Origin of the sequence: Janthinobacterium sp. LM6 (genome assembly GCF_002002885.1) — a bacterium.
Classification (GTDB): Bacteria; Pseudomonadota; Gammaproteobacteria; order Burkholderiales; family Burkholderiaceae_D; genus Janthinobacterium; species Janthinobacterium kumbetense.
Genome location: NZ_CP019510.1, coordinates 230685 through 287163, shown reverse-complemented (window position 1 = coordinate 287163; position 56479 = coordinate 230685). Strand labels below are relative to the sequence as shown.

Here is a 56479-nt window from a genome sequence, read left to right as displayed (position 1 = left end):
GACGCCCATGCAACTCGACCTCGACCTCCGCGCCACCTTGCGCTCCGGCAAACGCCGCTTCGACCTGCACGTGCAATGCACCTCCAGCAGCCAGCGCATCGCCATGTATGGCCCGTCCGGCGCCGGCAAGAGCATGACCCTGAAAGCCATTGCCGGACTGTTTACACCGGACGCGGGCCATATCCGCCTGAACGGGCGCACCCTGTTCGATTCCGCCGCCGGCATCAACTTGCCGCCGCAGCAGCGCAATGTCGCCTACCTGTTCCAGGATTACGCCCTGTTCCCGCACCTGACGGTGCGCCAGAACGTGGGCTTCGGCCTGGCGCGCGGCTGGTTCAACCCGCGCGCGCACGAAAAATTGCAGAAGGTCGAGCATTGGCTCGACGCGTTCCACCTGCAGGAACTGGCGCACCAGTTCCCCGACGAGTTGTCCGGTGGCCAGCGCCAAAGGGTGGCGCTGGCGAGGGCGCTCGTGGCCGAGCCAAACGCGCTGCTGCTCGACGAGCCGTTCGCCGCCCTCGATCCGGCCCTGCGTGTCAAAATGCGCCTGGAGTTGAGCCAGTGGCAGCAGCGCCTGGACGTGCCTATGATCCTGATCACACATGATCCCGAAGATGCGCGCATTCTGGGTGAACATGTGCTTTACTTGCGTGACGGACAAATTGACAGCATGGAAGAAAATAAGGCATTAGGTGAACGCATTGGATAAATCAGCGGCAGCGGAAATCGGCCTGCAAGGCTCGGTATGGATGACGGTGGGCGGAGAAAACCTGGGCGGCGCCGGGCGGGTGGAATTGCTGGGCGCCATCGCCGAATGCGGCTCCATCACGCAGGCGGCCAAGCTTGTGAAGATGAGCTACAAGGCGGCCTGGGACGCCATCGACGCGATGAACAACCTGGCCGGCGAACCGCTGGTCGAGCGTTTGACGGGCGGCAAGGGCGGCGGCGGCACGCGGCTGACGCCACGGGGGCGCCAGCTGGTCGACAATTTCCGTATCATCGAGCGCGAGCATGCCCGCTACCTGCGCCAGTTGGGCAGCCAGGCGGAAGGCATCGCCGACGATCTTTTACTCATACGGAGAATGGCCATGAAAACCACGGCACGCAATCAATTCCTCGGTAAAGTTGCTGAACTGAAACAGGGCGCCGTCAACGATGAAGTCACCCTGGAATTGCCGGGCGGACAGCATATCGTGGCCATCGTCACGCAGGGCAGCAGCGCCAGCCTGGGCCTGGTGCCGGGCGCGGAAGCGTTTGCGCTGATCAAGGCCTCGTCCATCATCCTCGTGACGGACAGCCAGGGCGCGCGCTTTTCCGCGCGCAACCAGCTGGCCGGGGTCGTGACGCGCGTGCAGACGGGCGCCGTCAACACGGAAGTGGTGCTGGACCTGCCGCGCGGCGGCACGATTGCCGCCATCATCACGAACCAGAGCAGCACCGAGCTGGGCATCGAACTCGGCAGCAACGTGACGGCAATATTTAAAGCGTCCAGCGTGATTCTGGGCGTGCCCGCCTAAACCCACAGCAAGGACTGGGGTCGTACCCTGAGGGTACGACCCCGGCCTTGATCTCTTGGGTTCAAACGAGCTTAATCCTTCAGCCTGGACAACCAATCCGCCGCCGCCGCCAGCGCCTGCTCCAGTTCCTGCGCCGTCTGCGCCAGCAGCGCCGGCACCTCGTCCAGGCGGCCCGCGTCGATGGCTTCCTCGGTGGCGAACGCGGTGCGGATCAGGCGTTTCGTGCCCAGGGTGCCGACGGAGCCGCGCACGCTGTGCAGGATGCGCGCCACGTCGCTGTGGCGGCCCGCCTGCAAGGCCGTTTCGGCGTCGCGCACGGGCGTCATGCCCTTGTTCAGCGCGTCTTCCACCATGCGCCGCAGCACGCCGCGCCCCTTCGCATCGCGCCCCATCACGCGCATCAGCGGCGCCATGGAAAACACTTCTTCATCGGCGACGCGTGCCGGCTCGGCCGTCTGTACTGGCGGGCGCTTGGGCAGGTGGCGCAGGATGACTTCCATCATTTCTTCCACCACCACGGGCTTGGCGATGAAATCGCTGATGCCGGCCGTCATGCAGCGCTCGCGCTCGGACGCCAGCACGCCGGCCGTCATGGCGATCACGGGCAGGCTCAAGCGCAGTTCCGTGCGGATGATGTGGGTGGCGCTGAAGCCGTCCATGACGGGCATCTGCATGTCCATCAGCACGATGTCGTAGCGCAGCGCTTCCGTGCGCAGCCGTTCCACCGCTTGCAAGCCGTCGCCCACCACGTCCAGGGTGGCGCCCATGTGTTCGAGGATGCCGCGCGCCACGGCCTGGTTCAAATGATTGTCTTCCACCAGCAGGAAATGCACGCCGGCCAGTTCCGTGCCCAGCGGCTGGTGCAGCATGCGTTGCTCGCCGCCGTCGTTCTTGGCGATCAGCGCCTGGTGCAGGGCATCGAACAGGCTCGAGCCCGTGATCGGCTTCATCAGCACGACGTCGGCCTCGGCCGCGCTGGAGATTTCCTCCAGGTGGTTGCGGGCGAAGGCGTTGACCATCACCACGATGGGCTGGCGCTGGCCGCTGGCCGCCTGGCGGATGGCCTTGGCCGTGGCCAGGCCGTCCATGACGGGCATGTGCCAGTCGGCCAGCACCACGTCGTATGGTTGCTGCTGCGCCAGGCGTTCGCGGTACAGTTCGATGGCGGCAAAGCCGGAATCGACTTCGTCGGCCAGCCAGCCCCACGCCTCGATCAGCTTGACGATCAGTTCGCGCGTGGTGCGGTTGTCGTCGGCCACCAGCAGGCGCAGCTGGCCCAGCGCCGGCGTGCGCCGCGTTTCGGCCGGCTGCGCCAGCATTTCGAAGGGCACGCTGAACCAGAAGCGGCTGCCCTTGCCTTCGCTGCTGGCGACGGCGATGTCGCCGCCCATCATGTGGATCAGCTGCTTGCTGATGGCCAGGCCCAGGCCCGTGCCGCCGAAGCGCCGCGTGATGCTCTGGTCGCCCTGGGAAAACGCGGCAAACAGCTGCTGTTGCTGCAGTTCCGTCATGCCGATGCCCGTGTCGCGCACTTCGAAGCGCAGCCAGGCGCGGCCGTTTTCTTTCTCGGCCAGGCTGACGGCCACCACCACTTCGCCGCTCTCCGTGAACTTGATGGCGTTGCCGGCCAGGTTGACGAGGATTTGCTGCAGGCGCTGGGCGTCGCCGACGAGGCGCCGCGGCACGTCAGGCTCGACGGCGATGGCCAGTTCCAGCTCCTTTTCGCCCGCATTCATCGTCATCGTCGTGGCCAGCGTGTTCATGACTTCGTCGAGGTCGAATTCGACGGGCGACAATTCCATGCGCCGCGCCTCGATCTTCGAATAGTCGAGCACGTCGTTGAGGATGCCCAGCAGCGACTGGCCCGCCACGCGCACCATGGTCAGATACTTGCGTTGTTCCGTATCGAGCTTGGTATTGCCCAGCAGATACACCATGCCCAGCACGGCATTGAGGGGCGTGCGGATTTCATGGCTCATGTTGGCCACGAAATCGCTCTTCGCGCGGTTGGCCGCCTCGGCACGGTCGCGTTCCTGTTCCAGTTCCGCCGCGCGCGCTTCGAGTTCCTGCTGCATGCGGTCGCGTTCGCTCATCAGGCCGTTGAACGCTTCCGTCAGTTCGCCGATCTCGTCGCGCTGCTGCACCGGCACGGGGGTGAAACGGCTGCCGCTGGTGCGCAGGGCCAGCAGGGTGTCGCGCAGGCGCACCAGCGGCGACAGCAGGCGCACGGTGACCCAGCCCAGAACGGCAGCGGCCAGCAGCGAGGCGAGGATGCTCCACAGCACCAGCCGGTACAGCACGCCATCGAACGGTTCGAATGCATCGTCGACGGGGAGCGAGGCGGCCAGCAGCCAGTTTACGGATTTCAGGCGCTTGAAGCTGTTGACGGCCGTGATGCCGCGGCTGTTGGTGCTGACCATGCTGCCTTCGCCATCTTCCTTCAGCAGCCGGGTCGTCGTCAGGTTGGCGTTCGGCTGGCGCGGTTGCAGCAGCCGGCTGGTATCGGGATGCAGCACGTAGCGCGGCACGGCGCCGCGCGTGAGGATGAAGTAATAGCCGCTCTTGCCGATCTTTTCCGAGCGCAGGCGGCCCAGCAGGTTGTCCTTGTACAGGCGCAGCACGCCGATCACCACGCCGGCCACCTGGCCATCGGCGGCCAGCACGGGCGCCACCATCTGCACGATGGGCATGCCGCTCGACTTGCCCAGCATCGGCTCGGTGATCATGGGCTGGCGGGTGCGCAGCACGGTCTGGAAATACTCGCGCTCGGCGACGTTGATGCCGGCGCGCCCCGCCACCTCCGGCATGTCGGCCACGATGGCGCCCTGCGCGTCGAGCACCAGCACATCATCGAACAGCACCAGCATCGAGCGGCGCGAATAGTATTCGCGCAATTGGGCGGGCCGGGCGATCAATTCCGGCGGCTGCTGCCTGGCCGTCAGGGTGACGATCTGCAGCAGCATGCCCAGCTTGTCGTCGAGCTCGGCGGCGGTGCGGGTGATCAGGGACGATTGCTGGCTCAGCAGTACTCGGGTGAAGTCGTCGCGCATGTGCTGCACCTGGATCATGGTGACCAGCGCGATCATGGCGATCGAGGTCAGGCTGGTGGCCAGCGCGACTTTTGCTTTAATGCCGAGAGGCTTCATGATTTCCTTTTCAGTACCAGGCGGCACAGGCGGCAGATAATGCTGTCAGGAATTTTCCTATCAATGCCCCAGCTTGGCAAGCGCCACCGCGCAAATTGCCCGCCCCGCATGGGCTTTTGACGATGTTGCCATATAATTAAAGGCTGGACGTCGTTTATTCGCCGAAATTGCGGTGAAATTGGCACACGGCAACCCTGTATGCAGTAAACTTGTTGTTGCATTTTCTAAAAGGTACCGACATGACTGAAGCGCTCCTCACTCCAACCTTGCCCACCGTGAACGTGGAGGCGTTGCGTGCGCGATGCTCGACCTGCAGCATGCATCAATTGTGCCTGCCGATGGGCCTCGATGTGGGCGATATGGACAGGCTGGACCAGATCATTGGCCGCCGCCGCAAGATCGTGCGCGGCGCTTCGCTGTTCCGCATCGGCGACTCGTTCCAGAACCTGTATGCGATCCGCCTGGGGCATTTCAAGACGTACCAGATCAATCCGGGCGGCGAAGAGCAGGTGACGGGCTTCCAGATGGCGGGCGAACTGCTGGGCATGGACGCCATCAGCGCCGACCGCCACCACTGTAATGCGGTGGCGCTGGAAGACAGCGAAGTGTGTGAAATCCCCTTTTCCAGCCTGGAACAATTGCTGGGCAATATGCCGACCCTGCTGCGCCACTTCCACCGCATGATGAGCCAGGAAATCACGCGCGAGCAAAGCGTTATGTTGCTTTTGGGTAACATGCAGGCGACGCAGCGCTTCGCCGCTTTCATCGTCAACCTGGCCTCGCGCTATGAAGCGCGCGGCTATTCGAGCAGCAAATTCCAGCTGCGCATGTCGCGCGAGGAAATCGGCAACTACCTGGGCCTGACCATCGAGAGCGTCAGCCGCTTATTGTCGAAATTCAAGAAGGAAGGCTGGCTGCGCGTGTCGAACCGCGAGATCGAGATCCTGCAGCCGGCCAAGTTGAAAGCGATTACGGCCGGCACGGACATCTGCAAGTAAGACTTACAGTTCCTCGTCGGCATGCAGCGCGATGCTGCGCTGCAACGGCCAGGTCCAGATGCCGGACAGGCGCCACTCGCGCTTGTCGTTTTCCACCAGCACTTGCCAGCGGCTGCGCTCGAGCATCGGCAACGCGACGGAAAAATTGCCGGCCGCATCGGGTTGCACCAGCAGCTTGATATCCTTTTCCGGCAACGTCGCATGCGCCAGGTGCAGCAGCAAAGGCGCCTGATACGCCTTGCCGAAGCTGTGCACGGAACCGCTCAGGCGCGCTGCCGCTACGTCGTACGACAGGCTCGTATCCATCGCCAGATCGCTGGCGATCGTGTCGCGCTTCAAATCCTGGTTGATCGCCTTGCCCTGCTTGTAATAATCGCCCACCACCAGCGCATCGGGCTGGGTAAATGCGATATAGCCCATGAAGCTGCCGACGACCACGGACAGGCCGGGGCCGATCATCAGCAGCCATGGCCAGCGATGCTTGTACCACGGTGCAACGGGTGCTTGCAGTTTCAGACTGTCGGACATTTTGTTCTCCTTGGGGTCGGACCCTGTGGGTCTGACCCCAGCTTTTGCTTCCGGGTTGAAAATCAAGTGACCCTAACGCATGATTGATGATACCCCTACGGCGAAATACCGGGGTCGGACCCAGAGGGTCCAACCCCAAATCAACATCACCGCGGCACGATGAATACCGCGCTTTCACGCACATGCAGCGACGGGTCGTCCAGCGATTGCAATTCGATCGCAATCTTGTTCGAGCCCTTCTCTCCCACGCCGTGCGGCACGCGCAGGCGAATCGGCCAACCCAGCGTTTCCGTTGGCTGCAAGGTCACTTCTTCGCGCGTCAGCAAGGTCAGGCCCGGCAAGCCGGAAGCGCTGATTTTGAAATGCTGGCTTTGCTCCGAGGTGTTCATGATCTGCAGGCGGTAGACGTTTTCGATCATGCCGTCTTCCACTTCGCGTCCCATGGAACCGCGGTCGCGGATCACGTCCATTTTCAGGGGCGTGCGCAACGCCAGCGAAGTACATACGGCGATGATGATCAGGGCCAGGATGGAAGTGTAGATCAAGACGCGCGGGCGCATGGCGCGCTGGCGTATCTGCTTCGAATTGAAGTTGTTTTCCATCGCATGGTCGGTACTGTAGCGTACCAGTCCCCGTGGCCGCTCGACCTTGTCCATCACGCTGTTGCAGGCATCGACGCAGGCGGCGCAGCCGATGCATTCATACTGCAGGCCGTTGCGGATATCGATGCCGGTCGGACACACCTGCACGCACAGGGTGCAGTCGATGCAATCGCCCAGCTTGTCGTTGTTGCCGGCCTTCTTGCTCATGGCGCCGCGTGGTTCGCCGCGCTTGGCATCGTAGGTGATGATCAGGGTGTCCTGGTCGAACATGGCGCTCTGGAAGCGCGCGTAGGGGCACATGTATTTGCACACCTGCTCGCGCAGCCAGCCCGCGTTGCCGTAGGTTGCCAGGCTGTAGAACAAGACCCAGAACCATTCCCAGGGACCGAAATTCAAGGTGGTCACCGCGTGCGCCAGTTCCTTGATCGGCGTGAAGTAGCCGACAAAGGTAAAGCCCGTCCACAGGGCGATGGCGCCCCATACCAGGTGCTTGGCCGTCTTCTTGAACGCCTTGCGCACGGAGGGGCCCTGCTTGTCGAGGGCCATGCGCGCGCTGCGCGTGCCCTCGATGCGGCGTTCGACCCACAGGAAAATTTCCGTGTATACCGTTTGCGGGCAAGAGAACCCGCACCACACCCGCCCGGCAATGGCCGTGACGAGGAACAACAAATACGCACAGATGATCAGCAGGGCCGCCAGATAGATGAAATCCTGGGGCCACAGCACGACGCCGAAAATGTAGAACTTGCGCGTGGTCAAATCGAACAGCAGGGCTTGCCTGCCATTCCAGGTCAACCACGGCAAGCCGTAGAACGCCAGCTGGGTAAGCCATACGCATACCCATCGCCAGGTAGCGTAGCGTCCTTTGGCCTCGCGAGGGTAGATTTGCTCGCGGGCCGCATACATCTTGATGACTTGAGGTTCCATTTTTACTTTGCGGGTGCCTGCGGATTCGACAGGCTCCAGACATACGCCGACAGCACGTGTACCTTGGATTCGCCGAGGAAATCGCTGAAGGCCGGCATGGTGTTGCTGCGTCCCTTGCGCACGGTTTCCATGATGGTATCGGCGCTGCCGCCGTACAGCCAGGTCTTGTCCGTCAGGTTCGGCGCGCCGAGCATCTGGTTACCCTTGGCATCGGCGCCATGACAGGCCATGCAGGCGCCGAACTTGGCCTTGCCCAGCACGGACTTGACGGGATCCGAGGTGGAACCGGACAGGCTCAGCACGTAATGGGCCACGTTCTCGACATCCTTTTCGGAACCGAGCGCGGCGCCCATCGGCGGCATTTGCCCATTGCGGCCGTGCAGGATGGTGGTCTTGATGATGTCGGGTTCGCCGCCATACAGCCAGTCCTTGTCCGTCAGGTTGGGGAAGCCCTTGTTGCCGCGCGCGTCAGAACCGTGGCATTGCGCGCAGTAGGTCAGGAACAGGCGCTGGCCGATGGCTTGCGCCTGCGGATCGGCGGCCACCGTCTTCAAGTCCTGGCTCAGGTACTTGTTGAACAGGGGACCGTAGTCGGCTTCCGCCTTCTTCAGCTCTTCCTCGTACTGGCCCGTGGATTTCCAGCCCAGGCTGCCGGCATAGTTGCCCAGGCCCGGATACAGGAACAGGTACGCCAGCGCGAAGACGATGGTGATGTAGAACAACCACATCCACCAGCGCGGCATCGGCGTATTGAGTTCCTTCAAGTCCTCGTCCCACACGTGGCCCGTGGTGCCGTCGGCAGGCGCGCCGGCGGCCACTTTTACTTTCGACTGCGAGTACAGCAGCACGCCGCAGCCGATGATGCCCAGCAGGGACAGCACGATGACGTAGATATTCCAGAAGCCATTGGTAAAGTCAGCCATGGTTATGCTCCTTCGCCAGGTTCATCTCGGCCTCGGCCGGATAGTCGAGCGCGTCGTCGGCGAACGGCAGGCGCGCCGCCGCGTCGAAGTCGCTGTTGCTGCGGCTGAACGTCCACCACAGGATGCCCACGAACGTCGTAAAGGAAACCACCGTCATGACGCTGCTGGCGCTGTCAAACAGGTTTTCGATTGCCATGCTAATTCCTTGTTTTGATTAATGTACCGAGGCCTTGCAGATAGGCGACCAGGGCGTCTTCTTCCGTCTTGTCCTGCAGCTGCGCGGGGCCGGCGGCGATCTCTTCATCGCTGTACGGCTGGCCCAGGCGTTTCAGGGCGCGCATCTTCGGCATGATGTCGTCAGGCACCAGCTTGGTCTTCGCCAGCCAGGGGTAGGACGGCATGTTCGACTCGGGCACCACGTCGCGCGGGTTGTTCAAGTGCGTGCGGTGCCATTCGTCGCTGTAGCGGGCGCCCACGCGGGCCAGGTCCGGCCCCGTGCGCTTGGAACCCCACTGGAACGGACGGTCGTAGACGAACTCGCCGGCGACCGAATAGTGGCCATAGCGTTCCGTTTCCGCGCGCAGCGGACGCACCATCTGCGAGTGGCAGTTGTAGCAGCCTTCGCGCACGTAGATGTCGCGGCCGGCCAGGCGCAGCGGCGAGTACGGCTTCAGGCCGGCGACCGGCTCCGTCGTGCTCTTCTGGAAGAACAGGGGAACGATCTCGACGGCGCCGCCGATGCTGATCACCACCGTGACCAGGGCGATCAGCAGCCAGGGGTTTCTCTCAATCCATGCATGTGAAAATTTCATTTGCTTATGCTCCTATCAGGCGTGCGCCGCGTTCAGTTCCGGAATGCGGGCGACGGGGAGTTTGCTGCCGCGCAAGGTCATCCAGGTGTTGTAGCCCATGATGCACATACCCGACAGGTACAGCAGGCCACCGGCCACGCGCACCACGTAGTACGGATACGTTGCTTTCACGCTCTCGACAAAGGTGTAGGTCAGGGTGCCGTCCGGATTGACCGCGCGCCACATCAGGCCCTGCATCACGCCGGCGATCCACATTGCCGCGATGTACAGCACGATGCCGATGGTGGCCACCCAGAAGTGCACGTCGACCAGGCGCGTGCTGTGCATCTGCGTGCGGCCCGCCAGGCGCGGCAGCAGGTAGTAGATCGAACCCATGGTGATGAAGCCCACCCAGCCCAGGGCGCCCGCATGCACGTGGGCAACGGTCCAGTCGGTGTAGTGCGACAGCGAGTTGATGGTCTTGATCGACATCATCGGACCTTCGAAGGTGGCGATGCCGTAGAACGACAGCGAAACGATCATGAATTTCAGGATCGGGTCGGTGCGCAGCTTGTGCCAGGCGCCCGACAGGGTCATGATGCCGTTGATCATGCCGCCCCAGCTTGGTGCCAGCAGGACCAGCGAGAAGACCATGCCGATCGATTGCGTCCAGTCAGGCAATGCCGTGTAGTGCAGGTGATGCGGACCCGCCCACATGTAGGTGAAGATCAGCGCCCAGAAGTGGACGATCGACAGACGGTACGAGTACACGGGGCGCTCGGCCTGTTTCGGGATGAAGTAGTAGACCATGCCCAGGTAGCCGGCGGTCAGGATGAAACCCACCGCGTTATGGCCGTACCACCACTGGATCATGGCGTCCTGCACGCCCGCATACGCGGAATACGACTTGGTGAACGAGGCCGGCATGACGGCGCCATTGACCACGTGCAAGATCGTCACGGCCAGGATGTAGGCGCCGAAGAACCAGTTGGCCACGTAGATGTGCTTGACCTTGCGCTTGATCAAGGTGCCGAAGAAAACGATGGCGTAGGCGATCCAGACGACGGCGATGAGGATGGCGATAGGCCATTCCAGCTCGGCGTATTCCTTGCCGCGGGTCAGGCCCATGGGCAGGCTGACGACCGCGCACAGGATCACGGCTTGCCAGCCCCAGAACGTGAAGGCAGCCAGCTTGTCGGAAAACAGGCGCACCTGGCAGGTGCGTTGCACGACGTAGTACGAGGTGGCGAACAGGCCGCAGATGCCGAAGGCGAAAATCACCGCATTCGTGTGCAGCGGACGCAGGCGTCCGTATGTCAGCCATGGTATGTCGAGGTTCAGGGCAGGCCAGGCCAGCTGAGCGGCGATGATAACGCCTACCAGCATGCCGATGATGCCCCATACCACAGTAGCGACCGCGAATTGCTTCACGATCTTGTAGTTATAGTTCAGCGATTGATCCACAAAGACTCTCCCTGGAATTACTATTTATGATGGTGGCCAGAGAGTAAGTGTTTGACCGCGAAAAAACTTTGATGTGGATCAAAATTCCCCGGATGAAATAAGCGTAGCGAACTGGCATCGAAATAAAGTGATATTCCCGTCAAAAAAGCCATGCAAGATCCCTGCAATCAGGGCTTGACCTGTGTCAAAAGGCGTATTTCAACGATGGCCAGGCGCCAGCGCGCCGGAGGGGGAAACGTCAGGCGTGCGGTTCGCCGGGCGCCGGCGGCTTGACTGTCGTATCGTCGTCCTGCAGCACGCGCAGGCCCGGTCCGACGAGGTCGTCGAACTGGCCGCTGTCCGAGGCCGTGAAATACACCCACAGCGCGATGAAGACGACCACGACGCTCAAGGGGATGAGGAGATACAGTGCTTCCATGTTCAGGCTTTCCGCAGGCGCAGGGCGTTGGCGATGACGACCGCCGAGCTGGCAGCCATGCCGACGCCGGACAGCCAGGGGTTTAAAAAGCCCAGCGCGGCGGCCGGGATGGCCGTCAGATTGTACAAGGTGGCCCAGCCCAGGTTTTCGCGGATGATGCGCATGCTGCGCGCGGCCGTCTTGGCCGTGTCGAGCACGGAGACCAATTGGCTCGACAGCAGCACCGTGTCCGCATGGGCTTGCGCCAGCGCGGCGCCGGAACCCATGGCGAAGGAGACGTCGGCGCCGCTCAGCACGGCGGCGTCGTTGATGCCGTCGCCGACCATCGCCACGACGGCGCCCGTCGCCTGCAATTGCTGCACGAAGTCGAGCTTTTCATCGGGCAGGCACTCGCCGCAGGCCGTGGCGATGCCCAGCTCGGCCGCCACGCTTTGCGTCAGCGCTTCCTGGTCGCCGCTGAGCAGCACGACCTGCTTGCCGCGCCGGTGGAAATACGCGACGACGTCGCGCGCTTCCGGGCGCAGCGCGTCGCTGAGCAGGAAACGCGTCAGCCACCGGCCCTGCGTGCCCAGGTACAGCGGCGTCATGCCCTGCATGCCGACGGCCGTGTCGCCCAGCGGCGGGCCGGCGATGGCGGCGACAAAAGCCGCATTGCCCAGACGGTAGCGCACGCCGTCGACCACGCCTTCGAGGCCCTGGCCCTGCACTTCCTGCAGGTGTTCCGCATGCGCGCACGGCTGCTGTCCTGGCAATCCTTCGGCGGCGTCAAGGATGGCTTGTGCCAGCGGATGGGCGCTGCCCGCTTCCAGCGCGGCGGCCACCTGCAGGCAATCGTCTTCCGCCATGCTGTCCAGGCCCTCGATCTGCCGCAGCACGGGCCGGCCCAGGGTCAATGTCCCCGTCTTGTCGAAGACGATGTGGGTGGCGCGGTGCAGGGTTTCCAGCACGTGCGGCTGGACGATCAGCACGCCGCGCCGCAGCAGGCTGTCGGTGGCGGCCGCCAGCGCCGTCGGCGTGGCGAGAGACAGCGCGCACGGGCAGGACACGACCAGCACGGCAATCGCCACGGGCCACGCCTGCGCCGCATCGTGCCAGCTCCAGAAGGCGAACACGGCGACGGCAAACAGCAGCAGGCCCAGCACGAACCAGGCGGCGACCTTGTCGGCCCATTGGGCGATCTGCGGCTTGCCGCTGCCGGCCCGCTCGATCAGTTTCAGCAGGTCGGACAGGGTACTTTCGCGCGCCGGCTTGAGCACGCGCAAGATGAGCGCCGCGCTGGCGTTGATGGCCCCGCCCGGTACCCGCTCGCCCATCTTCCTGCGCTGCGCCGCGCTTTCGCCCGTCAGCAGCGATAAATCGAGCGCGCTCGTGCCCTCGATGATGACGCTGTCGGCGGCGATCGCCTCGCCCGGTTTCACCAAGATGATGTCGCCGACGGCCAGGCTGCCGGCCGGCACCAGGGTGGTGGCGCGGTTGTCCGGGAAGCCCGCCATCAGCGAGGCGGACGCGGGCAAGGCGTGCTGCAGCCGTTCCAGCGCCGAGGCGGCCTTGCGGCGCGCCTGCAGCTCGAAATAGCGGCTGCACAGCAGCAGGAAGATGAACATCGTGGCCGAGTCGTAATACACCTCGCCGCGTCCCGTAAAGGTCGCCACCACGCTGCCGAAGAAGGCGGCCAGGATGCCCAGCGCCACGGGCACGTCCATGCCCAGGGTGCGCGCGCGCAGGCTGGCCCAGGCGCCCTGGAAAAACGGCATGGCCGAATAGCAGATGGCCGGCAAGGTCAGCAGCAAACTGGCCCAGCGCATCAGGCTGGCCATATTCTCGTCCAGCGTGCCATCCTCGGCCGCCAGGTAGGACGGCGCCACGTACATCATCACCTGCATCATCGACAGGCCGGCCACGAACAGCTGGCGGCCCAGGGTCTTGCTGGCCTTTTGCAGCCGCTCGCCATGGCGCACGGCGTCGTACGGATAGGCCGTGTAGCCGACTTGCCGCACGGCTTGCAGGATGTCGCCCGGCTCGCATTCGGCGCGGCTCCAGCGCACGTACAGGCGCTCCGTGGCGACGTTCAGGCTGGCCGCCTGCACGCCGGGCAGGCGCGTCAGTTGACGCTCGATCAGCCAGACGCAGGCGGCGCAGCGGATGCCCTCGACGGAGAGCGTCGCTTCGCAGCTGCTGGCGTCGCGCGCGAATTGCGCGTCGTCATTGCTGTACAAACGCAGTTCGGGCGGCACCATGGCGGCGCCGGCCGCGTTGACGGCGTACTCGTCGCGGTCGCGGTAATACGCGCTCTGGCCGATGTCGACGATGGTTTGCGCCACCGCTTCGCAGCCGGGGCAGCACATGGCGCGCGGCACGTCGTCGATGGTGACGTTCCAGTTGGAACCGCCGGGGACGGGCAAGCCGCAATGGAAGCAGGCGGAGGGTTGTAAAACAGCATTCATAGGTTTGTTTTCATGCGTCTTTTCATGGATGGCCCGTGACGCACAGGGCGTCGAGCCAGCCCAGCGACACGCCGTTGGCGGCGCGCAGCAGGCCCAGCAAGCCAAAGCCCAGCACCAGCACGCCGCTGGCGATGCGCACGGGGCGGCGCTGCATCTGCGTGCGCAGCCGCGTGCCCAGCAAGCCCATGCCCAGCAGGGTGGGCAGGGTGCCCAGGCCGAAGGCGCCCATGGCGGCCGCGCCGCTCAGGGCCGAACCTTGCATCATGGCCGTCAGCAGCGCGCTGTAGACCATGCCGCACGGCACCCAGCCCCACAGGCCGCCCACGGCCAGCGCTTTCAGCGGGGTATCCATCGGCATCAGCGGTTTCAGCAGGGGCCGCACGCGGCGCCAGACGACGTTGCCGGCCGCTTCCAGGTGGGCCAGGCCGCGCCAGGCGTCCATCAGGTACAGGCCCAAAGCCACCAGCATCAGATTGGCCAGCCAGTAGCCGGCCACTTGCAAGGAGGCGAGGTGCAGCATGCCCGCGCCCGCCAGGCTGCCGGCCAGTGCGCCGGCCAGCATGTAGCTGGCTATGCGCCCGCCGTTGTAGGCCAGCACGCGCAGGACGTTCGTCTGCAAGGTTGTCTGCAATGCGGGGCGCGCCACGGCGATGGCGATTACGGGGCGGGCTGGCGCCGCCGGTGCGCCGCCGCTGATCGACAGGGCGCCGACGATGCCGCCGCACATGCCGATGCAGTGCACGCTGCCGGCCAGGCCGACCATGAACAGCGGCAGGAGGCTGAGGGCGTTCATCGGGCGGCGTTACACCGTTTTCGAGTAGCGCAGCGGCTGCACCGCGTCCGGCGCCGTGTTGGCGCGCGCCAGGGTCAGGTAACGGTCGAAGACCATGCAGATATTGCGGATCAGCAAGCGCCCTTTCGGCGTCACCGTCAGCCAGTCTTCCTCGATGACGAGCAAGCCGTCGCGCGCCAGTTCGCGCAGCTTTTCCAGCTCGGCGGCGAAATAGCTGCGGAACTTGACGGGGTGCGCTTGCTCGATGGTGGCGATCGACAATTCGAAGTTGCACATCAGCATCTGGATGATGATACGGCGCAATAAATCGTCCGTATCGAGCTTGATGCCGCGCGCGATCGGCAGCACGCCTTCGTCGAGCTTTTCATAGTATGCGTCGAGCGTCTTTTCATTCTGGCTGTAGACGGCGCCGACGGAACTGATGGCCGACACGCCGCAGGCGATCAGGTCCGCTTCCGCGCGCGTCGAATAGCCCTGGAAGTTGCGGTGCAAACGGCCCTGGCGCTGCGCCACGGCCAGATCGTCCGTCGGCTTGGCGAAATGGTCCATGCCGATGTAGACATAGCCGGCGGCCGTCAGGCGCGCGATGCACAGGCCCAGCATGGCCAGCTTGGTGGCGCTGTCGGGCATGTCGGCGTCGAGGATGCGGCGCTGCGGCTTGAACAGGTGCGGCATGTGCGCGTAGTGATACAGGGCGATGCGGTCGGGGCTGGCGGAAATGACCTTGCGCAAGGTTTCCGTCATGGTGTCCAGGCTTTGCTTGGGCAAGCCGTAGATCAGGTCGATGCTGATCGAGCGGAAGCCCGCGTCGCGCGCCGCCTGCATGATGGCCACCGTTTCCGCTTCCGGCTGGATGCGGTTGACGGCTTTTTGCACGTCCGCGTCGAAATCCTGCACGCCCAGGCTGATGCGATTAAAACCTTGCGCGCGCAGCGAAAACACGCGCTCGCGCGAGACGGTGCGCGGGTCGATTTCGATCGAATATTCGCCGTCTTCATCGGAGGCGAACTCGAAATGCTGGCGCAGGTGCGCCATCAGCTCGTCCATCTGCTTTTCGCTCAGGTAAGTCGGCGTGCCGCCGCCGAAATGCAGCTGTTCGATGTGGTTCATGCCGGCAAACAGCTTGCCCTGCATGGCGATTTCCTGCTTCAGGTAGCTGAGGTAGGTGGCGGCCTTGCTGCGGTCTTTCGTGATGATCTTGTTGCAGGCGCAGTAGTAGCACAGGGTGTCGCAGAACGGCACGTGCACGTACAGCGACAGCGGCCGGCGGCCGCCGCGCATGCGCAGCGCGGCCAGCGCTTCGAGGAAGTTGCCGTAGCCGAAGTCGGCGTTAAAACGGTCGGCGGTCGGATACGACGTGTAGCGCGGGCCGGACTGGCTCATCTTGCCGATGATGACCGGGTCGAATTCGACGACCGCGTCCAGTTCGGCGGAAGCACTGCTGAGTAGTGTAGGCATGATGTGTTTTGATGTCTTGAAAGGTTTAGGCGGCCAGGCGTTTCATGGCGGGTTTGCCGGCGTTTGCGGCACCCGATTTGCCGCCGGGCATGGCAACGCGGCGCGGTGGCGGCATCTTGCCGAAATTGAACAGGCTCACGGCTTGCGACAGGCTGGCCGCTTCCTCCGCCAGGCGCGTGGCGGCCGCGGCGGCTTCTTCCACCAGGGCCGCGTTCTGCTGCGTCACCTGATCCATGTGGGCGATGGCCTGGTTGACCTGGTCGACACCGATGCTCTGCTCGCGCGAGGCGATGGAAATTTCCTGCATGATGGCCGTCACCTGCTTGACGGAGCTGACCACCTGCTCCATGGTGGCGCCGGCGCGGTTGACCTGCAGCATGCCGGCGCCGACCTTGCCGACGGAAATTTCAATCAGTTGCTTGATGTCCTTGGCTGCCACGGACGAGCGCTGCGCCAGGTTGCGCACTTCGCCCGCCACGACGGCGAAGCCGCGCCCCTGTTCGCCGGCGCGGGCCGCCTCCACGGCCGCGTTCAAGGCCAGGATGTTGGTCTGGAAGGCGATGCCTTCGATCAAGCCGATGATGTCGACGATTTTCTTCGACGAGGTGTTGATCTCGTCCATGGTGGTGATCACTTCGGAAACGATCTCGCCGCCCTGCACCGCCACTTTCGAGGCGGCCACGGCCAGTTCATTCGCCTGCACCGAGTTGTCCGCGTTCTGTTTCACGGTCGACGAGAATTCCTCGATGCTCGAGGCCGTCTCTTCCAGGCTGGCCGCCTGCGATTCCGTGCGGCCCGACAAGTCCATATTGCCGACGGCGATTTGCTTGGTGGCCACGGCCATGGTTTCCACGTTGATGCGCACGTCGCGGATGGTGGCGATCAGGTTGCTGTTCATCTGTTGCAGCGCGCGCAGCAGTTGTCCCACTTCATCCGTGCTCTCCGTTTCAAAACTGCCCGACAGGTCGCCCGCGGCGATCGCCCGCGCACCGTTCAGGGCCTTGCCCAGCGGCTTGAGCACGGACATGCGCAAGGTGTACCAGAGGAAAACGTTGATCAGGAAACCGAACAGGGTGGCGCCGAAGATGGCGTAATTGGTGATCTGGCCGCCGCTGGCGAACAGGCTGATGACGCACACCAGCAGTTGCAGGCAGTTGACGATGGAGGTGGCGGCCCAGATGCGCAGGTTGAGCGACATGTGCGTCAGGCTGTGCAGCAGGTGCGCCAGGCCCGGGCGCACGATCTGCCCGTGCTTGATGACGATGTTGCCGCCTTCCTTGTTGCGGATGGCCGCGTAGGCTTCTTCGGCGGCCTTGACCTGGTCCTTGTCGGCCTTCACGCGCACGGACATGTAGCCGATGGTCTTGCCCGCTTCGCGGATGGGGGTGACGTTGGCGCGCACCCAGTAGAAATCGCCGTTCTTGCAGCGGTTCTTGACCAGGCCCGTCCATGGCGTGCCGGCCTGGATCGAGGTCCACAGGTCGGCAAACGCTTCGGCCGGCATGTCCGGGTGGCGCACGATGTTCTGGGGCGAACCGAGCAGCTCTGCCTCGCTGAAGCCGCTGACCTGGCTGAAGTAGGGATTCACGTAGACGATATTGCCGTTCATATCCGTTTTCGACACGATGGCCTGATCGTCCAAGACGAGGACTTCACGGTTAGTCACTGGCAAATTTTGTCGCATGGTCGCGGCTTCCTGATCGGTTAAATGAGCAATTGGTGAGTAAGACTTGCACGATTGCAAGAATGGAGATCAGTGTAAGGAGTCGCCTGCGCAAATTTATTGATGTAGATCAAAATCCTCCAGATTGGTCGTGCTTGCACGCATTTAGCGATAGCAATGCGGCATTGTTTTAAAGCTACTGGTTGTCGGCGGCGCTTAGAGCCTATCCCGGTAGGGAGCGTCTTCTGCTGGCAGCGCATCAGGAGCGCGGACAAGGCGTGAGGAGGACGCGTGGCGAGCCACGCGACGACGAGCAACGCAGTCCCCGCTTCTGACGGGCGCCAGCAGGGGATGTATTCATCTACCGGGATAGGCGCTTAATCCGCGCCCGCCGTCAGCGGCCGCAGGCTGCCCACGGCGTAGCCTTGCGCATAGTCGATGCCCAGTTCGCGGATGACGGCCAGGGTGGCCGCGTCCTCCACGTATTCGGCCACCGTTTCCAGGCCCATCACGTGGCCCACTTCATTGATGGCCTTGACCATGGCGCGGTTGATGGCGTTGGTGGCGATGTCGCGCACGAAGACGCCGTCGATTTTCAAATAGTCGACGGGCAGGGCTTTCAGGTAGCCGAACGAGGAAAAGCCGCTGCCGAAGTCATCGAGCGAGAAGCGGCAGCCCAGGGCCTTGAGCTGGCGCATGAACACTTGCGCCTTGGGCAGGTTGGCGATGACGGCCGTTTCCGTGATTTCAAAGCAGATTTGCTCGGGCGCAATCGCGAATGCTACGAACTGCTCGGTGATGTAGTCGTGCAAGCCGGCATCGGCCAGCGACATGCCCGACAGGTTGACGGAATACAGGGCCGGTGCACGGCGCCGGCTTTCCGCCAGCGCGGCCAAAGGCGGCAGGCTGTCGCGCACGCTCTGGATATGCGCGCAGACGGCGCGGATGACCCAGCGGTCGATGGACAGCATCATGTCGTAGCGTTCGGCGGCGGGGATGAAGGCGCCCGGCAAGATCAGGTCGCCCTTGCTGTTGCGGATGCGGATCAGCACCTCGTCGTGGTGTTCCGGGCTGTCGTGCAGGTGCACGATGGGCATGGCGTACAGGCGGAAATAGTCGTGGGCGAACGCTTCGTTCAGGCGCGAGATCCACAGCATTTCGCCATGCCGCTGCGCCAGCATGACGTCGGACTCCTGATATATATGGATGCGGTTGCGGCCCTGCTCCTTGGCCAGGTAGCAAGCCTGGTCGGCCGCGCTCAGCAGCTCGCTCATGGACTTGCTGTCCTGGCTGATTTCCACGATGCCGATGCTCACGCCCAGCTCGAAGCTGCGTTCGTCCCAGGCGAAACGGAAATCGCGCACGGACTGGCGCAGCTGTTCGCCGATCAGGCGCGCGTGTTCGAGCGGACAGTGCGGCAGCAGCACGCCCAGTTCGTCGCCGCCCAGGCGCGCCAGGATGTCGCTGTCGCGCATCCGCCCCTGCAGCATCTTGGCCAGCTGTTGCAGCAGCATGTCGCCGACGCCGTGGCCGCAGGTGTCGTTGATGACCTTGAACTGGTCCAGGTCCAGGTACAGCAGCGCATGCGCGTGGCCATCCTGCTTGGCCGTGCGCAGGGCGCCGGCCACCAGGTGTTCGAATTCGCGCCGGTTGATCAGGCCCGTCAGGGTGTCGTGCGTGGCTTGCCACGACAGTTCCTGGCTCAGTTTGCGCTCGTGGCTGACGTCGCGGAACACGACGACGGCGCCGAGGATGTCGCCGTCGCGCGACCAGATGGGCGCGGCCGATTCCTCGACGGCGATGCGCCGCCCGTCGCGCGTGACCAGTTGCGAGCGGGGCGAAATGCCGATGGCCTGGCGCTGTTGCAGGCAGCGCATGGCCACGTGCTCGCGCGCTTCGCCCGTGCGCTCATCGGCCAGCGGCATGGTCAGGCCGATGTCCAGGCCCTGCGCCAGCTCGTTGCTCCAGCCCGTTAATTGCTCGGCCACGCGGTTCAGGTAACGCGTCTTGCCCTGCGGATCGGTGGTGATGACGCCGTCGCCGATCGATCTGAGCGTCACTTCGGCCAGTTCCTTGCGCTCGGCGATCATGAGTTCGCGCGCCATGTGCTCGGTGATATCCCAGATGATGCCCAGGGTGCGGTCGGGCCGGCCGCCGGCATCCACGAAGATGTGCGCCTTGGCCGCCAGCCAGTGCTCGCTGCCGTCGGGCCAGACGACGCGGTATTGCAGGGCGTAGCCGCCGCGCCGGCGCACGCCGTCCTGCAGCACTTCGACCACCTTGTCGCGGTCGCCGGCGTGCACGCTGTCGAGAAAGCTGCGGAATGGCTGCGTCAGGGCGCGCTCTTCCAGGCCCAGCAAGGTGGCGCCCTTGGCCGACCAGCTGACCGTGCCGTCGATGACCTGGCCAGCGACGATGCGCGAATCCCAGATCGCCATGTGCGCCGCCTCCAGCGCCATCTGCAAACGTTTCTGCTGGTCGCCCATCATCCCCTCCCGACATGGATACAGGGATAGACGCGGCGCCGGCGTTTAAGTTCCCGGCAGCTCGGCCGGCGCGGTGGCCGAGGCGCGCGCCACGTCGCGCACATTCTTTTGCACGGCCACGGCGGCAAACAGGCTGAGCAGGAACGCCATGGCATAGAAGCCCTTTTCGCTGTTCTGCAGGGCGGCGTTCCACAGGCCGACCGTCAGCAGCAGCAAGGCCAGCAGCACGGAAATCCAGCACAGGCCAAAGTAAATCCCCGTCACGGCGATGCCCTCGCTGCGGTCGCGCACGGATTTTTGCAGCGAGATGGCGGCGAACAGGCCGTACATGAGGATCGTAAAATAATAGCCCTTCTCGTTGAGAGGCATGCCGGCGTTCCACAGGCCGGACAGATAGGTGACGACGCCGATCAGCAATGCCGCCCAGGAGGCGCCGATAAAGGCGCTGCTGGGGCGTGGGGCGGGGGAAGAATGCATAGGGTCTCCATGGGCAGCGGGCGCCGCCGGCATGGCCGGGGCGGCAGGCACGGATGCGCCTGCCGCCCCATCAGACCAGAAAGTCTATTTGTTTGGCTTGATCATGCGCAACAAAGCCGACACGGCTGTAACGCCGGCCAGCACCAGGCCGCCGGCGATGAGGCCGGCCACCGCGTTGATCAGGCTGGGCGTGACGGCCGCCAGCACGGGGCCGATGCCGGCCACGCCGCCGACGGCTTCTTCCGCATGGTGCAGCATGGCGCTGGCCCATGGCCAGCCGTGCGTCAGGATGCCGCCGCCCACCATGAACATGGCCAGCGTGCCCACCACGGAGAGAAACTTCATCAGTTTCGGCGCCGCCGACACCAGCATGCGGCCAAAGCCGCGCACGCCGTCCATCAGCGCGCCCGCGCCCTTGCGCGCGGACAAATAAAAGCCCGCGTCATCGAGCTTGACGATGCCGGCCACCAGGCCATACACGCCCACCGTCATGATGAGGGCGATGCCGACGACGACGGCCACCTGCTCGGCGAAGGTGGCCGCGGCCACCGTGCCCAGGGCGATGACGATGATTTCCGCCGACAAAATGAAATCGGTGCGGATGGCGCCCTTGATCTTGTCCTTTTCCAGGGCGACGAGGTCGACTTGCGGATCGCGCAGCGCCTGCGCCAGCTCGGCCTTGTGGCTGTCGTCCGGGTGCAAATATTTATGCGCGATCTTTTCGAAACCCTCGAAGCACAGGTAGGCGCCGCCCACCATCAGCAGCGGCGTGATGGCCCACGGCGCAAACGCGCTGATGGCCAGCGCGGCGGGCACGAGGATGGCCTTGTTCTTCAGCGAACCGACGGCGACGGCCCAGACGACAGGCAGTTCGCGCTCGGCGCGCACGCCGGCCACTTGCTGCGCGTTCAGGGCCAGGTCGTCACCGAGCACGCCGGCCGTCTTCTTGGCGGCCACCTTGGTCATCAGGGAAACGTCGTCGAGGATGCTGGCGATGTCGTCGAGCAGGGCCAGCAGACTGGAGCCGGCCATCTCAGCGCGCTCCCACGGTGGTGGCAGGAAATTGTGGAGCGAGGAAAGTGTTGTTTTTCATGATGTTGTTCTTGGTTGTAGGGCAAGGAAAAGCACGACCCTGATCTTACCTCAGCGAAGGCCGGCAGGGCCGCACTGACCGGGTTAAAATTGCCTCTCATCACCATTTTTGGACACCGCATGCCCTTTGCCACCTGGATCACCTTTGTCATCGCCGCCTCCATCATCGCCGTTTCGCCCGGCTCGGGCGCCGTGCTGTCGATGTCGCACGGCCTGTCCTACGGGGTCAGAAAGGCCAGTGCCACGATTCTGGGCCTGCAGCTGGGCCTGCTGGTGGTGCTGGGCATCGCGGGCGCTGGGGTCGGTTCCCTGCTGCTCGCTTCCGAAGTGGCGTTCAATATCGTCAAGACGGTGGGCGCCTTGTACCTGATCTACCTGGGCCTGTCGCAATGGCGCGCCAAGGTGGCCGTGACGGGCGACCTGCATGCGGACGCCGTGGTGCCGTCCATGCGCCGGCGCGTGCTGACGGGTTTCCTGACGAATGTGACGAATCCGAAGGGCATCATCTTCATGGTGGCGGTGTTGCCGCAATTCATCAGCCCGACGTCTCCGCTGTTGCCGCAATTGCTGATCCTGGCCGTCACCATGTGCACGATCGACCAGATCGTCATGCACAGCTACGCCTTTTTAGCGTCCTCGATGCAGCGCTTCTTCCGCGACGCGCGCGCCGTGAAAAAACAGAACCGCTTCTTTGGCGGCTTGCTGATGGCCGTCGGCGCCGCCCTGTTCTTCGTCAAGCGCGGCGGCCAGGCGGCCTCCTGAGCCAGATCAAGATGCAAACATTTGTAAGCCCGCTTGCGATGCCCGCCCGATAGGACTGTAATCGGGGTGTTGTCTACCTTTCATCTCTGTCCGTCCTGCCTGGAGCGCTGCCATGCGTCCGACCCTATCCTCCCCTTTTCTCAACACCGTGTGCGCCGTGCTGCTGTCGTCGGCGTGCTCCCTGGCCCTGGCGCAGGACCCGCCCGCCCGCGTGGGGCGCATTTCCACCGTCGAAGGGCAGGTGCTGGTGCGCGCCGGCGAGGGCGAGGCGCAAAATGCCCTGCTGAACTGGCCCGTCACGACGGATAACCGGCTAACCACCATGCGCGGCGCGCTGGCGGAATTGCGCGTGGGCGCGGCCGCCGTGCGCCTCGATGGCGATTCCGAGCTGGAAGTGAGCGAGCTCGATGACGACAGTTTCAAATTGCACCTCGGTTATGGCACGGTCAGCGTGCGCGTGCGCAACCCGGACGCGCTGCGCGGCTTCGAGCTGACCACGGCCCAGGCGCGCGTGATCCTGACCCAGCCGGGCTGGGTGCGCATCGAGGCGGGGCGCCAGCCCGGCACCAGCGTCGTCAGCGTGCTCGACGGCGCGGCCGACGTGGATGGCGCGACGGGCAGCGTCACCTTGCGTGCAGGCAAGCGCGCCGAGCTGACGGACGAGGAATTGCGCACGGGCGCCGCGCAGAGAGTCTCCTTCGACAACTGGCCCGAAGCCTTGCCTGCCGCCGCGCCGGCCTTGCGCTATGTCACGGACGATACGACCGGCTATGAAGAGCTGGACCGCTATGGCGCCTGGCAGGACGATGCGGAATACGGCCCGCTGTGGCTGCCTGCCAGCGTGCCGCTGGGATGGGCGCCGTACAGCGACGGGCGCTGGACGTGGATCGCGCCATGGGGCTGGACCTGGGTCGACAATGCGCCGTGGGGCTACGCGCCCTCGCATTACGGCCGCTGGGTGCTGCTGGGCCACCGCTGGGGCTGGGCACCGGGCCGCGAGCGCGGCCGCGTGCCCTGGGCGCCGGCCCTGGTGGGCTGGGTCGGCGGCAATCACGGGACCGGCCACGGCCAGCAGCCGGGCGTGGGCTGGTTTCCCCTGTCGCCGCACGAGCGCTACGTGCCCGGCTACCGCGCCAGCGCGGACTATGAGCGCCGCCTCAACCGCGTTGCCGAGGGGCGCCGTTCCGTGGCGGGCGAGCGCGAACGCCGCGAAGGCATGACGATGCTGCCGGGCGAGCGTTTTGGCGGCGCGCGCACGGTGAACGTGCCGCGCCGCAATCGCACCATCATGCCGGCCCCCGTGCTGCAAAGCATGCCCTTGAGCACGCCGCCTGCGCCGGCGGGCAACTGGCAGCGTTCCGTCGATGCGCCGCGCCAGCAAGATGGTTTCCGGCGCGACTGGGGCAACCGCCCTGGCCGCTTGCAGACGGACGATGGCCAGACGCACCTGGCGCCGCGTCCCATGCAGCCGAACCGGCCGCCCGTGCCAGTCCAGCCGCCGCAGCCGCCGATACCGGCCCAGCCCGTGATGCCGGCGGCGCCTTCCTTGCCGCCCGTGCAAGATCCGGTGGCGCATCCCGGATGGCGTGGCGAACAGCGGCCGCGCACCGAGCGGCCGCAGCCGCCGCGCCCCGCCATCGAGCGTCCTGCCGAGGTGCCGCGCCCGGACGGCAACCGCTGGGAGCGTGGCGGCCGCCGCGAAGTGCTGCAGACGGCGCCGCCTGCCATGCCTGCGCCGCCGCCCGTGGCCCAGCCGCGGCCCGCGCCGCCGCCGATGCCGGCTCCTGTGGCGCGTCCGGCACAGGAGGCGCGCGGGGGCGAACGCAGCGGGCCTCCGCGTGAACGGAACAATGACCGGGGCAATGAGCGCGGCGGCCCCGGCCGTAATGGCCGGATGCAGGAAGCGGAGCGCTGAACTGGCCGCTGGCGCTGGCTGTCTGTCCGTCCGGTCATGGATTAACGACGTTCAAGCCGCCAAACCGACAGTTCGTCACATTTCAGCGGTCAAGCCGCAGTGTTTTGTCTACAGTGGAGTCATTGCAGCACAGCGCAATGCCTGCGCGGCTGACAGCACCGATTTTCCGGCTATTTTGTCCAAACGAAATAGTTTTCGCCAGCTTACAAAGCTGGCTTTTTTTTTCCGCGCCCCTGGCGCCATGGCAACGGCGCAGGCGCCGCCAAAGTTGGCTACAATACGCCTTTCTGCAGCCGCCGCGCGCCATGCGCCGCGCCGTCTGTTCTGACCGGCACTGATTGGATTTCCCATGCAAACCACCCCACCCACCGAAGTGACGATTCCTCCCAGCGAATCGCTGATCGAATACCCGAGCGATTTTCCCATCAAGATCATGGGCCCGACGCACGTCGATTTCGCGCCGACCATGCTGGAACTGGTGATCAGCCACGATCCGACCTTCCACGCAGGCCGCATGGAAGAGCGCCCATCGGGCAAGGGCAATTACACGGGTCTGACCGTCACCGTGCGCGCCATCAGCCGCGAGCAGCTCGATGCCCTGTACATGGCGCTGTCGGGCCACCCGATGGTCAAGATCGTCATGTAAGGCTGGCTGCCGTCACGCTGGCCCGGCTCTTCGTGAGCAGCCAGACGGCGGCAAAAGCGCCACTGGCCGTCGCCGTCACCCACAGCAGCGGTTGTGCGCTGCCGTCCGTGATGGCGGCGATGACGGCGCCGCAGGCGGCCGTAATGGCCATCTGTACGAAGAAGAACAGGCCCGAGGCGCTGCCCGCCTGGGCGCCATACGGCTGCAGCACGGCCAGCTGGCAGGCGGGAATCGCCATGCCCACCGACACCATCACCAGCAGCATGGGCGCCACCAGCGACGCCACATGCTGCGGCGCCAACGTACCCGCCAGCAACAAGCTGGCCGCACCCGCCACATTGATCAGCACCGCCACGCCCAGCATGTAATCGGCGCCCAGGCGCGGTCCCAGCGCGCGAAACAGGCTCGACCCCGCGATATAGCCGCTCACCGTCAGTCCGAACACCAGCGCATACGCACCGGGCGACAGGTGCATGCCCCTTTGCAACAGCACGGACGATTCCGCGATGAAGGGGAAATACGTGCAATATACACAACCGATGGCCAGCGCATAGCGCAGGAAATACGCGTCGCCCAGCAGGCGGCGGTACAGCGCCAGGGTATTGCCCTGCGGCACGACGCTGGCCGGCCTGGTTTCCGGCACGTAGACGATGATCAGCCACAGCGACAGCGCGCCCAGCAGGCATAGCGCGCCAAACACGGCGCGCCAGCCGAATGCCGCGTCGAGCACGCTGCCGGCCAGCGGCGCCAGGATCGGCGACAAGCCCATCACCATCGAGATTTGCCCCAGCATGCGCGCCTGCGTGGCGGGGTCGAAGCGGTCGCGCACCATGACCCGGCCGATGATGGTGCCGCTGCAGCCGCCGAACGCCTGCAGCACGCGCGCGGCGATCAGCACGTGCACATCGGAAGTCACGCTGCAGACGATGCTGGCGAGCACAAAAATTCCCGTGCCGGCCAGCAGCACGGGGCGGCGTCCGTAGCGGTCGGCCAGCGGCCCGCACGCGAGCATCGAGGCGGCCGAGCCGGCCATGAACAGGCTCAGGGTCAGTTGCAACTGGGCATCGCTGGCATGCAGGGCATCGGCCATGGCCGGCAGCGAAGGCAAATAGATGTCGATGCTGATGCGCGACAGGCAGACCAGCAGCAGCACGATGGCGCCCCAGGCCCACAGCGGCAGAGATGTGTTTTTGATCATTGTTTCCAAGCGCAAGATTGCAGGTGCGCCCCGCTGGCGCACCGGAACGGTGAGAGTAGAATGTTTGTGGTGTAATGCGAAGTGCCAGTCATCAGAAAATTCATTGGACCACTTGGACGATTATTATGCCGCGAGGAAAATCACCGCACGCCCTGGACTTGCCTCGCCCCACCAGCTGGCTCGACAAGGCGGGCGTCAACAAGCAGGATGGCGCGTATGAAGCGCTGCGCTCGGCCATTCTGACGAAGATGCTGCCGGCCGGCAGCCGGCTGCCGTCCAGCCGCACCTTGGCGGAACGGTGGGAGTTGTCGCGCGGCACCATCGAAACCGTGTTCGACCGCCTGCACGCGGAAGCGTACGTGACGCGCGTGCCCGGTTCCGGCACGCGCGTGTGCGCCGTCGTGCCGGAACGCTTCCTGATGGCAGGCCTGGGCGACGCCATTCCCGCTCCGCTGGCCGTGGCGCCCGCGCCTGCCTCGGATACGGGCGTGCGCGACGGCTTGCCCTTCGTGGCGCGGCGCGCCGACGCCAGCCTGTTTCCCATGGCCGCCTGGTCCAAGTGCGCCACGCGGGCGCTGGCGGCCGCCACGCCGGAGCAGTTGTGCAGCGCCGATCCGGCCGGCTTGCCTGAACTGCGCCAGCAGATCGCCGATTTCCTCGCCAAGTACCGCGGCGTCCGCTGCGACCCGCAAGACATCGTCGTCACGACCGGCATCCGCCACGCGATCGACTTGCTGGCGCGCAGCATCGTGCGCGAGGGCGACAAGGTGTGTCTGGAAGAACCGGGCTACCCGGCCGCGCGCGCCCTGTTCGCCCTCGCGGGCGCCGTGCCGGTGGATATAGCCGTCGACGCCGAGGGCATCGATTGCGCCGCCCTGGGCGTGCACGCGGATGCCCGCCTCGCCTACGTGACGCCGGCGCACCAGTCGCCGCTGGGCGTGACCATGTCCGTCACGCGCCGCCTGGCCTTGCTGGAATGGGCGAACGACAGCGGCGCATGGGTGCTGGAAGACGATTACGACAGCGAATTCAATTACCAGAGCGCGCCGCTGGCGGCCCTGAAGGCGCTGGACCAGTACCAGCGCGTGATTTACTGTGGCAGTTTTAATAAGACCCTGTTTGCCGGCCTGCGCGTGGGCTTCATGGTGCTGCCGCCCGCCTTGCGTCCGCAGTTGCTGCGCACCCTGCAGTTGACGGGCCGCTCCGTGGGCGTGACGGAGCAGCTGGCGCTGTCCGCCTGGATGGAGGATGGCGCTTTCGTGCGCCATTTGCGCCAGGCGCGGCTGGCCTACAAGGAGCGGCGCGACCTGCTGCTGGCCTGCCTCGAGCAGATTGCCCCCGGGCGCTACGCGATTTCCGGCCAGCAGGCGGGTTTTCATTGCGTGCTGTGGCTGCCGCCGGATACTGACGAGCGGGCCTTTTGCGCGCGCGCGGCGCACGAGGGGCTGGCGCTGCAGCCGCTCGGTGATTTTTGTCACAGCGCAAAATTGGCGCCGGCCGTGCTGCTCGGCTACACGGCCCTGAATGCCGCCCAGATACGCCATGCTGCACAAAAATTAGGCAGATTGCTGCGGTTGCCGGAGTCTGCCCCGGAATGAAACGGCGGCCTGGCTTATAATCACGGCTTCGCCGCAGCGTCCGCAGGGCGCCGGCAGCTGATTACAGAATCCGTCATGACCACCACCCGCACCGAAACGGCGCTGATCCGCGAGCTGGGCCGCGTCGATTACGAGCCGACCTTTGCCGCCATGCGCGCCTTCACCGACGCGCGCACGACCGACACGCGCGACGAACTGTGGATCGTCGAGCATCCGCCCGTATTTACTTTGGGCCTGGCGGCCGACCGCGGCCACCTGCTGGCCGGCGCGGAGAATGTGCCCGTGGTGCAGACGGACCGGGGCGGCGAAGTGACGTTCCACGGTCCCGGACAGGTGGTGATTTACCTGCTGATGGACTTGCGCCGCAACAAGCCGGGCGGCAAGCTGTATGCGCGCCAGTTCGTGCATAAAATCGAGCAAGCCATCATCAACGTGCTGGCGGCGTATAATCTCGCTGGCGAGCGCATCGATGGCGCGCCCGGCATCTATATTGCCGGCGGGCCAGACAAGGGTGCGAAGATCGCCGCGCTGGGCTTGAAAGTGCGCGGCAACGGCTGCACCTACCATGGCGTATCGCTCAACGTGGCGATGGACCTGGCGCCGTTTTCCTGGATTAACCCTTGCGGCTATTCCGGCCTGAAGACGGTGGACATGCGCAGCATGGGCGTGGTGGCGCCGCTGGCCGAGGTGCAGCGGGCCCTGGCCCAGGAATTGACCGTATTACTCGATGTAAGCGAAGTAAACAGCGCCGCAGGCGCGCCTCAGGCAGCGGATGCCTGAGCAAACAAACCAACATGCCCGTCAAGGGCTTGCAGCCATGACTTCTGAGACCATTTCCAGCACCGCCCCCGCCGCTCCCGCCGCCTACAACCCGAGCGAAAAGCAAAAAGGCGCCAGCAAGACCTCGCGCATCCCGATCAAGATCATTCCGATCGAGCAAGTCGAGCGCCTGAAAAAGCCGGACTGGATCCGCGTCAAGGCCGCTTCGGCATCGACCCGCTTCTATGAAATCAAGGACATCCTGCGCGAAAACAAACTCGTGACGGTGTGCGAGGAAGCCAGCTGCCCGAACATCGGCGAATGCTTCGGCAAGGGCACGGCCACCTTCATGATCATGGGCGACAAGTGCACGCGCCGCTGCCCGTTCTGCGACGTGGGCCATGGCCGCCCGGACCCGCTGGACAAGGAAGAGCCGGCCAACCTGTCGAAAACCATCGCCAAGCTGCGCCTGAACTACGTCGTCATCACCTCCGTCGACCGCGATGACTTGCGCGACGGCGGCGCCGGCCATTTCGTCGAGTGCATCCAGCAAACGCGCGCCCTGTCGCCGAACACCCGCATCGAAGTGCTGGTACCCGACTTCCGCGGCCGCCTGGAAAAAGCCCTGAACCTGTTCAAGGATGGCTTGCCTGACGTCATGAACCACAACCTGGAAACGGCGCCGCGCCTGTACAAGGAAGCCCGTCCCGGTTCCGATTACATGCACTCGCTGAAACTGCTGAAGGACTTCAAGGCCATGTACCCGGACGTCAAAACCAAGTCCGGCATCATGGTGGGCCTGGGCGAGACGGACGAGGAAATCCTGCAAGTCATGCGCGACATGCGCGAGCACGATATCGACATGCTGACCATCGGCCAGTACCTGGCGCCATCGAACAGCCACTTGCCCGTGCGCCGCTACGTGCACCCGGACGTGTTTAAAATGTTCGAGGAAGAAGCCTATAAAATGGGCTTCACCCACGCCGCCGTGGGCGCCATGGTGCGCAGCTCGTACCACGCGGATGAACAGGCGCACAGCGCCGGCGTGGAATCGGCGCTGAATTTCTAAGTAATCCTCGGGAAATTATTGTGAATTTATGACGAACAGAACCGGATGCTGTGCAAGGCGCCTGCAGCGACGCAGTGCGAGCACTGCTAGCTGCGGGCAACACCGCACAGCGCCGGTTATGGAAGTCAGAAAACACAATAATTTATTGGGGGTTACTTAAGCACCTTGCGCCGTATCAAAGCCGCCCGCGATAGCGCTGGCGGCTTTTTTTTGCCTGTGCGTATCGTGTCCACCTCATGCGGCTGAGCGTCCTATACTGGCATGCTGAAAAAGCATGGTGGACGAATCGGCTATGAGGTGACGCATGGACGTACGCATCGATGCATCGTGGAAGGCGCGGCTGGAGGGCGAGTTTGTCCAGCCCTACTGGGAACGCCTGGCCGCCTTCGTGAAGGAAGAGTATGCGGCGGGGCCGTGTTTTCCGCCGGGTAAATCCATCTTCCGGGCGTTCGACCTGACGCCGTTCGAGCAAGTCAAGGTGGTGATTCTGGGGCAAGACCCGTATCACACGCCCGGTGCGGCCATGGGGCTGTGTTTTTCGATTCCCGAAGGCACGCCGCCACAGCCTAGCCTGCAGAATATCTTCAAGGAATTACACAGCGACGTGGGCGTGGTGCGCACGCGCACGGATTTGTCCGACTGGGCCGAGCAAGGCGTGTTCTTGCTCAACAGCGTGCTGACGGTGCGCGCCGGGGTGGCAGGCTCGCACGCCGCCAAGGGGTGGGAAAAGCTGACGGACAGCGCCATCGGCCACCTGTCCGCCGAGCGCGAACACCTCGTGTTCATCCTGTGGGGCGGCTACGCGCAAGCCAAGCGCAGCCTGATCGACCCCGGCAAGCACCTGGTGCTGACGGCGCCGCATCCCTCTCCCTTGTCGGCCAGCAAAGGTTTCTTTGGCAGCAAGCCATTTAGCCAGACAAATGCGTATCTGCTGGCGCATCAGCATGCAGAAATCAGATGGGGCGATACATAGTGGTGACATTTTGTCTCCACTATGGCTTATTTTATCTCCGCCATGTGCTATGCTCATAGTGATATCCGACGACACCCGAACCAACCCGACGACACGAGCTAAATAATGAGTGCGACTGAAGAACGCGGCCGTATTACGGCCAGGGTTTCCGGCTCGATTGCCGAGAAACTTCAAGAAGCGGCTGAGCTGACCGGCGCTACCTTGAATCAATTCCTCGTGCAAGCTGCATTGGAAAAGGCGGAAATGATCATCGATCGCGAATACCTGATCCGCTATTCCCGTCGCGACGCCGCCATGATGATCGATTTGCTGGAAAACCCGCAGGGGCCGAATGCGGCTTTGACGAAGGCTTTTGAAAATTATGCACAGAAAGTAGAGAATGGCGTACTTCGTGACAGTACTGAAAGCAATACATGATGTAACAAGGTTTCGTTGCGGTACACCGGTATTGGATACGTGGTTGCAGACAACAGCAAGGCAGCATCAGCGGCATGGCGCATCGCGCACGTTCGTGCTGGTCGATGAGGCTGATCCTACGGAAATTATTGGCTATTTTTCATTGGCGATTCGTAGCATGACCCCCAGGGAGGCTATTCCCGTCGCCATGATGAAGAAGTTGCCCAGCAACGTACCCGGCTTTACCTTGGCGCGGCTTGCTGTCGCGCAGCGGCATCAGCGTCGCGGCTTTGGCGCATTGCTGCTGGTCGCGGCCATGAAGCGCGTGCAATCGGTCGCAGCGGAGGTGGGCGGCTTTGCCCTGTTTGTCGATGCCAAAGAGCCGCAAGGCATGCAGTTTTATCAACAGTATGGTTTTACGCCCCTCCCCGACGATCCGCTGACCATGCTGCTACCCATCGCCGATATTCCCCATTAAAACAGCATCCCGATAGACGTCACGAGATCGTTTCTCAACGGCAACCGACAGCGGCAGGCGTTGCTCCCTGCCGCTGTCTTCGCGCGTAACTTTTAGAAGCTTGTGGACAGGCCAGCGTAGAAACTGCGGCGGGCGCCATACTGCGGCGCTCCCACGCCCACGCCGGAACCGTCGCGCAGCAGGTAGGACTTGTCGAACAGGTTGATCAGGGCCAAACGTCCTTCCACCTTGCCGAGCGGCGTGTTTTTCCACGTGTGCGTGAGCGCCGTGTTGACGGTGAAGTAACTCGGCAAATGGCCGGAATTCGGTGCGTCGCCATCCGGTGTCATGCGCAGGCCGCTGCCGTAGAGGAAGTCAGCGCTCACTTGCGAATCGCCGAAGTGATAGTGGCCGCCACCGGACAGCGTGTATTTCTGGTCATGATCGAGGTAGACATAGTTCTTGCTGATGTAGTTCAACTCATCGGCGCCAAACAGGGCTTGGCCCGAATTGATGTTGCGGCCCTGCGCCTTTTGCGTGCTGGCGTTGAGGAACAGGCCCCAGTTTTTCTCGCTGTAGATGGCGGACAATTCCAGGCCCTTGGCGTAGCCGTCCGCATAGTTGAACGGGGTCAGGATCAATGCCTGGCCGAACTGGCCTTCGTCGAGCAGGTTGTTGATCTTTTTATAGTACACATCGGCCGTCAGTGTCAGTTTTGAATTGACCTGGTGGCTGATGCCCACGTCATAGTAGTGCGTGCGCTCGGCCTTGACGTTGTCGGACTGGCCGATTTCCGGCGCATTCGTCGTGTTCGCGTACAGGTCGATACTGCCCTGCGCGGCCAGTTCCTGCGGCGGCGGCGTGAAGTAGCGCGAATAGCCCGCGTGCAGGGCCGTGCCCGGCGCGATCTGGTACGCCAGATTCACGCGCGGACTCCATTGCTGCTCGTTCGTGTAGGCCGAGACCTTGTCGAAGCGGGCGCCATAGTTCAGGGTCAAAGGCTTGCTGATGTGCCATTCATCCTGCAGGTAGACACTGGCCAGGGTGCCCGTCTTGCCGCTGTTGTCCAGAATGCTGACCGGCGTGGTGGCGGTTTGCGCCCCGTCAATACTCGGGAACACGGCCACCGCATTGTCGCTGGTCGTCTTCTGGCGCGTGTAGGCCAGGCCCGCGCGCACGGTGTGGTCCTGGTGCAGCTTGTAGCTGATGTCGAACTGGGCACCGGAAGCGCTGTTGGCGCGGCGCGCATCCGAGGCCACGCCGTTGTAGATCAGGTCGCCAATGGCGTCGGGCGTGAAGTGCAGTTGCGAATACTGGTGGAAGGCCGACACCTGGTAATTGACGTCGCCCAGGCTCTTTTGCAGCGACAGCACGAGAAAACGGTTCACTTCGCGCTGGTTTTCATTCAGTTGCGACGACGGCAAGGTGGACGTGCCCGCCTGCGCATCGCTGTGGCCGGCCAGCGAGAAGCCCGGTGCCTGGTCCGGGTTGTTCGGGATCTGGAAGCGGCCGTTATACGTGCCGAACATGGCGCCCAGGCGCGTGTTGTCATCGAGAAAATACGACAGGCTGCCGAACGATTTGTTCTGGCGCGTCTTGTCGTGCAGGGCGCTGCGCGTAGCCTGCGGGTTTTCCACGCCCAGGGAATTGCCCAGGTAGCTGCCGGACAGGTAGTAATTGAACTTGCCCACGCTGCCGAAAAATTCGGCACTTGGCTCCACGTGATCGTGGCTGCCGACCATGATGCCGATGCGCCCGCCAGGGCTCAAGCCGCCTTCCTTCGTTTCAATATCGACGATGCCGGCCGTGCGCAGGCCGAACTGGGCCGGCAAGGCGCCTGTCATGAAATCCGTCTTGTCGATCAAGCGCGTGTCGATCGACTGGCCGAAGCCGCTGATGCTTTCGGGCAATTGCACGCCATTGATGCGGTATTGCACGTTGGCATGGTCGTCGCGCACGTGCAAGGCGCCGGAACCCTTCGAATCCTGCGATACGCCCGGCAGGCGCAGCAGTACTTCATTGAACGGCGTGTTGTCGCCCTGGCCCAGCATGTCGACCATGTGGCTGTCGATGCTGTAGATGGTGGTGCCGACTTTCGGCGACAGCTCGATGCGTGCGCTTTTCAAATGGGCGGACGTGACTTCCACTTTTTGCATCTCTTGCGGCGCAGCATCGGTGCCGGAGGCTGCCGGGCTGGCATCCGCAGGCTCGGCGGCATGGGCGGAAAAGCTGAACAGGCTGGCAAGGGCGAGCGACAGCGCGCTCAGGCGTGGTGTGTGTTGCATGGTGAACCTCGAAAATAGTCTACGCCAGGCGGCCCGGCGCGCATGCGGAGAACGCGGCGCGCGGCGGTGCAGCCTGAAAAAAGGATAAAAACAGCGTGGGAACTACAACGAGGCGGCAGGCGGGCCGCGCACGGGCGGCAGCAGGATGGCGGCGACGGGCGCCAGGGTGGCGGGCGCGATGGCCAGCAAGCGGTAGGGCAGTAACTGGGCGGGCGGCTCGGCGATGGCCGGCGGCACGGCGATGTCGGCCACCTTGTCGATGACCGTGGCGCACAGCGCGCACTCTTCCGCGTCGAGCGTCGTCTTGTGCAGGTGCGAGGCGGCCGTCGACAGCAGGAACACGAGGGCCAGCGCACTGAACAGCGCCACGCACAGCTGCCACGGCGTGCGCGCGAGGGCGGACGCCGGGTAAGGCTTGCGGGATGGCTGGCGGGAAGACATGGGCGCATAGTAGCAAGAAAATCGCCGCCTTGTCAGCGCTTGTTGCGTCATTTGCGCTGGAGCGGACTTACAAGGTGGCGCGCAGCTCGCGCGGCGACAGGCCATAGTGCTGGCGGAAACGGGCCGCGAAGCGCGAGGGCGAGGCGTAGCCGCAGGCGGCCGCGATGTCGCCGATGGGTAAGATGCCAGATTGCAATTCCTGCAAGGCCAGTCCCAGCCGTACGTCTTCCAGGATGGCGCGGAAATGGCGCTGCTCCAGGGCCAGCTGGCGGCGCAGGGTGGAGGCGCCCAGGTGCAGGTGGCTGGCAACCTTGGCCACGCTCCAGTCGGCGCCCGGGTCCAGCAGCAGCACTTGCTGCACGCGCGCGGCCAGCGGATCGCGGCGGTCCAGCAACAGCGGGCCGCAATGGCCGCCCAGTGCCAGGGCCAGCAGCAAGCCTTCCGCCTGATGCGCCAGCAGCGCGGGCGGTGTGCTGCCCGCCAGGCTGGCCGTCAGCTGGTCCCAGGCCAGCGCCGCGTGGGTATCGAGCGGCACGCACAGGCTGGCCGTGGCCGCCTGGCGCAGCTGGTTGTCGACGAGGCCGCCATGGCGCGCGCGGAAACGGGCGATCAGGGCCGGCGAAAAACTCAGCACTTCGGCCCGGTAGCCTTGCGCGCCGGGCAGGTTGGCCACGCCCAGTTCCTGCCCGGCCGGCATCAGCACCACATCGTGCGTGCCGGCGCGCGCCTGGCGCGTGCCCCATTCCAGCAATTTCGTTCCTTGCCGCACGCGGCACAGGGCGCTCTGGAAGACGGGCACGCGGCGCAGGTTTTGCGCGCGGCGCGCCTCGATGGTGCCGTGGGCGATGCGCAGCTCGCTCAGGGCCACCGCTTCCATCTCATCTGCCATACAGTCCCGTCAGCTGTGCCTTGCCCAGCGCGTTGGCGTTGAGCATGTAGCCGAGCATGGCGCCGCTGGCGTGCTGGTCCAGCGGCAGCTTGTCTGTTTTCAGGGCCCAGACCGTGAGCTGGTAGCGGTGCGCCTGGTCGCCCGGTGGTGGGCAGGCGCCGCCGTAGGCGCTGTCGCCGTAATCGTTGCGTCCTTGCACGGCGCCGGCCGGCAAGGTGGACGTTGTCGTTCCCGCAGGCAAGGACGTGGTGCTGGTCGGCACGTTGAACACGCTCCAGTGCCACCAGCCGCTGCCCGTGGGCGCGTCCGGGTCGTACAAGGTGATGGCATAGCTTTTCGTCCCGGCCGGGGCATTGCTCCATGATAATTGCGGCGACAGGTTGCCGCCCGTGCAGCCGAAGCCCTGGAATACTTGCGCGCTCGCCAGGCTCTGGCCGGGGGCGATGTCGCTGCTGGAGACCGTGAAATCGGCGGCGTGGGCGCCCAGGTGCAGAGCGAGGCCCAAGGTGGCGGCGAGGAGGCGGGAGGTAGTCATGGTTTTCCTTTCGATAAGTATAGGGGAAAGTGTATGCCGTGCAATATTTACCCGCGACGCCGATGCGCTCGCTGATGGTGCTGAAACGCTCGTTTTTGCGTGATTTCGACGTTCGCATGAGCGTGTTGTGTGGTTTGCCGATTTCTGACCGCGCATGTTTTTCTCTGCGGGGCTTTCATGCTATCGTTTCGCAGCCCAAATTTCCTAAAGTTTCCATGTCCCGACGCCCGATCAAGTGGTTGCTCAGCAAACTGCACCTGTACGTGGGCCTGTGGTTCGGCGCCCTGTTCGTCCTGCTGGGCTTGACGGGGTCCGCCATCGCCTGGATGCCGGAACTCGACGCGTATCTGAATCCGAATTTGTTGCAGGCGAGCACGCCCGCGCCCGGCCAGGTGTTCCAGGTGACGCCGCGCACGCTGCAAGCGGTGGTGGACCAGCTGACTGCCGACCCTGCCTACGGCCAGCCTTCGCAGATCAATCCGCCCGCCGATGCGCGCGACGTGTACGTGGCGTCGTACCGCCAGGCCGGCAAGCCGTCGCCCTTCAGCCAGGCCATCGTGCGCCAGGTGATGGTCGACCCCTACACCTTGCAAGTGAAAGGCGAGCGCGACTGGGGCCGTTTCGGCCTCACGCGCCCATTGCTGATGTCGGGCATGTTTCATTTGCACCGCTATGTATTGTCCGGCGACGCGGGCAAGACCATTACGGGTATCTCGGGCGTGATGCTGCTGCTGATGGCGCTGAGCGGCATCTACCTGTGGTGGCCGCGCCTGCAGTGGACGGCGATCAAGCGCGCGCTGACGGTGTCGCATGGCGGCTCCTGGCCCCGTTTTAATTACACGTTTCACAAGGCGGCGGGCTTTTTTGCCGCGCCCGTGCTGGCTGTGCTGGCCTTTTCCGGCATCTATTTCAATTTGCCGCAATTGATCGTGCCGCTGGTGGACCTGGTGTCGACGGTGCCGGATACGGCAAAATTGAAAAATGTGGCGCGGGACGGCACCGTGCTCGATGCGGGCCAGGCCATGGCCGCCGCGCAGCTGCTGTATCCGCAGGCGCGCGTGTCGCGCATCGTGCTGCCGGCCAGGAAAGACCAGCCGTATGACGTGCGCGTGCGCCAGCCCGGCGAAATCGCCCACGGCGACGGCGCCACGCGCATCACCCTGGACGCGCGCAGCGGCTTGCCCCTGCGCATACGCGATCCCTTGCGGGCGCCGGCCGGCGATGTTTTCCTCGGCTGGCAATTTCCCCTGCATTCGGGCCAGGCGTTCGGCGTGGCCGGGCGCGTCTTCATTACCGTCTTCGGTTTGATGCCCTTGCTGTTCCTGCTGACGGGGACGCTGGTGTGGTGGAAACGGCGGCGTGGCAAAAAATAGCTGCGGTCAGACCGTTGCGGGGAAAGTTGCTATCATCATAGTATTTTCCGGCAGATCCGCTGTCCGGATTCACCCGCACAAGGACCAGCATGAGCAATCCCGACATCACCGTAGCAATGTTGAATGAACGCGGCACCGGCCGCCTGCCCGGCCACCTGGGCATCGTCATCACGGCAGTGGGCGACGGCCAGCTGACGGCGGAATTGCCCGTGCTGCCGCACTTGCTGGCGCCGAACGGCTACCTGCACGCGGGCAGCGTGGTGACCCTGGCCGACACGGCTTCCGGCTATGGCTGCATCGTCAACCTGCCCGAAGGCGCGAGCAATTTTACGACCATCGAGCTGAAATCGAACCACCTGGGCACGGCCCGCGAAGGCACGCTCACCTGCACGGCCAAGGTTGAGCACAAGGGCCGCAACACGCAAGTGTGGGATGCCGTAGTGAAAAGCAAGGAAACGGGCAAGACGATTGCCCTGTTCCGCTGCACGCAGATGATTCTTTACCCAAAGTAAGGTAAGCAACCCAAATCAACTGCTGGGGTCAGACCCGACGGGTCAGACCCCGGATTTTTGCCTTCGGGTTAAATTTTCACCCAGTTACCTTTGTAGAGAATCGGTCCCGTCGGTCCGTTCGGATCCGGCGAACCGCCTTTCGGTTCCAGGGTAACGGCCAGCAAGGCCACGTCGTTGCCGAGGGCGCGCTGCGACAGGGCCAGTTTTATATTGCCCTTGTCGGCCAGCAAGCCCAAGGAGCGCGGGTTGCCGTTCTTCGGCACGGCCCACAGTTCCAGATCCTTATCACTTGGCACGGGCGCGTTGCCCACCATGCGCACTTCGAGCGCGCCGTGGCGGCTGTCGGCCGTCAGCAGCAGGGCCGTTTGCGCTTTTTCGTCCGTCAGGCTGGCCACATAGCTGATCTGCGGCGCCTCCATCACGCGCGTGGCCAAGACGATCACCAGCAAGGCGGCGATGGCGCTCGACGCCATGCCCAGGCCACGCCAGAACGACAGCGCATCGCGCCACAACGCCCAGCCGCCCTGCGGACGCAGGTGCAGGCGCTGCTCGATCTGCTGCCACACGCGCTTGGGCGGCGCCACGGGCGTGGCGAATTCCGCCATCGGTTCCAGGCGCTGGCGCCATTCGGCGGTGATATTGCGCAAATCGGCGTCGTTGTGCAGCCAGCCTTCGAAACGCCGCCGCGCGCCCCCTTTCAGGGTGCCCAGCACGTATTCGGACGCCAGTTTCTGGCGCAGCGCGTCATTGCCGCGGATATTCATGATGCCTCCCGTTTCGCCAGGCACGTGCGCAGCCGTTCCAGGCTGCGGCGTATCCACGTCTTCACGGTGCCGATCGGCAGCGACATCTGCTGCGCCACTTCACTGTGCGACAGGTCGTGATAGAACGCCAGGGCGACCACCTGCCGGTGCAGCCCTTCCAGGGCGGACATGCAAAACGCCAGCGCCTTGGCGTCACCGCTCAGTTGCAGCGACTCGATCGGCGTGGCCTGGGGATCCCGGAGTGCATTCATGACTTCGCTATCAAACTGTTCGGCATCGATTTCCACGGTATCGTCGCTGCGCCGCAGCACATCGAACGCCTTGTTGCGCACGATGGTGGCCATCCAGGTCATCGGCGCCGCCAGATGGCTCTGGTAAGCGGCGGCGTTGTTCCAGATGGCGACGAACCCCTCTTGCAAGGCTTCTTCAGCGAGCTCTTGCTTATGCAATATACGCAGCGCGAAGCCAAACAGTTTCGATGAGGTGGAGTTATATAGCTGGCGGAACGCGGTGGCGTCCTTGTTGCCGGCGGCGAGCAGCCAGGTTTTCAGTTGCTGCGGGTCGAGCGATTGGGCGGCTGGGGACACGGCTGGCCTTCACGAGGTGAGTGGGATCACGCCTGGGAAGGTTATAACAGATTGACAACGCTTGGCAACAAGGTTTTGTGCGGTGTTCTCCCGCCTTTAACGTCTCACAGAAGCGTAGCGAGCGGAAGCGAGTTGCGGCAGAGAAGCGGAACTGTGCTTGAGCACAGTGAGCATCGCAGGCTGCAAATCGCGACGCGCAGCAGCTTATGTGAGACGTTTAACCGGCGATGGCTGTTTCGAGCAGTTTATGCAGTTCGGCAAATTCCGGCTTGCCCACATAGCGCTTGAGGATCTTGCCCTGTTTGTCCAGGACGAAGGTGGTGGGCGTCAGGGCGACGTCGCCGTAGGCCTTGGCCGCTTCGCCCGTCACGTCGAGCGCCACCTTGAACGGCAACTGGCGCGTTTCGGCGAAGTTCAGCACGTAGTTGGCCGGATCGTATTTCATGGCCACGGCCACGAATTCCAGTCCCTGCCCCTTGTACTTGTTGTAGGTATCGACCATTTCCGGCATTTCCGCCACGCAAGTGGTGCACGAGGTGGCCCAGAAATTGACCATCACCACCTTGCCGCGCAGGCTGGCGGAGGTGATTTTCTCGCCATGGATGCCGTGGAAGGTCACGTCCGGCGCGCTTTGCTTGTCATTCAGCGACAGGTAAGCTGCCGCCGCCACGCCCGCCACGAAGACGGCGATCAGGGCTGGCTTGATCCAGGACTTGCTTGCGGAGGGCGAAGTTGACATGGCAAAGTTTCACTAATGTAGAGCAACGATGCGGCCATTATAGTCGCATCGTCAGTCTGGCGCCGTAGGTCAAACGGCGGAGGCGCTTACTGCTGGACCGTGTCGCTGACGGTGCTCGTCGTGCGCTGCTGCGGCGGATCGGGCTGCAATTGCTTCAGTTCCGCTTCCGAAATGTAGTCGAACAGCTTGACCACTTTCTGTACGCCGCCCACGCCGCGCGCCACGTCGGCCGCGACCGTGCCTTCGCGCTGGGTGACTCTGCCCATCAGGAAGACGGTGGCGTTTTCGGTGACGACCTTGAACGAGGCAGCCGAGATGGTTTTCATGTCGACCAGGCTGGCCTTGACCTTGGTGGTGATCAGCGCGTCGTTCGAGCGCGAGGTATAGCTGGCCGGGCCGGCGATGATCAATTCATTGGCCACCGATTCCACGCCCTCAATATTGCGCACTTCGCGCTCGACGGCATTTTTCATCGCCTCGTCGCGCACTTCGCCCGTCAGCAGGACGCGGCGGTTGAAGCTGGTGACGTTCACGTGGCCCACGTCGCCCACGATGGAGGGGATGCGCGATTCGCCTTTGAGGGCGATCGACTTGTCTTCGGTCTGGGCGCCCAGGGTGCGGCGGTCCGCCGCGGCAACGCCGCCCATCACCGCGCCGCCGACCATCAATTCGATGCAGCCGGTGAGCGAAGTGAGCATGGCGCCGCACAAGAGTGCGGTGGCCAGCGGGCGTTGTACGCGTTTCCAGCCTGGGCCAGTACCGAATTTAGTCATTCACGTCTCCTCCGAATAGGGCGACGTCGATGCCGTCGCAGATGCAATGTATGGTGGTCAGATGGACTTCCTGGATGCGCGCCGTGCGCTCGGCCGGCACGCAGATATGCACGTCGGCGTCCGTCAGCATCTTGCCGATGGCGCCGCCGTCCTTGCCCGTCAGCGCCACGACGCGCATTTCGCGCTCGAGCGCCGCTTCCACGGCCGCCATCACGTTGGCCGAATTGCCCGACGTGGAGATGGCCAGCAGGATGTCGCCGGCCTGGCCGAAGGCCTGCACCTGCTTCGAGAAGATGTCGCGGTAGCTGTAGTCGTTCGCCACGGCCGTCAGGATGGACGTATCCGTCGTCAGCGCCAGGGCCGGCAGCGGAAAGCGCTCGCGTTCGAAGCGTCCGACCAGCTCGGCGGCGAAATGCTGGCAGTCGGCGGCGGAACCGCCGTTGCCGCAGGCGAGGATCTTGTTGCCGTTGGACAATGCATAAAACATCAGGTCGATCGCCTGCGCAATCGGTTGCGCCAGTACGGTGGCGGCCTGGATCTTGAGTTCGGCACTTTCGTGGAAGTGCGAGAGGATGCGTTGATTATTCATAGTCTGCCGATTATAGTGCAGGCGCGCGGCATGGCGGACAAGCACTGTTAAAAATGCTTACATATCGAGGATGTTCTTCAGCCAGCTGATGCGCCCGCCATCGATGGCCAGCGCGTCGAAGCGGCACGGCGGCAAGCTCTTTTGCCCCTGCAGCCAGGTTTGCGCGGCCAGCACCATGCGCCGCTGCTTGGCCGGCGTGATGCTGGCCAGGGCGCCGCCGAAGGTGGCACTGCTGCGCAGCCGCACTTCGACGAAGACGATGGCGGCGCCGTCGCGCATGATCAGGTCGAGTTCCCCGCCCTTGCACAGATAGTTGCGTTCCAGCAGCACCAAGCCTTGCAGCAACAGATACGCGAGCGCATCGTCTTCCCCTTGCCGTCCCCGTTCCCGTTTGTTCCAGAAAGCGAAGGGCGGCATGGCCGTGTCCTTATTGTACTGGCGGCGCGGCCGGCGGGGCCGGCGGCCAGGTGCCCAGCACGCCCTGCTGGTAGGTGGCGGCCTGTTCCGTGCGTTCGAACACGCTTTGATCACCGTCGAAGCGCACGGCCAGGCGGCCCGTCACGCCATCGAGCGTGAATGGCGCGTTCGGCCGCAGCGCCACTTCGCGCGCCACGCGGAAGGCATCGATGCCCAGCGCGTACAGGCGTTCCATGTCGGCCGTCAAACGGGCGTCAGCCGGTTGCGGCGGCTGCGGATACACCATCACTTGCGGATGGTCGCGCCGCACCTGCCATGGCAGGTCCAGCAGGCGCGCGCCGTCGAGCTCGGGACCGCTGGCGCCGCGCCCGGCGCCGGGATTCAAGGACGAGGTGCCATACAGCGGCAGATCGCTGCCGATGGCCACGCGCAGCTGGCGCGCCTGGTCGGCGTCGAGCGCGGCAAACAGCAGGCCCGGGGGCGTGGCGGCCAGGCGCGCGCGCAGCTGCACCAGTTCGGCATCGCTCAGGTAGCCATTCGTGGCCGTCAAGTCCATCACATCGACCTTGCCGCCCTGGCGCAGCCATTCCTGCTTGAAGGCGGCGCTGATGCGGCGCTGCGAGGGCGAACCGGCCGACAGGATCAGCGCGCTGGCGCCCGGCTGTTCGCTGGCGGCCCAGGCGGCGACCTGGCGCGCTTCCGCCTCAATCGACAAGCCCATCACCAGCAGCTTGGCCGGCAGGCGCGCGTCGCCGCGGTTGTCCGGGTGGTTCAGGGCGATCGTTGGTTTGCGCACCAGATCGCTGTTCGCCACGGCCGTCACGGCCGAGCGCGACAAAGGCCCCACGACGACGTCCTGTTCCTCTTGCGCTTGCGCAAACTTGTTCAGCACGTCGGTGCTGCCGTCGCCCGTGTCGATCACCGTCACTTCGAAGCCGCTGCGGTCGCGCTCGTACGCGGCCATGAAGCCGGCGCGCAGCAATTCGGCGGCCGGGCCCAGGGAAGCGGAGCGCAGCGGCAGCAGCAGGCCGATGTGGTGGACATTGCCGTCGGACGGCGCCGGCGCCGTGGCGGCCGGCATGTCCTGCGGCGTGCCCGTCGCCGGCTTGGTGGCGATGGGCGCCAGCGGCGCGCCGTTGCCGTCGTAGGCGGTAATATCGGGCACGGCCACGGCGAACGTCACCGGTTCGGGCGCGGGCGGCTTCGGCGGCACGGGAGGCGGCAGCGGCTTCGGTGGCGGCAGCGCCCTTGTGTTAGATTCAATAGGCGCGCACAATTGCCCGGGCGCGTCGCAAGGCGTGCTGCAAGCGCTCAGCATGCCGGTCGCGGCACAAACAAGCAGTAACTTCACACTATTAGCAAGCATTTAACCTCCAAAATGACCGTACAAGAAATCAGTTCCATCGCCAGCCTGCCCATCATGACAGAGGCGGCGCACCAGGTCTATCCTATCGCAACATTGTATATAGTGGCCACGCCGATCGGCAATGTGACCGATATCAGCCTGCGCGCGCTGCATTTGCTGAGCCTTGCCGACGCCGTCGCCTGTGAAGATACGCGCAACACGGCGCACCTGCTGACGCGTTTCGGCTTGAACAAGCCGTTGATTGCGGCGCATCAACATAACGAACGCGAAGTGGCGCAGACTTTGATCGCGCGCCTGCACGCCGGCGAGCGCATCGCCCTCGTCTCCGACGCCGGCACGCCCGCCGTGTCCGACCCCGGCGCGCGCATCGTCGACGCCGTGCGCGCGGCGGGATTGCGCGTGCTGCCCCTGCCCGGCCCGTCGGCGGCGATCACGGCCATTTCCGCCAGCGGCTTGCTGAATGACCAGTTCTACTTTGTCGGCTTCCTGCCAGCCAAGGCCAAGCAGCGCGAAAACATCTTGCACAGCCTGCGTGGCGTGACGGCGACGATGGTGTTCTATGAAGCGCCGCACCGCATCCTCGATTGCGCCACGGCTCTGGCGGCGGCGTTCGAGCCGACGCGCCAGGTGGTGTTCGCGCGCGAGCTGACGAAACTGTTCGAGGAAATCCACCGCTGCCCCCTGTCCGAGGCGGAAAGCTGGATCCGTGCCGACGCGCACCGCGAAAAGGGAGAATTCGTCGTCCTGCTGGAAGGCGCCACCGAAGCGCAGGACGCGGAAGACGTGGAAGCGGAACGCATCCTCAATATCCTGCTGGCCGAATGCAGCGTCAAGCAGGCGGCGAATCTGACGGCGCAAATCACGGGCCGCAAGAAAAACGCCCTGTATGAGCGGGCGTTGCAGTTGAAGGGGCAGGAATAAGGCGATCAGGACGGCGGCTGGACATTGAGTGCCTGTGCCGCCGCAAGCAGCTGTTCCACGTGCTCGATCAACTCGTCGACAAAGCCCTGTGTGACATCGAGATCGCCCTCGTATTCCGCCAGGTTGCGCTTCCTGTGCGCCTGATTGAATAGCAGCCACTGCTGCGGCGTGAAACCCAGCGTGTGTTCCAGGCTTTGAAAGACGAGATAGCGGTTGTCGCTGCGATAACCATGTTGACGCAGTGCAGACAAGGCGGCAGCATGCGCCGCGTTATACGCCAGGTCGAAGCGGCTTTCCAGCGACAGTATCGGCTGCCTGGCATCGCGCAGGCGCACGGTGGCCGAGCGCAGCAAGCCTGCGCGTTCGCGTGCGTCCGCTGGCTCAGCCTTGAGCTGGCCGATGCGCGCCAGGTTCGCCAGCGCCTGTGAGCTTGAGGAGGTCATCATTGGCCCCTTTGACAAAAATCTTGGGCTGTTCGAGGATGCGCACGACGAACGACTTGCCGTCGTCTATTCTTTGCCGCCATTCTTCCCGCGTATACAAGGTCGGGTTGATGCTGCGGCCCAGCTGCTGTTGCGCAGGCTGCAGCGCTGCCAGCAACTGGGCATTCGATGCCATGTTGCCGATGACCATCAGGTCGATGTCGCTGTGCGCATGTTCCGAGCCCTTGGCCATTGAACCGTACACAAAGGCCAGGTCGATTTCCTGCCAATACGGTTGCAGGGCGACGCGCAGCACATCGGCGACGCCAAAGGTTTTCAGCACAATGCTGCGCAGCTCGTCGAAGATCGGCGCATCGTGATTCGCCTGGTAATGCTTCTGGTTGCCCACTTTCTTGACGGTCACCAGGGCCGATTTCACCAGCTTGGCCAGTTCGCGTTGCACGGCGCCCGAGCCGATGGCCGCGAAGGCGATGATTTCATTCGCATAGAAAGACCGTTGTGCCTGGCCAAAGAGCAAAGCCAGCACGCGCTGCTGTGTCTTGGAAAACAATGTGTCTGCGAAAGTACCCATATTGGGTATGTTAGTACCCAATATGGGTATAGTCAAGCAGGCCATCACCACTTGCAGCCGCTATCCTTCTTGTCGAGTAACATCAGCACGGGCGCCAGCAAGCCTGCGCCGGAATAGGCGGTGCGGCAATCGCCGCGCTTGCCTTGTGCGATGTCGCGCGCCAGTTGGGTTTCCGTTTGCAGCGGCTTGTCGGGGATTTGCCCCACGGCCGTGCCCGCCTTGGACGGATCGCGCTCGCCCGCCATCTTGCGCGCCGTGCGTTTGGCCGCTTCCATTTCGAATTTCGGCGTCTCCGGGGTTTCTTGCCTGAAGGTATCTGGACTGGCCGCCGGCGAGGCCGGCACCACCGTGATGGCTTGCGGGCTGGCCGCTGGTGTTGTGGCCGCTGCTGGCGTTTCGCGGACAGTGGCGCGTGTCGGCTTGCTGACGGGTTTGGCTTCTCGCTTCGGCTTGACCACCTCGACAGGCGGCGGCGGGGGCTTGGCGGCCAGCGGACGTATCCACACGGCGATCGATTCCACGCGCGGCGCGGCATCCGGCAGCGCGGCTGGCTGCACGTGGCGCCACAGGTAGATCAGGGCGCCGTGCAGCAGCAGGGATACGCCGACGCCCAGCGCGATGCCGCGGCGATTCGGCATGGGCTGGCCGCCGCCGCTTCTTTCTATACTGAACTCCATTGCCGTCGTCGCCTTCATGTCTGATCGGGAAAACTTGCCAAGCCAGTGTCGCATACTTCAATCGTTTTGAAAAATACATGAGTCGCAGTGCCGCGCGTAAATAATTTACATAGAGTTTCACCTGACCCTTGACCGAAGTCGATACGGCCTGTATTATCTTGGTCTTCGGAGTGTGGCGCAGCCCGGTAGCGCACCTGGTTTGGGACCAGGGGGTCCAAGGTTCGAATCCTTGTACTCCGACCAAATTTGTAGAAAAAAACCCAAGAGTTTCGGCTCTTGGGTTTTTTTTCGTCTGTAGCGCCTGCGGCGCGAGGCCGGCAGCAAAAAGGGGCCGCAGCCCCTTTTATTTATCCCAGGCGTTTCGCCGCAATCGCATTGCCGGCGCGGCTGGAACCCTTGCGCCCCAGTTGCTGCGCAATGAACTGCCCCGCGTCGACCACCAGGTCCAGGTCGATGCCGGTACTAATCCCCAGTCCCTGCATCATGTACAGCACGTCTTCGGTGGCCACGTTGCCGGTGGCGCCCTTGGCGTACGGGCAGCCGCCCAGGCCCGAGACGGACGAATGATAGATCGCGATGCCTGTTTCCAGGCTGGCGTAGATGTTCGCCAGCGCCTGGCCGTAGGTGTCGTGGAAGTGGCCGGACAGGCCGCCCACGTGAAAGGCGGCAATCGCGCGTTCCATCACCGCCTGCGTCTTTCTCGGCGTGGCTACGCCGATGGTGTCGGCGATGTCGATCTCGTCGCAACCGAGGTCGCGCATGCGGCCCACCACGTCGGCCACGGCGTCGAGCGGCACTTCCCCCTGGTAGGGGCAGCCGAAGGCGCAGCTGATGCTGCCGCGCAGGCGCAGGCCGTGTTCCTTGGCCGCCTTCGCCACGCCTTCGAAGCGGGCGATCGATTCGGCGATCGAGCAATTGATGTTCTTTTGCGAGAACGCCTCCGATGCGGAGCCGAAGATCACCACTTCATCGGCCTTCGCCGCCAGTGCCGCCTCAAAACCCTGCATGTTCGGCGTCAGCGCCGAATAAATGGTGCCCGGGCGGCGCGCGATTCTCTCCATCACTTCCGCGCTGGTGGCCATCTGCGGCACCCATTTCGGCGAGACGAAGGACGCCGCCTCGATATTGGCGAAGCCGGCCAGGGTCAGGCGGTCGACCAGTTCGATCTTGACGGCGGCGCTGATGGTTTCCTTTTCGTTTTGCAGGCCGTCGCGCGGACCCACTTCGACGATCTTGACCTGTTTCGGCAAATTCGGTTGATTGCTCATCTCAATATCCTTGCAAACGGTTGACGATGCCGGCGACTGAGTCTCCGGCGTGCAGGCGGCGCATCTTGGCGGCGATCTGCGCCACGCTTTCGCGGCGCAGGGTGGCGGCCGAAATATGCGGCGTGATGGTGATGCGCGGTTCTTGCCAGAACGGGTGCTGCTGCGGCAGCGGCTCGTTGCGGAACACGTCCAGGGTCGCTCCGGCGATATGCCCGGAGCGGATCAACGTCAATAAGTCCGGTTCGGCGATATGCGCGCCGCGCGCCACGTTGACGACGTAGGCGCCCGGCAGCAGCATCGACAGGCGGGCGCGGTCGAGCAGGTTGTGCGTGTCCGGCGTGAGCGGCAGCATGCACACCAGCACGCGCGTGCCGCGCAAGAAGGCATCGAGCCCCTCTTCGCCCGCAAAACACTGCACGCCATCGATGTGCTTCCGGCTGCGGCTCCAGCCCCGCAGGGGAAATTCGAACTGCGCCAGCGCTGCGAGCACGCGCGTGCCCAGCACGCCCATTCCCAGCACGCCGACGGGAAAATCCATCTTGTCGAAGGCGGGCAGCGGCTGCCAGATGCCGGCGCGGCCCTGCGCCTCGTAGTCGTCGAAGCGGCGGAAGTGGCGCAGCACGGCGTGGCTCACATATTCGGCCATCTGCACGCCCATGCCCGCGTCGTCGAGGCGCACCAGCGGCACGTGGGCCGGCAGCGCCTCGCCGAACTTCAACAGCGCGTCCACGCCGGCACCCGTGTTGAAGATGGCTTTGACTTCGCTCAATGCCGGCAGCATGGCGGCGGGCGGCTGCCACACGACGGCGAAGTCGCATGGCGCGAATGTGTCGCCGTCGCGCCAGAAGACTATCTCGGCTTCGGGCAGCAAGTCTTTAAAATCGGCGATCCACGCCGCTTCCTTGTCGTCAGCACGTTGTAAAAGGATGCGCATCGTGGCTGCCTCTATGCGGCAGCCTTGAAAGCCAGCAGCGGCGCGCCATCGGCCACCTGGTCGCCGACCGCATACAGCACCTCTTCCACCAGGCCGTCGTGCGGCGCGGCGATCGTGTGCTCCATCTTCATCGCTTCCATGATGACCAAGGGTTCGCCCTTCTTGACGTCCTGGCCTTGATTGACCAGCACGGCGACGACCTTGCCCGGCATCGGCGCCGTCAGGCGCCCGCCCTCCGCTTCCACCTCGCCCGCATGGGCCATCGGGTCGCTGTAGTGCAGGGTGTAGTGCAAGCCGCCGGTGAATACGTGGAACTGCTCGCCGTCGCGCAGCACCGTGCCATGCACGGCGCGTTCACCGAGCTTGATGTGCAGCTCGTTGCCTTTGCGCGCCGTCAGGGTGAGAGGCTGGCCGTTGAACAGCCAGCCATCGGTTTTGTAGGCGATGCGCGCGGCATAGGCCTTGCTGTCGCCGGCCAGCGCGAATTCGTCGGCAAATGCCAGGCTGCGTCCCAGGGTGCTGTTCAAGCGCCAGCCCAGGGCATTGCCCCACGGGTCGGCGGGATTGCCCGATTGCGCTTCGGATGCCGCTTTTTCTTCCGTCAGCAGGCTGACTGCCGCCAGCGCCAGGGCCGTGTCGGGCGCCGCCTGCAGGGCGGGGAACAGCGACGCCTGATTGCGCTCGATCAAACCCGTATCGAGGTCGGCGCTGGAAAACGCCTGGCCTTCGACCAGGCGTTTCAGGAAGGCGATATTGCTGGCCAGGCCGACGATCTGGTATTCCGACAGCGCCTGCGCCATGCGCGCCAGCGCTACGCGGCGGTCCGCGCCCCAGACGATCAGCTTGGCGATCATCGGGTCGTAGAACGGCGAGATGGCATCGCCTTCGCGCACGCCCGAATCGATGCGCACGGCGGCCGGCACCACCGTGCCACCCAGCTCGAACGTCACGGCCGATGGCGCCTGCATGTGGCGCAGGGTGCCGATCGACGGTAAAAAGCCTTTTTCAGGATTTTCCGCATAGATGCGCGCTTCGATGGCGTGGCCGTGGATGGTCAATTCGCTCTGTTTTTTCGGCAGCGGCTCGCCAAAGGCGACGCGCAGCTGCCATTCCACCAGGTCGGTGCCGGTGATCATTTCCGTCACCGGATGTTCCACCTGCAGGCGCGTGTTCATCTCCATGAAGTAGAACGAGCCGTCCTGGTTGGCGATGAATTCCACCGTGCCCGCGCCCACATAGCCGACGGCCTTGGCGGCGGCGACGGCAGCTTCGCCCATGGCGGCGCGGCGATCCGCCGGCATGCCCGGCGCCGGCGCTTCTTCCAGCACCTTCTGGTGACGGCGCTGCACCGAGCAATCGCGCTCGAACAGGTAGATGCAGTTGCCGAGCGTGTCGGCAAACACCTGGATTTCGATATGGCGCGGGCGCGACAGGTATTTTTCGGCCAGCACCTTGTCGTCGCCGAAAGAGCTGATCGCTTCGCGCTTGCACGAGGCCAGCGCGGCCTTGAAGTCGGCGCTGTTCTCGATGACGCGCATGCCCTTGCCGCCGCCGCCGGCGGACGCCTTCAGCAGCACGGGGTAGCCGATCTTGTCGGCCTGGCCGTGCAGGAAGTCCGCATCCTGATTCTCGCCGTGGTAGCCGGGCACCAGCGGCACGTTCGCTTTTTCCATCAGCGACTTGGCCGCCGATTTCGAGCCCATGGCGCGCATGGCGGATGCCGGCGGGCCGATGAAGACCAGGCCTGCAGCCTGGCAGGCGTCGGCGAAGTCGGCGTTCTCGGACAAAAATCCGTAGCCGGGGTGGATCGCCTGCGCACCTGTCGCCAGCGCTACGGCGATGATCTTGTCGCCGCACAGATAGCTTTCCTTGGCCGGCGCGGGGCCGATCAGGACGGCTTCGTCGCAGACGGCGACGTGCTTGGCGTTGGCGTCCGCTTCCGAATACACGGCGACGGTCTGGATGCCCATGCGGCGCGCGGTAGCGGCGACACGGCAAGCGATTTCGCCGCGGTTGGCGATCAGGATTTTAGTGAACATGGTCTCTCTCTTTGCAGCTCGTGGCTGGAAGTTTTTTGGGGGGGCTGACCCGTCGGGTCAGACCTCAGCTTTCTTTTGGATTGTCACTGTCACGGTTTACACAAACAAATGCCGGGGTCAGACCCAGCGGGTCTGACCCCGGTTGACTTCGATCAGCAGCCGCACTTCTCTTTCTGTACCGATTCCAGCATGGCGCCGCGCGTCTGCAAGCCCAGTTTTCCCAGCAAGACGCGGTCGTCTTCCGCTTCCGGGTTGTCGGTGGTGAGCAGCTTGTCGCCGTAGAAGATGGAATTGGCGCCAGCCAGGAAGCACATGGCTTGCACGGCTTCGCCCATCTGGCGGCGGCCGGCCGACAAGCGCACGCGCGCCTTCGGCATGGTGATGCGGGCCACGGCGATCGTGCGCACGAATTCGAACGGGTCCAGCGCTTCCAGGCCGAACAAAGGCGTGCCTTCCACCTGCACCAGGTGGTTCACGGGCACCGATTCCGGATACGGATTCAGGTTCGCCAGCTGGGCGATCAGGCCCGCGCGCTGCAGACGCGTCTCGCCCATGCCGACGATGCCGCCGCAGCATACTTTTAAGCCAGCTTCGCGCACGCGGCCCAGGGTATCGAGGCGGTCCTGGTATTCGCGCGTCGAGATGACGTTGTCGTAGAACTCGGGCGCCGTATCGAGGTTATGGTTGTAGAAGTCCAGGCCCGCGTTTTTCAGGCGGTCCGCTTGTCCCTCTTCCAGCATGCCCAAAGTAGCGCATGTTTCCAGGCCCAGCGCCTTGACCTTGGTCACCATCTCTTCGACTTTTTCCATGTCGCGCTCTTTCGGGCTGCGCCAGGCGGCGCCCATGCAGAAGCGCGTGGCACCGTTGGCTTTCGCCTGGCGGGCCGCGTCGAGCACCGTGTCGATGTCGAGGATTTTCTTCGCTTCCACGCCCGTGTCGTAGCGGGCCGCCTGCGGGCAGTAGCCGCAGTCTTCCTCGCAGCCGCCCGTCTTGATCGACAACAGGGTCGCCAGTTCCACGTCGCCGTCGGGGAAGTTGACGCGGTGGGTTTGCTGGGCCTTGAACATCAGGTCATTGAATGGCAGGTCGAACAGGGCCAGCACGTCGGCGACAGGCCAGGTGGCCGCTTCCGGCACGGTGATGCGCGCCGTTGGGCGGTGCAGTTCGACGGTTTTTGCTGCTTCTTGGACTAAAGACATGGTGATTCCTTCGTTTCTATTTTTTAGCTACATTAAGTGTTGGGATGCTGCGCCGGCCAGTTGGGCAGGCCGGTGAAATCGAGATACGCGGCCGCCGCTTCCGCGCTCGGTTGCGCCAGGCGCGGCACCCTGCCCAGCAGCGGCGCCGGGATGCGCTCGATCAGCGCATCGATATTTTCGTCGAGGAAGCGCATTTCCACTTCCAGCGTGTTGGCGACCCAGCCGATCACCGTCAGGCCGCGCGCTTCGATGGCTTCCACCGTCAGCAAGGCCTGGCTGATGCAGCCCAAACGCATGCCGACCACGAGGATCACGGGCAGATCGAGCTGCTGCGCCAGGTCGGCCGAGTCGAAACCGGGCGACAGGGGCACGCGGAATCCGCCCACGCCTTCGACCACCACGGCGTCCGAGGCGGCGGCGATTTCCAGGTAGGCGGCCAGTATCGGCACCGATTCGATGCTCACGCCTTCGAGCGCGGCGGCGATGTGCGGCGCCGCCGGTTCCTTCAGCATGTAGGGCGTCGTCAGGCTGCGCAGCATGGTGACGTTGCCGGCGGCGATCAGGCTGTCGGCGTCTTCATTATGCAGTTCGCCGTCGCGCATCTCGGCGCCGGCGGCCACGGGCTTCATGCCGCAGGCGCGCACGCCGCGCGCCACCAGCGCGTGCAGCAGGGCCGACGACGTCAATGTCTTGCCGATTTCCGTGTCGGTGCCGGTGACGAAACAGGCAAAGCGCGATGGCAGGGCGGTGGCTGCCGGTGCCGGCTGCACGGCCGGCGCCAGGTCCGCCAGCACTTCGGCCACGATGGGGTCATCAAGGCTCATGGCGAGTCCTTTCCAGGGTGTTGACTGCATTGATCAATTGCGCCACTTCCTGCGCCGTATGGCCGGCCGACAGGGTTACGCGCAGGCGCGCCGTGCCCGCCGGCACGGTGGGCGGGCGGATGGCGCCGACCCACAGGCCTTGCTCATAGAGTTGGGCGGCGATGTCTAGCATGTCCGCGTTCTCGCCGATGATGACGGGCTGGATGGCGGTCACGGATGGCAAGGCTTGCCAGCGCTGCAGCTGCAAGCCCTCGTTCCATTGCGCCACCAGCGCCGCGAGGTGCATCCGGCGTTGTTTTCCTTCTTCACCGGCGATGATGTTCAGGCTGGCCAGCAGCGCATGCGCGAGCGCGGGCGCGGCCGCCGTCGTGAAGATGTAGGGGCGCGCCTTCTGGATCAGGGTGTCGATCACGGCTTCGTGCGCGCACACGAAGGCGCCGCCCACGCCGGCCGATTTGCCCAGCGTGCCCACGTAGACCAGGTAGGGCGAATGCAGGTCGAAGTGTTCGAGCGCGCCGCGGCCGTTGGCTCCCAGCGCGCCGAAGCCGTGCGCGTCGTCGACCACCAGCCAGGCGCCGTGCTGCTCGCACAGGGCCAGCAGCGCGGGCAGCGGCGCCAGGTCTCCATCCATGCTGAAGACGCTGTCGGTGACGACGATTTTGGTTTTGGCCGTGCTGGCCGCCAGCAGGGCCGCCAGGGCATCGAGGTCGGCGTGCGGATACACGCGCGTTTTTACGCGCGCCAGGCGCGTGCCGTCGATCAGCGAGGCGTGGTTCAGCGCTTCCGAGAAGATCTCGGCTTCCGCGTCGCCCGCCGACAGGGCCGTCAGCACGGCCAGATTGGCCATGTAGCCGGTGCAGAAATACAGCGCGCGGGCGTTTTCCAGGTTGGCGCCCACGAAATCGGCCAGGCGCTCTTCCAGCTGCGCATGGGCGCGGCTATGGCCGCTGATCAGGTGCGAAGCGCCGCTGCCGGCGCCATACAGGTCGGCGCCCTCTTTCAGCGCGGCGACGATGCGCGGATGCGACGCCAGGCCCAGGTAGTCATTGCTGCAAAAGGCCAGCATGGCGCGGCCATCGACCGTCAGGCGCGGCGCGCACGGCGTGTCGACGGTGCGGCGGCGGCGGATCAGGCTGCGCTCTTCCAGCCCTTGCAGCTGCTGTTGCAATTGCGCGATCAGTTCCATCTCAGGCTCCGATCACTTTGTTGAAGACGGCCAAGGTCTGCTGGCCCAGGCCCGCGATTTCGGCGTCGTCGAGGATATACGGCGGCATCAGGTAGACGGTGGAACCGATGGGGCGCATCAGCAGCTCGTGTTCCAGCGCCGTGCTGAAGAAGCGGCGCGAGAAATCGGGCGCCGCGTCGACGGCGTCAAACGCCCAGATCATGCCCTGCTGGCGGAAGTGTTTGACTTTTTCATGCTGCGCCAGCGGCGCCAGTGCTTGCGTGATCTTGTCGGCGCGCACGCGGTTGGTGGCCAGCACATCGTCTTCCTCGAAGATGGAAAGCGTCGCCAGCGCGGCGCGGCAGGCCAGCGGGTTGCCCGTGTACGAGTGCGAATGCAAGAAGCCGCGGTGCACGTCGGTGCTGTAGAAGGCTTGATAAATATCTTCGCGCGTCATCACCAGCGACAGCGGCAAATAGCCGCCGCTGATGCCCTTCGACAGGCAGACGAAATCGGGCCAGATGCCGGCCTGTTCGCACGCAAAGAACGTGCCCGTGCGGCCGCAGCCGACGGCGATTTCATCGAGGATCAGATGGACCTGATAACGGTCGCACAGGGCGCGCACCAGCGACAGGTACAGCGGGTCGTGCATGGCCATGCCGGTGGCGCACTGCACCAGCGGCTCGATGATGATGGCGGCGATTCTTTCGGACTTTTCCTGGAACAGCCGTTCCACGTCGGCGGCGGCGCGGCGCGCCACGTCCTCGGCGGACTCGCCCTCGGCCGCCTGGCGGAAGTCGGGCGACATCACCGTCGTTGATGCGCGCAGCAAGGGGCCGTAGGCATCCTTGAACAGGGCGACGTCCGTGACGGCCAGCGCGCCGATGGTTTCGCCGTGGTAGCTGCCTTTCAGGCAGACGAATTCCTGCTTTTCACCCTTGCCGCTGTTGCGCCAGGCGTGAAAGCTCATTTTCAGGGCGATTTCCACGGCCGAGGCCCCGTCGGACGCATAAAAACTGTGGCCAAGCACGCTGCCCGTCAAGGCGGAGAGTTTTTCCGACAGCTCGATCACCGGTTCATGCGTGAAACCGGCCAGCATCGCGTGTTCCAGCCGGTCCAGCTGGTCCTTCAATTCCGCATTGATGCGCGGATTCGCGTGGCCGAACAGGTTCACCCACCAGGAGCTGATGGCGTCCAGGTAGCGTCGTCCTTCGTGATCATACAGCCAGGCGCCGCGGCCGTGGCTGACGGGGATCAAGGGGACCGCGTCGTTAGCCGATGCGTGGTGCTGCATCTGTGTGCACGGATGCCACACGCTGCGCAGACTGCGTTCGACCCAGCCCGATTGTTTTTCTGCTTTCAAAACTGCTCCAATGATATTCTTAGCCCATGAGCCAACCCGGCTTGCGCTTGTCGAGGAACGATTGCACGCCTTCGCGGCCCTGTTCCGAGGCGCGGATCTGCGCGATGCGCTCGGCGGTGTCCGCCAGCAGCGCGTCGTCGACGGGTTGGCCGACGATCTCGCGCACCAGCGTTTTCGCTTGCGCCACGGCGTGCGGGCTGTTGCCCGTCAGCGCTTTGAGCACCTCGGCCGTTTTCGCGTCCAGCGCGTCTGCCTCGACTACCTCGTGGGCAAAGCCGATGCGCAGCGCTTCCTGAGCGGAGAATCGCTCGGCGGTCAGGAAATAGCGGCGTGCCGCGTTTTCGCCCATGGCCTTGATGACATACGGTGAAATAGTGGCGGGAATCAGTCCCAGCCGCACTTCGCTCAGGCAGAAATGCACGTCTTCCGCAACCAGAATGATATCGCATGCGGCGACGAGGCCCATGCCGCCCGCATAGCAGTCGCCCTGGACCTTCGCCACCACGGGTTTCGGACACAGGTAAATCGTGCGCAGCATCTGCGCCAGCTGCAGCGCGTCGGCCTGGTTTTCGGCATGCGTGTAGCCTGCCATCTTCTTCATCCAGTTCAAGTCCGCGCCGGCGCAAAAGGCCGCGCCATTCGCGGCCAGCACGATGGCGCGCACCATGTCGCTGCGTCCCAGGCCTTCGAAGGCGCGCGCCAGTTCGGCGATCGTCGTCTCGTTGAAGGCATTGCGCACGTCGGGGCGGTTCAGGGTCACGGTGGCGACGTTGCCTTCGATGACCAGCTTTAAGGTTTCAAATTCCATGCTTTTCTCTCCCTTACATGCGGAATACGCCGAACTTCGTGTCCGGGATTTCCGCGTTCAAGGCGGCCGACAGGCCCAGGCCCAGCACCATGCGGGTGTCGGCCGGGTCGATCACGCCATCGTCCCACAGGCGCGCGGTGGCGTAGTACGGGTGGCCCTGGTGTTCATATTGCTCCTTGATCGGCTGCTTGAACGCCGCTTCCTCGTCCGCGCTCCACTGCCCGCCCTTGCCTTCGATGCCGTCGCGCTTGACGGTCGCCAGCACGGAGGCCGCCTGGTCGCCGCCCATGACGGAAATGCGCGCATTCGGCCACATCCACATGAAACGGGGAGAAAACGCGCGGCCGCACATGCCGTAATTGCCGGCGCCGAAGCTGCCGCCGATGATCACCGTGAATTTCGGCACGGCGGCCGTGGCCACGGCCGTCACCATCTTGGCGCCGTTGCGGGCGATGCCTTCGTTTTCATACTTGCGGCCCACCATGAAGCCGGTGATATTTTGCAAAAACACCAGCGGGATCTTGCGCTGGCAGCACAATTCGATGAAGTGCGTGCCTTTCAGGGCCGATTCGGAGAACAAGATGCCGTTATTGGCGATGATGCCGACTTTTACGCCATAGATGTGCGCGAAGCCGCAGATCAAGGTGGTGCCGTAGCGGGCCTTGAATTCGTCGAAATCGCTGCCGTCGACGATGCGCGCGATCACTTCGCGCACGTCGAACGGTTTGCGCGTATCGACGGGGATCACGCCGTACAGTTCCTGCGTCGGGTATTTCGGCTCGACGGATGCGCGCAAGTCCATCTGCTGCGGTTTTTTACGGTTCAGGTTCGAGACGATGGTGCGCGCCAGCGACAGCGCGTGCAAATCGTTCTGCGCCAGGTGGTCGACCACGCCGGACAAGCGCGTGTGCACGTCGCCGCCGCCCAGGTCTTCGGCCGTCACCACTTCGCCCGTGGCAGCCTTCACCAGCGGCGGGCCGCCGAGGAAAATCGTGCCTTGTTCCTTGACGATGATCGATTCGTCGCTCATGGCCGGCACGTAGGCGCCGCCTGCCGTGCAAGAGCCCATCACGACGGCGATTTGCGGGATGCCCTTGGCCGACAGGTTCGCCTGGTTGTAGAAGATGCGGCCGAAATGGTCGCGGTCGGGGAAGACGTCGTCCTGGTTCGGCAGGTTGGCGCCGCCCGAATCGACCAAATAAATGCAGGGCAGGTTGTTCTGGTCGGCGATTTCCTGGGCGCGCAAATGCTTTTTCACCGTCATCGGGTAATACGTGCCGCCCTTGACTGTAGCGTCGTTGCAGACGATGACGCATTCCTGGCCGGAGACCCGGCCGATGCCCGTGATGATGCCGGCGGCGGGCGCCGCATCGACGCCCTTGGCGTCCTGGTACATGGCGTAGGCCGCCATCTGGGAAAACTCGAGGAAGGGCGTGCCGGGATCGAGCAGCATCTGCACGCGGTCGCGCGGCAGCAGTTTTCCGCGCGCCAGATGCT

54 protein-coding genes and 1 tRNA gene (1 of these 55 running past the window's edge) are annotated in these 56479 nt (G+C 64.2%); 16 read left to right on the top strand and 39 right to left on the bottom strand.

The window, feature by feature from the left end; all coding sequences use genetic code 11:
- Positions 1-7 precede the first annotated feature (7 nt).
- Positions 8-709: an ATP-binding cassette domain-containing protein gene (locus tag BZG29_RS01205; RefSeq protein WP_077408903.1), complete on the top strand. Its 702-nt coding sequence runs from the start codon at positions 8-10 to the stop codon at positions 707-709.
- Between the two features lie 40 nt (positions 710-749).
- Complete coding sequence (locus BZG29_RS01200; protein ID WP_077398317.1) at positions 750-1517, top strand: TOBE domain-containing protein; 768 nt, start codon at positions 750-752, stop codon at positions 1515-1517.
- Between the two features lie 71 nt (positions 1518-1588).
- On the opposite strand, the gene BZG29_RS01195 is transcribed toward BZG29_RS01200, so the two are convergent.
- Positions 1589-4663, bottom strand: a complete 3075-nt coding sequence (locus BZG29_RS01195) for a response regulator (RefSeq protein ID WP_077398316.1) — start codon at positions 4661-4663, stop codon at positions 1589-1591.
- A 239-nt stretch (positions 4664-4902) separates the two neighbouring features.
- Between BZG29_RS01195 and fnr the strand changes: the two genes are divergently transcribed.
- Entirely contained in the window at positions 4903-5661 is a 759-nt protein-coding gene (gene fnr, locus BZG29_RS01190; protein ID WP_077398315.1) for a fumarate/nitrate reduction transcriptional regulator Fnr, read from the top strand.
- Positions 5662-5664: 3 nt separating this feature from the next.
- On the opposite strand, the gene BZG29_RS01185 is transcribed toward fnr, so the two are convergent.
- The 14 genes from BZG29_RS01185 to BZG29_RS01120 all read right to left on the bottom strand — a co-directional run bounded on the left by BZG29_RS01185 (position 5665) and on the right by BZG29_RS01120 (position 21667).
- The gene (locus tag BZG29_RS01185; RefSeq protein WP_077398314.1) at positions 5665-6189 is read right to left on the bottom strand and encodes a FixH family protein; all 525 of its coding nucleotides are present in this window, start codon (positions 6187-6189) and stop codon (positions 5665-5667) included.
- A gap of 146 nt (positions 6190-6335) precedes the next feature.
- On the bottom strand, positions 6336-7718 hold the full coding sequence (gene ccoG, locus BZG29_RS01180) for a cytochrome c oxidase accessory protein CcoG (RefSeq protein ID WP_077398313.1): 1383 nt from the start codon (positions 7716-7718) through the stop codon (positions 6336-6338).
- A gap of 2 nt (positions 7719-7720) precedes the next feature.
- Positions 7721-8641 (bottom strand): cytochrome-c oxidase, cbb3-type subunit III, encoded by a 921-nt coding sequence (gene ccoP / locus BZG29_RS01175; RefSeq protein WP_077398312.1) that lies wholly within the window; start codon positions 8639-8641, stop codon positions 7721-7723.
- Positions 8634-8837, bottom strand: a complete 204-nt coding sequence (locus BZG29_RS01170) for a cbb3-type cytochrome c oxidase subunit 3 (RefSeq protein WP_034752515.1) — start codon at positions 8835-8837, stop codon at positions 8634-8636. The genes ccoP and BZG29_RS01170 overlap by 8 nt, the downstream gene beginning before the upstream one ends.
- 1 nt (position 8838) lies before the next feature.
- Entirely contained in the window at positions 8839-9453 is a 615-nt protein-coding gene (ccoO, locus tag BZG29_RS01165; protein WP_070278467.1) for a cytochrome-c oxidase, cbb3-type subunit II, read from the bottom strand.
- A gap of 15 nt (positions 9454-9468) precedes the next feature.
- A complete protein-coding gene (gene ccoN / locus BZG29_RS01160; protein WP_046681775.1) occupies positions 9469-10896 on the bottom strand; it encodes a cytochrome-c oxidase, cbb3-type subunit I in 1428 nt (475 codons plus the stop codon).
- Positions 10897-11134: 238 nt separating this feature from the next.
- The gene (gene ccoS, locus BZG29_RS01155) at positions 11135-11314 is read right to left on the bottom strand and encodes a cbb3-type cytochrome oxidase assembly protein CcoS (RefSeq protein WP_077398311.1); all 180 of its coding nucleotides are present in this window, start codon (positions 11312-11314) and stop codon (positions 11135-11137) included.
- Between the two features lie 2 nt (positions 11315-11316).
- Positions 11317-13758: a heavy metal translocating P-type ATPase gene (locus tag BZG29_RS01150; RefSeq protein ID WP_077398310.1), complete on the bottom strand. Its 2442-nt coding sequence runs from the start codon at positions 13756-13758 to the stop codon at positions 11317-11319.
- A gap of 22 nt (positions 13759-13780) precedes the next feature.
- The gene (locus BZG29_RS01145; RefSeq protein WP_077398309.1) at positions 13781-14551 is read right to left on the bottom strand and encodes a sulfite exporter TauE/SafE family protein; all 771 of its coding nucleotides are present in this window, start codon (positions 14549-14551) and stop codon (positions 13781-13783) included.
- Between the two features lie 9 nt (positions 14552-14560).
- Positions 14561-16009, bottom strand: coding sequence for an oxygen-independent coproporphyrinogen III oxidase (gene hemN / locus BZG29_RS01140; RefSeq protein WP_077398308.1), 1449 nt, complete (start codon positions 16007-16009; stop codon positions 14561-14563).
- 25 nt (positions 16010-16034) lie between these two features.
- The gene (locus BZG29_RS01135) at positions 16035-17693 is read right to left on the bottom strand and encodes a PAS domain-containing methyl-accepting chemotaxis protein (RefSeq protein WP_077398307.1); all 1659 of its coding nucleotides are present in this window, start codon (positions 17691-17693) and stop codon (positions 16035-16037) included.
- A 356-nt stretch (positions 17694-18049) separates the two neighbouring features.
- The gene (locus BZG29_RS01130; RefSeq protein WP_253192746.1) at positions 18050-20161 is read right to left on the bottom strand and encodes an EAL domain-containing protein; all 2112 of its coding nucleotides are present in this window, start codon (positions 20159-20161) and stop codon (positions 18050-18052) included.
- Between the two features lie 42 nt (positions 20162-20203).
- Positions 20204-20635: an inner membrane protein YiaA gene (gene yiaA / locus BZG29_RS01125; RefSeq protein ID WP_077398306.1), complete on the bottom strand. Its 432-nt coding sequence runs from the start codon at positions 20633-20635 to the stop codon at positions 20204-20206.
- An 84-nt stretch (positions 20636-20719) separates the two neighbouring features.
- Positions 20720-21667: a DUF808 domain-containing protein gene (locus BZG29_RS01120; protein ID WP_077398305.1), complete on the bottom strand. Its 948-nt coding sequence runs from the start codon at positions 21665-21667 to the stop codon at positions 20720-20722.
- Positions 21668-21847: 180 nt separating this feature from the next.
- Between BZG29_RS01120 and BZG29_RS01115 the strand changes: the two genes are divergently transcribed.
- The 3 genes from BZG29_RS01115 to BZG29_RS01105 all read left to right on the top strand — a co-directional run bounded on the left by BZG29_RS01115 (position 21848) and on the right by BZG29_RS01105 (position 25050).
- Entirely contained in the window at positions 21848-22489 is a 642-nt protein-coding gene (locus BZG29_RS01115; protein ID WP_077398304.1) for a LysE family transporter, read from the top strand.
- 112 nt (positions 22490-22601) lie between these two features.
- Positions 22602-24404, top strand: coding sequence for a DUF6600 domain-containing protein (locus BZG29_RS01110; RefSeq protein ID WP_150130782.1), 1803 nt, complete (start codon positions 22602-22604; stop codon positions 24402-24404).
- 349 nt (positions 24405-24753) lie between these two features.
- A complete protein-coding gene (locus tag BZG29_RS01105; protein ID WP_070257888.1) occupies positions 24754-25050 on the top strand; it encodes a DUF493 family protein in 297 nt (98 codons plus the stop codon).
- Here BZG29_RS01105 and BZG29_RS01100 read toward each other — a convergent pair.
- Complete coding sequence (locus BZG29_RS01100; protein ID WP_077398302.1) at positions 25043-26248, bottom strand: multidrug effflux MFS transporter; 1206 nt, start codon at positions 26246-26248, stop codon at positions 25043-25045. The two genes, BZG29_RS01105 and BZG29_RS01100, sit on opposite strands and share 8 nt — an antisense overlap.
- Positions 26249-26373: 125 nt before the next feature.
- Between BZG29_RS01100 and BZG29_RS01095 the strand changes: the two genes are divergently transcribed.
- The 6 genes from BZG29_RS01095 to BZG29_RS01070 all read left to right on the top strand — a co-directional run bounded on the left by BZG29_RS01095 (position 26374) and on the right by BZG29_RS01070 (position 31521).
- The gene (locus BZG29_RS01095) at positions 26374-27846 is read left to right on the top strand and encodes a PLP-dependent aminotransferase family protein (protein ID WP_077398301.1); all 1473 of its coding nucleotides are present in this window, start codon (positions 26374-26376) and stop codon (positions 27844-27846) included.
- Positions 27847-27921: 75 nt separating this feature from the next.
- Entirely contained in the window at positions 27922-28626 is a 705-nt protein-coding gene (gene lipB, locus BZG29_RS01090; RefSeq protein ID WP_077398300.1) for a lipoyl(octanoyl) transferase LipB, read from the top strand.
- 37 nt (positions 28627-28663) lie between these two features.
- Positions 28664-29674: a lipoyl synthase gene (gene lipA / locus BZG29_RS01085; protein WP_077398299.1), complete on the top strand. Its 1011-nt coding sequence runs from the start codon at positions 28664-28666 to the stop codon at positions 29672-29674.
- A gap of 304 nt (positions 29675-29978) precedes the next feature.
- Positions 29979-30647, top strand: coding sequence for a uracil-DNA glycosylase (ung, locus tag BZG29_RS01080; protein WP_077398298.1), 669 nt, complete (start codon positions 29979-29981; stop codon positions 30645-30647).
- 105 nt (positions 30648-30752) lie between these two features.
- Entirely contained in the window at positions 30753-31064 is a 312-nt protein-coding gene (locus BZG29_RS01075) for a DUF1778 domain-containing protein (RefSeq protein ID WP_077398297.1), read from the top strand.
- Positions 31039-31521 (top strand): GNAT family N-acetyltransferase, encoded by a 483-nt coding sequence (locus BZG29_RS01070; RefSeq protein ID WP_171984914.1) that lies wholly within the window; start codon positions 31039-31041, stop codon positions 31519-31521. Before BZG29_RS01075 ends, BZG29_RS01070 begins: the two co-directional genes overlap by 26 nt.
- 92 nt (positions 31522-31613) lie before the next feature.
- On the opposite strand, the gene BZG29_RS01065 is transcribed toward BZG29_RS01070, so the two are convergent.
- From BZG29_RS01065 to BZG29_RS01050, 4 genes are all read right to left on the bottom strand, one after another.
- A complete protein-coding gene (locus tag BZG29_RS01065; protein WP_077398295.1) occupies positions 31614-33785 on the bottom strand; it encodes a TonB-dependent receptor in 2172 nt (723 codons plus the stop codon).
- A gap of 102 nt (positions 33786-33887) precedes the next feature.
- The gene (locus BZG29_RS01060; RefSeq protein ID WP_070312667.1) at positions 33888-34226 is read right to left on the bottom strand and encodes a hypothetical protein; all 339 of its coding nucleotides are present in this window, start codon (positions 34224-34226) and stop codon (positions 33888-33890) included.
- Positions 34227-34293: 67 nt separating this feature from the next.
- A complete protein-coding gene (locus tag BZG29_RS01055) occupies positions 34294-35115 on the bottom strand; it encodes a helix-turn-helix transcriptional regulator (RefSeq protein WP_216350340.1) in 822 nt (273 codons plus the stop codon).
- Positions 35105-35650, bottom strand: coding sequence for a YbhB/YbcL family Raf kinase inhibitor-like protein (locus BZG29_RS01050; RefSeq protein ID WP_077398293.1), 546 nt, complete (start codon positions 35648-35650; stop codon positions 35105-35107). The genes BZG29_RS01055 and BZG29_RS01050 overlap by 11 nt, the downstream gene beginning before the upstream one ends.
- A gap of 215 nt (positions 35651-35865) precedes the next feature.
- Here BZG29_RS01050 and BZG29_RS01045 point away from each other — a divergent pair, with 215 nt between their 5' ends.
- Entirely contained in the window at positions 35866-37023 is a 1158-nt protein-coding gene (locus tag BZG29_RS01045; RefSeq protein WP_077398292.1) for a PepSY domain-containing protein, read from the top strand.
- A gap of 89 nt (positions 37024-37112) precedes the next feature.
- Positions 37113-37535 carry a PaaI family thioesterase gene (locus BZG29_RS01040; protein WP_076564607.1) on the top strand — a complete coding sequence of 141 codons (423 nt, stop codon included), beginning with the start codon at positions 37113-37115 and terminating at the stop codon, positions 37533-37535.
- 68 nt (positions 37536-37603) lie between these two features.
- Here BZG29_RS01040 and BZG29_RS01035 read toward each other — a convergent pair whose 3' ends face one another.
- From BZG29_RS01035 to BZG29_RS01005, 7 genes are all read right to left on the bottom strand, one after another.
- Positions 37604-38299, bottom strand: coding sequence for an anti-sigma factor (locus tag BZG29_RS01035; RefSeq protein ID WP_077398291.1), 696 nt, complete (start codon positions 38297-38299; stop codon positions 37604-37606).
- Positions 38296-38886, bottom strand: a complete 591-nt coding sequence (locus BZG29_RS01030) for a sigma-70 family RNA polymerase sigma factor (RefSeq protein ID WP_077398290.1) — start codon at positions 38884-38886, stop codon at positions 38296-38298. Before BZG29_RS01030 ends, BZG29_RS01035 begins: the two co-directional genes overlap by 4 nt.
- A gap of 217 nt (positions 38887-39103) precedes the next feature.
- A complete protein-coding gene (locus BZG29_RS01025) occupies positions 39104-39625 on the bottom strand; it encodes a peroxiredoxin (protein ID WP_077398289.1) in 522 nt (173 codons plus the stop codon).
- Positions 39626-39711: 86 nt separating this feature from the next.
- Complete coding sequence (locus tag BZG29_RS01020; protein ID WP_077398288.1) at positions 39712-40398, bottom strand: BON domain-containing protein; 687 nt, start codon at positions 40396-40398, stop codon at positions 39712-39714.
- On the bottom strand, positions 40391-40987 hold the full coding sequence (locus BZG29_RS01015; RefSeq protein ID WP_071325998.1) for a phosphoheptose isomerase: 597 nt from the start codon (positions 40985-40987) through the stop codon (positions 40391-40393). Before BZG29_RS01015 ends, BZG29_RS01020 begins: the two co-directional genes overlap by 8 nt.
- A gap of 57 nt (positions 40988-41044) precedes the next feature.
- Positions 41045-41404 carry a YraN family protein gene (locus BZG29_RS01010; RefSeq protein WP_077398287.1) on the bottom strand — a complete coding sequence of 120 codons (360 nt, stop codon included), beginning with the start codon at positions 41402-41404 and terminating at the stop codon, positions 41045-41047.
- Positions 41405-41414: 10 nt separating this feature from the next.
- Positions 41415-42617: a penicillin-binding protein activator gene (locus BZG29_RS01005; RefSeq protein WP_077398286.1), complete on the bottom strand. Its 1203-nt coding sequence runs from the start codon at positions 42615-42617 to the stop codon at positions 41415-41417.
- 165 nt (positions 42618-42782) lie between these two features.
- Here BZG29_RS01005 and rsmI point away from each other — a divergent pair, with 165 nt between their 5' ends.
- Entirely contained in the window at positions 42783-43691 is a 909-nt protein-coding gene (rsmI, locus tag BZG29_RS01000; RefSeq protein ID WP_077398285.1) for a 16S rRNA (cytidine(1402)-2'-O)-methyltransferase, read from the top strand.
- A gap of 5 nt (positions 43692-43696) precedes the next feature.
- On the opposite strand, the gene BZG29_RS00995 is transcribed toward rsmI, so the two are convergent.
- The 3 genes from BZG29_RS00995 to BZG29_RS00985 all read right to left on the bottom strand — a co-directional run bounded on the left by BZG29_RS00995 (position 43697) and on the right by BZG29_RS00985 (position 45343).
- Complete coding sequence (locus BZG29_RS00995; RefSeq protein ID WP_253192745.1) at positions 43697-44137, bottom strand: hypothetical protein; 441 nt, start codon at positions 44135-44137, stop codon at positions 43697-43699.
- Positions 44073-44684, bottom strand: a complete 612-nt coding sequence (locus BZG29_RS00990) for a nucleotidyltransferase domain-containing protein (protein ID WP_253192744.1) — start codon at positions 44682-44684, stop codon at positions 44073-44075. The genes BZG29_RS00995 and BZG29_RS00990 overlap by 65 nt, the downstream gene beginning before the upstream one ends.
- Positions 44685-44749: 65 nt before the next feature.
- A complete protein-coding gene (locus tag BZG29_RS00985) occupies positions 44750-45343 on the bottom strand; it encodes a hypothetical protein (protein WP_077398282.1) in 594 nt (197 codons plus the stop codon).
- 205 nt (positions 45344-45548) lie between these two features.
- On the opposite strand from BZG29_RS00985, the gene BZG29_RS00980 reads away from it, so the two are divergent.
- Positions 45549-45625 (top strand) — tRNA-Pro (locus BZG29_RS00980).
- A 104-nt stretch (positions 45626-45729) separates the two neighbouring features.
- Here BZG29_RS00980 and BZG29_RS00975 read toward each other — a convergent pair.
- From BZG29_RS00975 to BZG29_RS00935, 9 genes are all read right to left on the bottom strand, one after another.
- Positions 45730-46650: a hydroxymethylglutaryl-CoA lyase gene (locus BZG29_RS00975; protein ID WP_077398281.1), complete on the bottom strand. Its 921-nt coding sequence runs from the start codon at positions 46648-46650 to the stop codon at positions 45730-45732.
- 1 nt (position 46651) lies between these two features.
- Positions 46652-47584 carry a glyoxylate/hydroxypyruvate reductase A gene (locus BZG29_RS00970; RefSeq protein ID WP_077398280.1) on the bottom strand — a complete coding sequence of 311 codons (933 nt, stop codon included), beginning with the start codon at positions 47582-47584 and terminating at the stop codon, positions 46652-46654.
- An 11-nt stretch (positions 47585-47595) separates the two neighbouring features.
- The gene (locus tag BZG29_RS00965; protein WP_077398279.1) at positions 47596-49623 is read right to left on the bottom strand and encodes an acetyl/propionyl/methylcrotonyl-CoA carboxylase subunit alpha; all 2028 of its coding nucleotides are present in this window, start codon (positions 49621-49623) and stop codon (positions 47596-47598) included.
- Between the two features lie 152 nt (positions 49624-49775).
- Positions 49776-50822 carry a biotin synthase BioB gene (gene bioB / locus BZG29_RS00960; RefSeq protein WP_077398278.1) on the bottom strand — a complete coding sequence of 349 codons (1047 nt, stop codon included), beginning with the start codon at positions 50820-50822 and terminating at the stop codon, positions 49776-49778.
- A 32-nt stretch (positions 50823-50854) separates the two neighbouring features.
- Positions 50855-51646, bottom strand: a complete 792-nt coding sequence (bioD, locus tag BZG29_RS00955) for a dethiobiotin synthase (protein ID WP_077398277.1) — start codon at positions 51644-51646, stop codon at positions 50855-50857.
- On the bottom strand, positions 51636-52832 hold the full coding sequence (bioF, locus tag BZG29_RS00950; RefSeq protein WP_077398276.1) for an 8-amino-7-oxononanoate synthase: 1197 nt from the start codon (positions 52830-52832) through the stop codon (positions 51636-51638). The genes bioD and bioF overlap by 11 nt, the downstream gene beginning before the upstream one ends.
- 1 nt (position 52833) lies before the next feature.
- Complete coding sequence (gene bioA, locus BZG29_RS00945; RefSeq protein WP_077398275.1) at positions 52834-54174, bottom strand: adenosylmethionine--8-amino-7-oxononanoate transaminase; 1341 nt, start codon at positions 54172-54174, stop codon at positions 52834-52836.
- A gap of 19 nt (positions 54175-54193) precedes the next feature.
- Positions 54194-54982, bottom strand: coding sequence for an enoyl-CoA hydratase/isomerase family protein (locus tag BZG29_RS00940; RefSeq protein WP_077398274.1), 789 nt, complete (start codon positions 54980-54982; stop codon positions 54194-54196).
- A 13-nt stretch (positions 54983-54995) separates the two neighbouring features.
- A protein-coding gene (locus BZG29_RS00935) for a carboxyl transferase domain-containing protein (protein ID WP_077398273.1) crosses the window boundary here: on the bottom strand, positions 54996-56479 show its 3' portion. The gene runs 139 nt beyond the window's last position; only the last 1484 of its 1623 coding nucleotides appear in the window; its start codon lies beyond the right edge, outside the window — the gene reads right to left on this strand; the stop codon is at positions 54996-54998.

Excerpts from the sequence above, each read along its gene's own strand:
- BZG29_RS01205 (WP_077408903.1), top strand. The coding sequence starts at position 8 with ATGCAACTCGACCTCGACCTCCGCGCCACCTTGCGCTCCGGCAAACGC.
- BZG29_RS01200 (WP_077398317.1), top strand. The coding sequence starts at position 750 with ATGACGGTGGGCGGAGAAAACCTGGGCGGCGCCGGGCGGGTGGAATTG.
- BZG29_RS01195 (WP_077398316.1), bottom strand. The coding sequence starts at position 4,663 with ATGAAGCCTCTCGGCATTAAAGCAAAAGTCGCGCTGGCCACCAGCCTG.
- fnr (WP_077398315.1), top strand. The coding sequence starts at position 4,903 with ATGACTGAAGCGCTCCTCACTCCAACCTTGCCCACCGTGAACGTGGAG.
- BZG29_RS01185 (WP_077398314.1), bottom strand. The coding sequence starts at position 6,189 with ATGTCCGACAGTCTGAAACTGCAAGCACCCGTTGCACCGTGGTACAAG.
- ccoG (WP_077398313.1), bottom strand. The coding sequence starts at position 7,718 with ATGGAACCTCAAGTCATCAAGATGTATGCGGCCCGCGAGCAAATCTAC.
- ccoP (WP_077398312.1), bottom strand. The coding sequence starts at position 8,641 with ATGGCTGACTTTACCAATGGCTTCTGGAATATCTACGTCATCGTGCTG.
- BZG29_RS01170 (WP_034752515.1), bottom strand. The coding sequence starts at position 8,837 with ATGGCAATCGAAAACCTGTTTGACAGCGCCAGCAGCGTCATGACGGTG.
- ccoO (WP_070278467.1), bottom strand. The coding sequence starts at position 9,453 with ATGAAATTTTCACATGCATGGATTGAGAGAAACCCCTGGCTGCTGATC.
- ccoS (WP_077398311.1), bottom strand. The coding sequence starts at position 11,314 with ATGGAAGCACTGTATCTCCTCATCCCCTTGAGCGTCGTGGTCGTCTTC.
- BZG29_RS01150 (WP_077398310.1), bottom strand. The coding sequence starts at position 13,758 with ATGAATGCTGTTTTACAACCCTCCGCCTGCTTCCATTGCGGCTTGCCC.
- BZG29_RS01145 (WP_077398309.1), bottom strand. The coding sequence starts at position 14,551 with ATGAACGCCCTCAGCCTCCTGCCGCTGTTCATGGTCGGCCTGGCCGGC.
- hemN (WP_077398308.1), bottom strand. The coding sequence starts at position 16,009 with ATGCCTACACTACTCAGCAGTGCTTCCGCCGAACTGGACGCGGTCGTC.
- BZG29_RS01135 (WP_077398307.1), bottom strand. The coding sequence starts at position 17,693 with ATGCGACAAAATTTGCCAGTGACTAACCGTGAAGTCCTCGTCTTGGAC.
- BZG29_RS01130 (WP_253192746.1), bottom strand. The coding sequence starts at position 20,161 with ATGATGGGCGACCAGCAGAAACGTTTGCAGATGGCGCTGGAGGCGGCG.
- yiaA (WP_077398306.1), bottom strand. The coding sequence starts at position 20,635 with ATGCATTCTTCCCCCGCCCCACGCCCCAGCAGCGCCTTTATCGGCGCC.
- BZG29_RS01120 (WP_077398305.1), bottom strand. The coding sequence starts at position 21,667 with ATGGCCGGCTCCAGTCTGCTGGCCCTGCTCGACGACATCGCCAGCATC.
- BZG29_RS01115 (WP_077398304.1), top strand. The coding sequence starts at position 21,848 with ATGCCCTTTGCCACCTGGATCACCTTTGTCATCGCCGCCTCCATCATC.
- BZG29_RS01110 (WP_150130782.1), top strand. The coding sequence starts at position 22,602 with ATGCGTCCGACCCTATCCTCCCCTTTTCTCAACACCGTGTGCGCCGTG.
- BZG29_RS01105 (WP_070257888.1), top strand. The coding sequence starts at position 24,754 with ATGCAAACCACCCCACCCACCGAAGTGACGATTCCTCCCAGCGAATCG.
- BZG29_RS01100 (WP_077398302.1), bottom strand. The coding sequence starts at position 26,248 with ATGATCAAAAACACATCTCTGCCGCTGTGGGCCTGGGGCGCCATCGTG.
- BZG29_RS01095 (WP_077398301.1), top strand. The coding sequence starts at position 26,374 with ATGCCGCGAGGAAAATCACCGCACGCCCTGGACTTGCCTCGCCCCACC.
- lipB (WP_077398300.1), top strand. The coding sequence starts at position 27,922 with ATGACCACCACCCGCACCGAAACGGCGCTGATCCGCGAGCTGGGCCGC.
- lipA (WP_077398299.1), top strand. The coding sequence starts at position 28,664 with ATGACTTCTGAGACCATTTCCAGCACCGCCCCCGCCGCTCCCGCCGCC.
- ung (WP_077398298.1), top strand. The coding sequence starts at position 29,979 with ATGGACGTACGCATCGATGCATCGTGGAAGGCGCGGCTGGAGGGCGAG.
- BZG29_RS01075 (WP_077398297.1), top strand. The coding sequence starts at position 30,753 with ATGAGTGCGACTGAAGAACGCGGCCGTATTACGGCCAGGGTTTCCGGC.
- BZG29_RS01065 (WP_077398295.1), bottom strand. The coding sequence starts at position 33,785 with ATGCAACACACACCACGCCTGAGCGCGCTGTCGCTCGCCCTTGCCAGC.
- BZG29_RS01060 (WP_070312667.1), bottom strand. The coding sequence starts at position 34,226 with ATGTCTTCCCGCCAGCCATCCCGCAAGCCTTACCCGGCGTCCGCCCTC.
- BZG29_RS01055 (WP_216350340.1), bottom strand. The coding sequence starts at position 35,115 with ATGGCAGATGAGATGGAAGCGGTGGCCCTGAGCGAGCTGCGCATCGCC.
- BZG29_RS01050 (WP_077398293.1), bottom strand. The coding sequence starts at position 35,650 with ATGACTACCTCCCGCCTCCTCGCCGCCACCTTGGGCCTCGCTCTGCAC.
- BZG29_RS01045 (WP_077398292.1), top strand. The coding sequence starts at position 35,866 with ATGTCCCGACGCCCGATCAAGTGGTTGCTCAGCAAACTGCACCTGTAC.
- BZG29_RS01040 (WP_076564607.1), top strand. The coding sequence starts at position 37,113 with ATGAGCAATCCCGACATCACCGTAGCAATGTTGAATGAACGCGGCACC.
- BZG29_RS01035 (WP_077398291.1), bottom strand. The coding sequence starts at position 38,299 with ATGAATATCCGCGGCAATGACGCGCTGCGCCAGAAACTGGCGTCCGAA.
- BZG29_RS01025 (WP_077398289.1), bottom strand. The coding sequence starts at position 39,625 with ATGTCAACTTCGCCCTCCGCAAGCAAGTCCTGGATCAAGCCAGCCCTG.
- BZG29_RS01020 (WP_077398288.1), bottom strand. The coding sequence starts at position 40,398 with ATGACTAAATTCGGTACTGGCCCAGGCTGGAAACGCGTACAACGCCCG.
- BZG29_RS01015 (WP_071325998.1), bottom strand. The coding sequence starts at position 40,987 with ATGAATAATCAACGCATCCTCTCGCACTTCCACGAAAGTGCCGAACTC.
- BZG29_RS01010 (WP_077398287.1), bottom strand. The coding sequence starts at position 41,404 with ATGCCGCCCTTCGCTTTCTGGAACAAACGGGAACGGGGACGGCAAGGG.
- rsmI (WP_077398285.1), top strand. The coding sequence starts at position 42,783 with ATGACCGTACAAGAAATCAGTTCCATCGCCAGCCTGCCCATCATGACA.
- BZG29_RS00995 (WP_253192745.1), bottom strand. The coding sequence starts at position 44,137 with ATGATGACCTCCTCAAGCTCACAGGCGCTGGCGAACCTGGCGCGCATC.
- BZG29_RS00985 (WP_077398282.1), bottom strand. The coding sequence starts at position 45,343 with ATGCCGAATCGCCGCGGCATCGCGCTGGGCGTCGGCGTATCCCTGCTG.
- BZG29_RS00975 (WP_077398281.1), bottom strand. The coding sequence starts at position 46,650 with ATGAGCAATCAACCGAATTTGCCGAAACAGGTCAAGATCGTCGAAGTG.
- BZG29_RS00970 (WP_077398280.1), bottom strand. The coding sequence starts at position 47,584 with ATGCGCATCCTTTTACAACGTGCTGACGACAAGGAAGCGGCGTGGATC.
- BZG29_RS00965 (WP_077398279.1), bottom strand. The coding sequence starts at position 49,623 with ATGTTCACTAAAATCCTGATCGCCAACCGCGGCGAAATCGCTTGCCGT.
- bioB (WP_077398278.1), bottom strand. The coding sequence starts at position 50,822 with ATGTCTTTAGTCCAAGAAGCAGCAAAAACCGTCGAACTGCACCGCCCA.
- bioD (WP_077398277.1), bottom strand. The coding sequence starts at position 51,646 with ATGAGCCTTGATGACCCCATCGTGGCCGAAGTGCTGGCGGACCTGGCG.
- bioF (WP_077398276.1), bottom strand. The coding sequence starts at position 52,832 with ATGGAACTGATCGCGCAATTGCAACAGCAGCTGCAAGGGCTGGAAGAG.
- BZG29_RS00940 (WP_077398274.1), bottom strand. The coding sequence starts at position 54,982 with ATGGAATTTGAAACCTTAAAGCTGGTCATCGAAGGCAACGTCGCCACC.